49 protein-coding genes, 1 riboswitch and 2 other annotated features (1 of these 52 only partly in view) are annotated in these 44249 nt (G+C 40.6%); of the genes, 35 read left to right on the forward strand and 14 right to left on the reverse strand.

The window, feature by feature from the left end:
- Positions 1-67: the final stretch of a beta-ketoacyl-ACP synthase II gene (fabF, locus tag IRY55_RS11685; RefSeq protein ID WP_194563504.1), read on the forward strand. 1175 nt of this gene lie to the left of the window's left edge; the window shows 67 of its 1242 coding nt (coding positions 1176-1242); the start codon falls outside the window, past its left edge; the stop codon is at positions 65-67.
- Between the two features lie 44 nt (positions 68-111).
- On the opposite strand, the gene trpS is transcribed toward fabF, so the two are convergent.
- Positions 112-1104: a tryptophan--tRNA ligase gene (trpS, locus tag IRY55_RS11690; RefSeq protein ID WP_194563505.1), complete on the reverse strand. Its 993-nt coding sequence runs from the start codon at positions 1102-1104 to the stop codon at positions 112-114.
- 44 nt (positions 1105-1148) lie between these two features.
- Positions 1149-1356 (reverse strand) — a binding site (T-box leader).
- Between the two features lie 377 nt (positions 1357-1733).
- Here trpS and spxA point away from each other — a divergent pair.
- From spxA to pepF, 4 genes are all read left to right on the forward strand, one after another.
- Complete coding sequence (spxA, locus tag IRY55_RS11695) at positions 1734-2132, forward strand: transcriptional regulator SpxA (protein ID WP_194563506.1); 399 nt, start codon at positions 1734-1736, stop codon at positions 2130-2132.
- 180 nt (positions 2133-2312) lie between these two features.
- Positions 2313-2990 (forward strand): adaptor protein MecA, encoded by a 678-nt coding sequence (gene mecA, locus IRY55_RS11700; protein WP_194563507.1) that lies wholly within the window; start codon positions 2313-2315, stop codon positions 2988-2990.
- Between the two features lie 102 nt (positions 2991-3092).
- Positions 3093-4205 (forward strand): competence protein CoiA, encoded by a 1113-nt coding sequence (locus IRY55_RS11705; RefSeq protein ID WP_194563508.1) that lies wholly within the window; start codon positions 3093-3095, stop codon positions 4203-4205.
- Between the two features lie 44 nt (positions 4206-4249).
- A complete protein-coding gene (pepF, locus tag IRY55_RS11710; RefSeq protein WP_194563509.1) occupies positions 4250-6052 on the forward strand; it encodes an oligoendopeptidase F in 1803 nt (600 codons plus the stop codon).
- Between the two features lie 349 nt (positions 6053-6401).
- On the opposite strand, the gene IRY55_RS11715 is transcribed toward pepF, so the two are convergent.
- Positions 6402-7217: a DsbA family protein gene (locus tag IRY55_RS11715; RefSeq protein ID WP_194563510.1), complete on the reverse strand. Its 816-nt coding sequence runs from the start codon at positions 7215-7217 to the stop codon at positions 6402-6404.
- Entirely contained in the window at positions 7214-7606 is a 393-nt protein-coding gene (locus IRY55_RS11720; protein WP_194563511.1) for a globin domain-containing protein, read from the reverse strand. The genes IRY55_RS11715 and IRY55_RS11720 overlap by 4 nt, the downstream gene beginning before the upstream one ends.
- 145 nt (positions 7607-7751) lie before the next feature.
- On the opposite strand from IRY55_RS11720, the gene IRY55_RS11725 reads away from it, so the two are divergent.
- From IRY55_RS11725 to mgtE, 5 genes are all read left to right on the forward strand, one after another.
- The gene (locus IRY55_RS11725; RefSeq protein WP_194563512.1) at positions 7752-8123 is read left to right on the forward strand and encodes a UPF0738 family protein; all 372 of its coding nucleotides are present in this window, start codon (positions 7752-7754) and stop codon (positions 8121-8123) included.
- A 21-nt stretch (positions 8124-8144) separates the two neighbouring features.
- Entirely contained in the window at positions 8145-8804 is a 660-nt protein-coding gene (locus IRY55_RS11730) for a GTP pyrophosphokinase (RefSeq protein WP_194563513.1), read from the forward strand.
- 12 nt (positions 8805-8816) lie between these two features.
- Positions 8817-9626, forward strand: coding sequence for an NAD kinase (locus tag IRY55_RS11735; RefSeq protein ID WP_194563514.1), 810 nt, complete (start codon positions 8817-8819; stop codon positions 9624-9626).
- The gene (locus IRY55_RS11740) at positions 9623-10522 is read left to right on the forward strand and encodes an RluA family pseudouridine synthase (protein ID WP_194563515.1); all 900 of its coding nucleotides are present in this window, start codon (positions 9623-9625) and stop codon (positions 10520-10522) included. The genes IRY55_RS11735 and IRY55_RS11740 overlap by 4 nt, the downstream gene beginning before the upstream one ends.
- A gap of 105 nt (positions 10523-10627) precedes the next feature.
- Positions 10628-11998, forward strand: coding sequence for a magnesium transporter (mgtE, locus tag IRY55_RS11745; protein WP_194563516.1), 1371 nt, complete (start codon positions 10628-10630; stop codon positions 11996-11998).
- A gap of 46 nt (positions 11999-12044) precedes the next feature.
- Here the strand turns inward: mgtE and IRY55_RS11750 are convergent, their stop codons facing one another.
- Together IRY55_RS11750 and IRY55_RS11755 are read right to left on the reverse strand one after the other, a co-directional pair.
- Positions 12045-12479 (reverse strand): GNAT family N-acetyltransferase, encoded by a 435-nt coding sequence (locus tag IRY55_RS11750; RefSeq protein WP_194563517.1) that lies wholly within the window; start codon positions 12477-12479, stop codon positions 12045-12047.
- A 10-nt stretch (positions 12480-12489) separates the two neighbouring features.
- On the reverse strand, positions 12490-13218 hold the full coding sequence (locus IRY55_RS11755; protein WP_194563518.1) for an alpha/beta hydrolase: 729 nt from the start codon (positions 13216-13218) through the stop codon (positions 12490-12492).
- Positions 13219-13458: 240 nt separating this feature from the next.
- On the opposite strand from IRY55_RS11755, the gene IRY55_RS11760 reads away from it, so the two are divergent.
- Genes IRY55_RS11760 through IRY55_RS11770 form a run of 3 tightly spaced genes read left to right on the forward strand, consistent with a single transcriptional unit; the run spans position 13459 to position 16665 of the window.
- On the forward strand, positions 13459-13983 hold the full coding sequence (locus IRY55_RS11760; RefSeq protein WP_194563519.1) for a phosphatidylglycerophosphatase A family protein: 525 nt from the start codon (positions 13459-13461) through the stop codon (positions 13981-13983).
- A 23-nt stretch (positions 13984-14006) separates the two neighbouring features.
- A complete protein-coding gene (locus IRY55_RS11765) occupies positions 14007-14804 on the forward strand; it encodes an ABC transporter ATP-binding protein (protein WP_194563520.1) in 798 nt (265 codons plus the stop codon).
- A 16-nt stretch (positions 14805-14820) separates the two neighbouring features.
- Entirely contained in the window at positions 14821-16665 is a 1845-nt protein-coding gene (locus IRY55_RS11770) for an SLC13 family permease (RefSeq protein ID WP_194563521.1), read from the forward strand.
- Between the two features lie 40 nt (positions 16666-16705).
- Here IRY55_RS11770 and IRY55_RS11775 read toward each other — a convergent pair whose 3' ends face one another.
- Positions 16706-17497 (reverse strand): HAD family hydrolase, encoded by a 792-nt coding sequence (locus tag IRY55_RS11775; protein ID WP_194563522.1) that lies wholly within the window; start codon positions 17495-17497, stop codon positions 16706-16708.
- An 88-nt stretch (positions 17498-17585) separates the two neighbouring features.
- On the opposite strand from IRY55_RS11775, the gene IRY55_RS11780 reads away from it, so the two are divergent.
- Both IRY55_RS11780 and IRY55_RS11785 read left to right on the forward strand, forming a co-directional pair.
- Positions 17586-17987, forward strand: a complete 402-nt coding sequence (locus tag IRY55_RS11780; RefSeq protein ID WP_194563523.1) for a GNAT family N-acetyltransferase — start codon at positions 17586-17588, stop codon at positions 17985-17987.
- A gap of 46 nt (positions 17988-18033) precedes the next feature.
- A complete protein-coding gene (locus IRY55_RS11785; protein WP_194563524.1) occupies positions 18034-18306 on the forward strand; it encodes an amphi-Trp domain-containing protein in 273 nt (90 codons plus the stop codon).
- A 45-nt stretch (positions 18307-18351) separates the two neighbouring features.
- Here IRY55_RS11785 and serA read toward each other — a convergent pair whose 3' ends face one another.
- On the reverse strand, positions 18352-19938 hold the full coding sequence (serA, locus tag IRY55_RS11790; protein ID WP_194563525.1) for a phosphoglycerate dehydrogenase: 1587 nt from the start codon (positions 19936-19938) through the stop codon (positions 18352-18354).
- A 143-nt stretch (positions 19939-20081) separates the two neighbouring features.
- Positions 20082-20311 (reverse strand) — a binding site (T-box leader).
- 312 nt (positions 20312-20623) lie between these two features.
- On the opposite strand from serA, the gene IRY55_RS11795 reads away from it, so the two are divergent.
- The 3 genes from IRY55_RS11795 (at position 20624) to IRY55_RS11805 (ending at position 23725) form a co-directional block, all read left to right on the forward strand.
- Positions 20624-20941, forward strand: a complete 318-nt coding sequence (locus IRY55_RS11795) for a thioredoxin family protein (protein WP_194563526.1) — start codon at positions 20624-20626, stop codon at positions 20939-20941.
- A 260-nt stretch (positions 20942-21201) separates the two neighbouring features.
- A complete protein-coding gene (locus tag IRY55_RS11800) occupies positions 21202-22566 on the forward strand; it encodes a c-type cytochrome (protein WP_194563527.1) in 1365 nt (454 codons plus the stop codon).
- A 22-nt stretch (positions 22567-22588) separates the two neighbouring features.
- Complete coding sequence (locus tag IRY55_RS11805) at positions 22589-23725, forward strand: cytochrome ubiquinol oxidase subunit I (protein WP_328799656.1); 1137 nt, start codon at positions 22589-22591, stop codon at positions 23723-23725.
- A gap of 44 nt (positions 23726-23769) precedes the next feature.
- Here the strand turns inward: IRY55_RS11805 and IRY55_RS11810 are convergent, their stop codons facing one another.
- On the reverse strand, positions 23770-24045 hold the full coding sequence (locus IRY55_RS11810) for an AbrB/MazE/SpoVT family DNA-binding domain-containing protein (RefSeq protein ID WP_194563528.1): 276 nt from the start codon (positions 24043-24045) through the stop codon (positions 23770-23772).
- A 139-nt stretch (positions 24046-24184) separates the two neighbouring features.
- Between IRY55_RS11810 and IRY55_RS11815 the strand changes: the two genes are divergently transcribed.
- Positions 24185-25048 carry a YitT family protein gene (locus IRY55_RS11815; RefSeq protein ID WP_194563551.1) on the forward strand — a complete coding sequence of 288 codons (864 nt, stop codon included), beginning with the start codon at positions 24185-24187 and terminating at the stop codon, positions 25046-25048.
- A gap of 56 nt (positions 25049-25104) precedes the next feature.
- Positions 25105-25204: riboswitch (SAM riboswitch) on the forward strand.
- Between the two features lie 53 nt (positions 25205-25257).
- On the forward strand, positions 25258-26166 hold the full coding sequence (gene metA / locus IRY55_RS11820) for a homoserine O-acetyltransferase MetA (RefSeq protein ID WP_194563529.1): 909 nt from the start codon (positions 25258-25260) through the stop codon (positions 26164-26166).
- Positions 26167-26440: 274 nt separating this feature from the next.
- Here the strand turns inward: metA and IRY55_RS11825 are convergent, their stop codons facing one another.
- Positions 26441-27649 carry an NAD(P)-dependent malic enzyme gene (locus tag IRY55_RS11825; RefSeq protein ID WP_194563530.1) on the reverse strand — a complete coding sequence of 403 codons (1209 nt, stop codon included), beginning with the start codon at positions 27647-27649 and terminating at the stop codon, positions 26441-26443.
- A 404-nt stretch (positions 27650-28053) separates the two neighbouring features.
- Here IRY55_RS11825 and IRY55_RS11830 point away from each other — a divergent pair, with 404 nt between their 5' ends.
- From IRY55_RS11830 to IRY55_RS11840, 3 genes are read left to right on the forward strand one after another with little or no spacing between them, the layout of a single operon-like run.
- A complete protein-coding gene (locus IRY55_RS11830) occupies positions 28054-28650 on the forward strand; it encodes a TetR family transcriptional regulator (RefSeq protein WP_194563552.1) in 597 nt (198 codons plus the stop codon).
- On the forward strand, positions 28643-29005 hold the full coding sequence (locus IRY55_RS11835) for a DMT family transporter (RefSeq protein ID WP_194563531.1): 363 nt from the start codon (positions 28643-28645) through the stop codon (positions 29003-29005). Before IRY55_RS11830 ends, IRY55_RS11835 begins: the two co-directional genes overlap by 8 nt.
- 45 nt (positions 29006-29050) lie before the next feature.
- Complete coding sequence (locus tag IRY55_RS11840) at positions 29051-29380, forward strand: DMT family transporter (RefSeq protein ID WP_194563553.1); 330 nt, start codon at positions 29051-29053, stop codon at positions 29378-29380.
- Between the two features lie 52 nt (positions 29381-29432).
- Here the strand turns inward: IRY55_RS11840 and IRY55_RS11845 are convergent, their stop codons facing one another.
- Positions 29433-30113, reverse strand: a complete 681-nt coding sequence (locus IRY55_RS11845; RefSeq protein ID WP_194563532.1) for an HAD family hydrolase — start codon at positions 30111-30113, stop codon at positions 29433-29435.
- A gap of 235 nt (positions 30114-30348) precedes the next feature.
- Here IRY55_RS11845 and gdhA point away from each other — a divergent pair, with 235 nt between their 5' ends.
- The gene (gene gdhA, locus IRY55_RS11850) at positions 30349-31731 is read left to right on the forward strand and encodes an NADP-specific glutamate dehydrogenase (RefSeq protein WP_194563533.1); all 1383 of its coding nucleotides are present in this window, start codon (positions 30349-30351) and stop codon (positions 31729-31731) included.
- A gap of 63 nt (positions 31732-31794) precedes the next feature.
- On the opposite strand, the gene IRY55_RS11855 is transcribed toward gdhA, so the two are convergent.
- On the reverse strand, positions 31795-32589 hold the full coding sequence (locus IRY55_RS11855; RefSeq protein ID WP_194563534.1) for a histidinol-phosphatase HisJ family protein: 795 nt from the start codon (positions 32587-32589) through the stop codon (positions 31795-31797).
- A gap of 98 nt (positions 32590-32687) precedes the next feature.
- On the opposite strand from IRY55_RS11855, the gene IRY55_RS11860 reads away from it, so the two are divergent.
- The 10 genes from IRY55_RS11860 to rlmN all read left to right on the forward strand — a co-directional run bounded on the left by IRY55_RS11860 (position 32688) and on the right by rlmN (position 40958).
- Positions 32688-33887, forward strand: coding sequence for an ATP phosphoribosyltransferase regulatory subunit (locus IRY55_RS11860; RefSeq protein ID WP_194563535.1), 1200 nt, complete (start codon positions 32688-32690; stop codon positions 33885-33887).
- Position 33888: 1 nt separating this feature from the next.
- Positions 33889-34539: an ATP phosphoribosyltransferase gene (hisG, locus tag IRY55_RS11865; protein ID WP_194563536.1), complete on the forward strand. Its 651-nt coding sequence runs from the start codon at positions 33889-33891 to the stop codon at positions 34537-34539.
- Positions 34520-35803: a histidinol dehydrogenase gene (gene hisD, locus IRY55_RS11870; protein ID WP_194563537.1), complete on the forward strand. Its 1284-nt coding sequence runs from the start codon at positions 34520-34522 to the stop codon at positions 35801-35803. Before hisG ends, hisD begins: the two co-directional genes overlap by 20 nt.
- On the forward strand, positions 35800-36387 hold the full coding sequence (hisB, locus tag IRY55_RS11875) for an imidazoleglycerol-phosphate dehydratase HisB (RefSeq protein WP_194563538.1): 588 nt from the start codon (positions 35800-35802) through the stop codon (positions 36385-36387). The genes hisD and hisB overlap by 4 nt, the downstream gene beginning before the upstream one ends.
- A 14-nt stretch (positions 36388-36401) precedes the next feature.
- Positions 36402-37118: a 1-(5-phosphoribosyl)-5-[(5-phosphoribosylamino)methylideneamino]imidazole-4-carboxamide isomerase gene (gene hisA / locus IRY55_RS11880; protein ID WP_194563539.1), complete on the forward strand. Its 717-nt coding sequence runs from the start codon at positions 36402-36404 to the stop codon at positions 37116-37118.
- Positions 37115-37870: an imidazole glycerol phosphate synthase subunit HisF gene (hisF, locus tag IRY55_RS11885; RefSeq protein WP_194563540.1), complete on the forward strand. Its 756-nt coding sequence runs from the start codon at positions 37115-37117 to the stop codon at positions 37868-37870. The genes hisA and hisF overlap by 4 nt, the downstream gene beginning before the upstream one ends.
- Entirely contained in the window at positions 37863-38471 is a 609-nt protein-coding gene (hisIE, locus tag IRY55_RS11890; RefSeq protein WP_194563541.1) for a bifunctional phosphoribosyl-AMP cyclohydrolase/phosphoribosyl-ATP diphosphatase HisIE, read from the forward strand. Before hisF ends, hisIE begins: the two co-directional genes overlap by 8 nt.
- Positions 38472-38485: 14 nt before the next feature.
- The gene (gene hisC / locus IRY55_RS11895; protein ID WP_194563542.1) at positions 38486-39550 is read left to right on the forward strand and encodes a histidinol-phosphate transaminase; all 1065 of its coding nucleotides are present in this window, start codon (positions 38486-38488) and stop codon (positions 39548-39550) included.
- Positions 39551-39687: 137 nt separating this feature from the next.
- Positions 39688-39885: a hypothetical protein gene (locus IRY55_RS11900; RefSeq protein ID WP_194563543.1), complete on the forward strand. Its 198-nt coding sequence runs from the start codon at positions 39688-39690 to the stop codon at positions 39883-39885.
- A complete protein-coding gene (gene rlmN / locus IRY55_RS11905; RefSeq protein ID WP_194563554.1) occupies positions 39882-40958 on the forward strand; it encodes a 23S rRNA (adenine(2503)-C(2))-methyltransferase RlmN in 1077 nt (358 codons plus the stop codon). The genes IRY55_RS11900 and rlmN overlap by 4 nt, the downstream gene beginning before the upstream one ends.
- A gap of 148 nt (positions 40959-41106) precedes the next feature.
- Here the strand turns inward: rlmN and IRY55_RS11910 are convergent, their stop codons facing one another.
- From IRY55_RS11910 to IRY55_RS11920, 3 genes are read right to left on the reverse strand one after another with little or no spacing between them, the layout of a single operon-like run.
- On the reverse strand, positions 41107-42321 hold the full coding sequence (locus IRY55_RS11910) for an NAD(P)/FAD-dependent oxidoreductase (protein WP_194563544.1): 1215 nt from the start codon (positions 42319-42321) through the stop codon (positions 41107-41109).
- Entirely contained in the window at positions 42321-42701 is a 381-nt protein-coding gene (locus IRY55_RS11915; RefSeq protein WP_194563545.1) for a (2Fe-2S)-binding protein, read from the reverse strand. Before IRY55_RS11915 ends, IRY55_RS11910 begins: the two co-directional genes overlap by 1 nt.
- The gene (locus IRY55_RS11920; RefSeq protein WP_194563546.1) at positions 42691-42963 is read right to left on the reverse strand and encodes a (2Fe-2S)-binding protein; all 273 of its coding nucleotides are present in this window, start codon (positions 42961-42963) and stop codon (positions 42691-42693) included. The genes IRY55_RS11915 and IRY55_RS11920 overlap by 11 nt, the downstream gene beginning before the upstream one ends.
- A gap of 128 nt (positions 42964-43091) precedes the next feature.
- Here IRY55_RS11920 and IRY55_RS11925 point away from each other — a divergent pair.
- Positions 43092-44249, forward strand: a 1158-nt coding sequence (locus IRY55_RS11925) for an NAD(P)/FAD-dependent oxidoreductase (protein ID WP_194563547.1), incomplete at its 3' end; no start/stop codon positions are given.

The following is a 44249-nucleotide window of genomic DNA, read 5'->3' on the forward strand; positions in this document are numbered from 1 at the left end:
TTTAAGTAACTCTCTCGGCTTCGGCGGACATAATGCCACATTATTATTTAAAAAAGTATGTGAATAAAAAAGAGTTGCCTCCTTTTATACATAAGGGGGCAACTCTTTTTATTACGAGCGGTGGCGTCCGAGACCCATCGCTTTTTCCATACGAACAACGGTTGCTGAAGCAATTTCATTTGCTTTATCGCGTCCATTATTTAAAATTTGGTCGAGTTCATCTGTCGATTCCATCAATTCATAATAGCGGTCTTGGAAAGGTTTTAAATGATTGATAACGGCTTCAGCAACACCTGCTTTAAAGTCGCCATAGCCCTTCCCTTCATATTTCTGTTCTAAGTCATTAATAGATAATCCACTTAAAACAGATTCGATCGTTAACAAGTTTGAAACACCTGGTTTATTTTCTTCATCATAACGCACGACACCTTCTGAATCTGTCACTGCACTTTTAATTTTTTTCTCGATTTGTTTCGGTGTATCGAGTACAGAAATTGTCGCCTTTTTGTTCGGGTCAGATTTACTCATTTTCTTCGTCGGATCTTGAAGTGATTTAATGCGCGCTCCATGTTTCGGGATGCTCACTTCAGGAATGACGACTGTTTTGCCGTAACGTTTATTGAAGCGCTCTGCTAAATCGCGCGTCAATTCCATATGTTGCTTTTGGTCTTCCCCGACAGGAACGAGATGGGTATTATACAATAAAATGTCCGCAGCCATGAGTGGTGGATACGTTAATAATCCTGCCGGGATACTTTCTTGTGCGGCAGATTTATCTTTAAATTGCGTCATGCGCTCCAACTCGCCAATATAAGCGATTGTCTGCATCATCCAACCCGCTTGTGCGTGCGCAGGTACTTCGGATTGAATGAATAAAGTAGAGCGTTCTGGGTCAATGCCACTCGCTAAATAAATCGCAGCGAGTGAACGGATCGTTTGAGATAATTCTTTCGGATCTTGTTCCACTGTAATCGCGTGCTCGTCTACGATACAAAAAATACAATTGTACTCATCTTGATAATTAACAAATTGACGGAAAGCACCGATATAATTACCGAGTGTTACTGTTCCAGTAGGTTGTACACCTGAAAAAATCGTTTTCATTAAAATATCCTCCTTTAAAATAAAAAAAGCCGCCCCTATATACATATAGGGACGACGAATAGCCGTGATACCACCCGAATTATTTCGTGTAAAACGAAATCACTCTCGTTTCTTAACGCGAATAACGGGATTGACTACTGTCGTTCATCAATCCAGCGAAGAAGCCCACTCTGTGTGCTATTTGTTTGTTCGCACCGACCACAAACTCTCTGAGAAATAGGAGACACATACTTTCTTCTTCATTGCTTTGCGTTAAATTATAAACAAAATAGCTGAAATAATCAATTTTAAGGAACTTATTTCTCATGAAAACGTATATATAAGTATACCGTCCATTTTCAAAAGAAGGATTGTAAATGAGAATAAATATTTTGAAAAAAGATGTTTATTGATAATACAAAGGGGGTATAATGAAAGTAAGAAGGAATTTATTGATTAGTAAACGCTATAATATCAACGTTTACATAATGAAAACCGAAAATTGTAAAAAACTTTTCAAAAAGTGTATCAATTGAGAATGAAAGTGTGTATAATAGAATTAGAGCTAGTTAATTTAAAGTTATTATAAATAACTATGATAAATAGTTAGAATAGATAAATTCAGAAGACTTGAAAGGAAGTGTCGATGAATGGCTGTTACATTATTTACATCACCGAGCTGTACATCATGTCGTAAAGCAAAAGCATGGTTAGAAGAGCATGAAATCGCTTATACGGAGCGTAACATTTTTTCAGAACCTTTAAATATTGACGAAATTAAACAAATTTTACGAATGACAGAAGATGGAACAGACGAAATTATCTCGACTCGTTCGAAAGTGTTCCAGAAATTAAATGTCGATCTCGAAAGTTTACCATTAAAAAAATTGTACGAATTAATTCAAGATAATCCAGGTCTTTTGCGCCGCCCGATTATTTTAGATGAGAAGCGTCTTCAAGTCGGTTATAACGAAGATGAAATTCGTCGTTTCTTACCGAGAAAAGTACGTGCGTTTCAATTATTGGAAGCTCGTAAACTCGTCAACTAATGAACATAATGGAATAAAAAACGCCATCTTCTCATATGATGGCGTTTTTTGTACCTTTATAAAAGAGGATTTTATGGCTCTTTGAGAAGAACGAAATTGAAAAGTTTGCTTTCTCGAGCGATGTTCAATACAATGCTTATAAATGGAAAGTAAACGGCTATACAGAAGGGGGAGAGCGTGTTGGATATTGAAAGAATTAACGAACATACGTTGAAATTTTATCTATCTTATGAAGACATTGAGGAAAGAGGCTATTCAAAAGACGATGTTTGGTACAATCGTGAAAAAAGTGAAGAGCTTTTTTGGAATATGATGGATGAAGTTAATGACAACACAGAATTCGAAGTCGATGGGCCTCTCTGGATTCAAGTACATGCGATGAAATCAGGAATTGAAGTGATTGTGACACGCGCACAAAAGCAAGATGATGAATGGGAAAGTCCTTTCGATGATGAGGATGGCTCAGAAGAGCATTTCGACGCGGAGATTAGCGCGAAAGACTTGTCTTCATTAAGCGACTTATTCCATGATAAATTGTTTGGATCAGAAGAAACAGAAGAGACGGTTGTGCAAGCAGAAGGACGTATGTATCGCTTTAAAGATATAGAAGATGTCATTCAACTCGCATCAAAAATTATCGATTATGAAGCATATTTACATGCTGTTCTCTACAGTTATGATAGCAGCTATTACATTTATGTAAATCCAACGCTTTTAGATAATGTGACAGAAGATATATATAGCATTTTATCAGAGCATGGTACACGAGTGAAAGAAACGAAATATATGATGGATGAATACGGAACGATTGTAAGCGATCGTGAACCATTTACTACATTATTGCATTATTTTAAATAAATGAAAGAGACGTTTTAAGCGTCTCTTTTTTTAGTTGAAAAAAGGGAACGTACGTACTAAAATAAAAATATCCCCTTATCAATCATGAAAGGAGTAATTGAATTGTTTGTTGCGATGAACGAACGACGTGAATTAATTAACATTGTCCATTATCGTGAGCGAACTTCTCTACTTCCTTTAAAAGAACAACATTTGTATTGTCCTCAGTGTGAACGACCCGTCATTTTAAAAATAGGAACGGTAATCATTCCTCACTTTGCTCATGTGAAGCATTCGAATTGTAGTGAGTCATTCGCAGAAGGAGAAACATTGGAGCATATGCAAGCGAAAATCCAACTATATTCATTGTTTGAGCGTTCTCCTTACATCCCTCAATTAGAACCGGTATTACGAGATTGTGCACAACGTCCTGATTTATATGTGAAAGATGCGGAGCAACATTACGTCATTGAGTATCAGTGGACACCGATCTCTAAAAAACAATTACAAAAGCGAACTACGAATTATATAAAAGCGAATTATCCTTCCTTTTGGTTGACGAAGCCTCCACACTCGTTACGTCCAAACTTGATTCAAATAGTCCGTCTCACTCCATTTTACCGTGCGGTTTATGAATCGAACGAACGCCCTTATTTATATTATTACGATCCGCGCATTCAAAGTTTTTACTATATTGCCCCTCTCATCCATATTCAAAATGATCGTTATATCGGTCATGTTCAAAAAATTCCTTATAAAGATCAAACCGTGCCTTTTCGACGCGATGAGCCGGAACTTTCATCTGCCCAAATTGAACGTTACATTCACTATTATGCACATGCTCGTATGAGACGTATCGAACAAGCGATTCGATATGAGAGAGGAAACGATACATTATTAACGCGTTGTCACGATTTAAAGTTATTGCCGTTCGAATTGCCAAATTGGATAGGAGTTCCTCTAATAGATGGGCATGTTTTTCGTCAACACGCTTTAGATTGGCAATTTCATTATGTCCATCATTGTCTAATGGCAGAAGAAGATTGGTCGAGCGAAGATACTGTCGTTACTTATAGCGCGCGTTATGGCCTTTCAGAAGCTGAACATCATACTGTAGAGCAATATCGTCAATTTTTAGTCCAAGTTCGTGTGAATGATTTACGAGATATTTTGTCTGAAGCAACATATTTTCGACATTTTGAAATGACCTTAGTTGCAAAAGGTCAAGTGAATTGAGAAAATAGAATAGAGACAATGAAGAATAGAGGAGGTCGTTTGAAATGGCACAATTACCAACACGTGAAGAAGTGAAAGTGGAAGAGACATGGGATTTAACGTCAATTTTTCCTTCAGATGAAGCGTGGGAACAGCAATATAAAGTAGTCGAGAAAAAATTAGAAGAAGCAAGTCAATACGAAGGAACGTTCCACAAAGGAGCGGATGCGATTTATGACGCATTTCAATACCGCGATCAACTGTTAATGGACACGTCGAAAGTATATGTGTATGCGCATTTAAAACATGATCAAGATACAGGGAATGGCACGTATCAAGCGATGGAGAGTCGCGCAGTTTCATTGTATACAAAAGTGGGAACAGCTTTATCGTTCATGTCACCAGAATTGTTATCAGTGGATGAGAAAACATTGAATGAATATGTTGAATCGCATGAAGGACTCGCGCAGTATCGTCATGAATTAGACGAGTTCAATACGCATCGTCCGCATATTTTACCAGCAGAACAGGAAGCGTTACTCGCACAAATGAGCGAAGTGACAGGAGCTTCAAGCGATACGTTCGGAAAATTAAACAATGCGGACTTGAAATTCCCAACTGTAAAAGATGAGGAAGGGAAGGACGTTGAACTTTCTCACGGTCGTTTCATTACACTGATGGAAAGTAAAGATCGTAATGTGCGTAAAGCAGCATTTGAAGCGATGTATGAAACGTACGGTCAATTTAAAAATACGTTTGCATCAACATTGACAGGTGTCGTAAAAAATCATAATGTATCAGCACGCATTCGCAATTACGGCTCTGCTCGTGAAGCAGCATTAGCGAATAACTATATTCCGGAGCAAGTGTATGACAATTTAGTAGAGACAATTAATCGTTACTTACCACTTTTACACCGTTACATTACATTACGTAAAAAAGTACTCGGTTTAGACGAGCATCATATGTATGATATTTACACACCACTCGTCGATGATGTCGAGATGAAGTACACATATGAAGAAGCAGCAAAAACAATGGTTGAAAGTTTTGCGCCGATGGGTGAAGAATATCAATCGATCGTTCAAGAAGGATTGAACAATCGTTGGGTCGACATTCGTGAAAATAAAGGGAAACGTTCAGGAGCTTATTCATCGGGAACATATGGCACGAACCCTTACATTTTAATGAACTGGCAAGATAATGTCGATAACTTGTTCACACTTGCGCACGAATTCGGACATAGTGTACACAGTTACTATTCTGAAAAAACACAGCCTTTCCATTACAGTGGCTATTCGATTTTCGTAGCAGAAGTCGCTTCTACTGTAAATGAAGCATTGTTAAATGAATATTTATTAGAAAAAACATCGGATGAAAGAGAACGTATTTTCTTATTAAATCACTGGTTAGATGGATTCCGCGGTACAGTATTCCGTCAGACGATGTTTGCTGAATTCGAACATCTCATCCATCTATTAGATCAAGAAGGCGTTGCTTTAACAGCGGATAAATTAACGGAAGAATACTATGCTTTAAATGAGAAGTATTTTGGAGAAGATATGGTATCTGATGAAGAAATCGGTTTGGAGTGGGCGCGCATTCCACATTTCTATTACAATTACTACGTTTATCAATATGCGACAGGTTACAGTGCAGCGGTTGCGTTGAGCAAGCAAATCTTAACAGAAGGTGAAGAAGCAGTTGAGCGCTACGTATCAAACTTCTTAAAGGCAGGTTCATCTGACTATCCAATTGAAGTATTAAAGCGTGCAGGTGTCGATATGACAAGCGCAGAACCAATTGAAAAAGCTTGTCTCGCTTTTGAAGAGCGTCTAAATGAATTAGAGCAATTACTTTTGAAGTGAATCAATACTATTGAAACATAATGAAAAAAGAAAGGGATTTAAGAGGAACGTTTTAGGTTCTTAAAAGGGTTTAGTAGTTGATGTATTCATCTTTACTCGTCTGAAAATATGACAGTATTGTGAAGAATGATTGTGAATAGTTGCATATACTACTATTTCGTGATAAATTATAAATGTGAAATAAATCACATACCAAACATACACCCCTTTTGTTTGAACGTGAACATTTCTCCCATTCCCTTTGTAAAAGAGCACTTACTCTCCCCCAGGAGTGAGTGCTCTTTTCTTTTGTTATAAATGAAAAGGAACAAGTTCTCTCATTGTAAAATGATGGAGAACTTGTTCCTTTTTATGAGTTCATGCAAAAATGTTGTTTTAATTTCCATAAAGATGTTCCTTCATATGGGAGTCGCTCGACTTGTTGAAGCAACACTTTCTTTTTTAGTTCACGTTCTACAATCGCAATTGGCTCGTTATAGATGCTCGCCAATTCTTCCGTTGTCATGGAATCGAAACGGGTGAGCAATTGCTCTAAAGGTGGTGGGGTATCTGGATAAATCGTCTGTTCTAAAAGTTCGGATAAAATTTGAACATATACATCATAATCGTAAACACCGTCTACTTTTAATCCTTCATCTTCAATATTTTCATTAAAAAAGACGAACGTCGGGGCACGATCGACTTCCATTTCAGACGCTAAAAATAAATCGACTTGTAAAGCTCTTAGCACATGTTTAGAACGGAAGTCACAAATGAATTCATCGATATCTAAATGTAAGCTTCGCGCGACTTCTACTAGCACATCAAAAGAAGTAATGTCTTTTGATTGGGAAAAAGTGCGATCAAGCAGTTTAGATAGAAAACGGAAACCTGCACGTTTCCCCTGAAATTCTGCAGCTTTAATTGCTAAACTTGGAAAGGATAAATTAGTATTATCGCAGTAAGGAGTTTGACAACAATCTGCATCGAGCATATTTAAATTTGTGAGTGATGTACGCATTACGGTACGCAATGTAAAATATTGTTCGTACTCGACTTGAAGTCGACGGAGTAAAGGTTGCAATGCCCAACAATCAGGGCAGAGCGGGTCGATGAAAACGTAAAGTTCAATCGGGCGTGAACAGGCGAGTTGCGCTTTTTCTTCAACGACTGATTGATAATTCACCTCGCATCCTCCTCCGTCGCATTAATCATATGATTAGCCGTGAGCACGAGTCGTTTATAATACGTATCGCGAAGGGGTCCATCTAAGCCTACTTCATCCATCGCTTCAGACATGCACTCTAACCATGCTTGAGCGCGAGTAGGTGTGATAGGAAACGGCATATGACGAGCGCGCATCATCGGGTGTCCATGTTCTTCTGTATATAAATTCGGTCCACCTAAATATTGTGTTTGAAATTGTTTTTGTTTGCGTCTCGTTTCGGTTAAGTCATCTGGAAAAATGGGAGCTAAATGTGGATTGACAGCGACTTTATCATAAAATAAGTCAATCATCGTATGAAGTCTTTCTTCACCGATCTCTTCGAAAGGGATGATAGGTTTTTTCATCATATTGTTTTAACTCCTTTATATTCACTATATTTTCATTTTAGCAACGAATGATGAGATTCACAATGAAATAGCATTTTCAAAATGCATGTCGAATAGCCGTGTGATAAACTGAACATAAAGATATGATAAAGGAGGACCGTACACAATGCAAAACATTGTTACTGAAATTAAACATTTGGAAGAAAAGTGGGTCGCACAATTAGATGGAGCGATCTCAGGAGAAGCGACGGGGACGTTACTAACGGATTCAGACCGTGAAACATTCGTCTATTTAATCGATGGTGGAGACCAATATGAGTATGTCCATTTCCCGAAAGAGACATGGTCCATCTTACAGGAGGCTTATTTAGAAGAGAGCCCGATTTATTTACAAACGAGTAAAGGGATAATTGAATTAATTGGATGGCAAGTTCAACTTGAAATGCTGTTAATGAATATTGAAGGAAATGGAAATTACGGTGCATTTACAGAAGCTGTAGAGCAATCATTCGCTTCTGCAATCGCTACATTCGATTAAAGGAAGAAGGGAGCGGGGGATATGGATCATCAATGGGATCAATTTTTAGCACCATATGTGCAAGCAGTTGATGAATTAAAAGTAAAGTTAAAAGCGATGCGTTCGCATTATCGAATGGAAGACGGGCATGTGCCAATCGAGTTTGTCACTGGCCGTGTTAAGCCACTCATTAGTATTTATGATAAAACACTTGAAAAAAATGTCCCCTTTCAACCAGGGCTCGCTCTCGCATCACATGTACCTGATATCGCAGGACTGCGCATTATGTGTCAATTTGTGGACGACGTGGAGACAGTCGTGCACGTTTTGCGCGCGCGTAAAGACTTTTGCGTTGTGGAAGAGCGCGATTATGTGACAAATAAAAAAGAAAGTGGATACCGTTCGTATCATATGATTGTCGAGTATCCTGTCCAGACATTACGCGGTGAGAAAAAGATTTTTGTCGAGATCCAAATTCGTACATTAGCGATGAATTTTTGGGCCTCTATTGAACATACGCTCAATTATAAATATGAGGGAAATTTGCCAGAAGCGATTCAAAAAAGGTTGGAAAATGCAGCGGAAGCAGCTTTTCGGCTCGATGAAGAAATGTCCGCAATCCGCGATGAAATTAATGAAGCCCAACATTATTTTAAAACGTATAAAGAATTATCCAATCGTCGCCCAAAACGGAAAAAATAGGAGGGGTTTAGGATGAAATTTGCGATTCAAACACGAAATGATGATTATTCAAATACGCTCATGCAGCAAGCGAAGCAATATTTACTTGATTTCGGTTTAGAGTTCGATGAAGAAGAACCAGAAATAGTACTATCCATTGGGGGAGACGGCACGTTTTTGCATGCATTTCATAAGTATGCCCACCGTTTAGATCGGACAGCATTTGTTGGAATTCATACGGGTCATCTCGGTTTTTATGCGGACTGGAAGCCTTCTGAAATAGAAAAGCTTGTCATTTCCATCGCTCGTCATACGTATGAAATTATTGAATATCCATTGCTAAATGTGAAAGTGAATCATGGAGATAACGAAGAATCAACAACGTATTTAGCATTGAATGAATCGACGATAAAGTCACCAGGTGTGACGTTTGTTGTCGATGTTAATCTAAATGGACGCCAATTTGAACGGTTCCGTGGAGATGGTCTCTGTATGTCTACTCCGTCAGGGTCTACTGCTTATAGTAAAGCATTAAACGGGGCGATTATTCATCCGTCATTCGAGGCGATGCAACTGACAGAAATGGCTTCTATTAATAATCGTGTATTCCGCACAGTCGGTTCGCCACTTGTTTTACCAGCGCATCATCATTGTGAACTTATACCCGTACAAGAAGGAGCAGGTTTTGTATTAACCGTCGACCATTTGCAGTTACCTCATCGTGCGGTCGCTTCAATTGAATATACGGTCGCCAAAGAAAAAATTCGTTTTGCTCGTTTCCGTCAATTTCCGTTTTGGGAACGTGTGCATGACTCGTTTATTGCGAGTCGGACCGACAAATGAAATTGACGTTTGAAGTAGAGAAGCCGAGTCTATTAAGAGACTTTTTAAGGCGTCATCATATTTCTCGTCGCACATTGACGAAGGTGAAATATGAGGGGGGACGTTTGCTCGTTAATGGACAAGAAGAAAATGTTCGCAAAATGGTAGAGCGTGGAGATGTCGTCACTGTAAAATTTCCAAAAGAGTCCTCAAATGAACGGATTCATCATGAATATACTCCTCTAGATATTTACTATGAGGACGATTATTTACTCGTTGTTCGGAAGCCGTTTGGGTTAGCAACAATTCCGTCGAGAGACCATCCGTATCGCTCTTTAGCGAGTCGGGTTGCCGCTTACTACAAAGAGCAGGGCATTGAGTCGATGATTCATATTGTGACGCGCCTTGATGCTCCCACTGGTGGACTCGTATTGTTAGCGAAACATGCCCATATTCATCACTTATTGAGTGAACAAATTCAAGCAGGGCAACTAAAGCGTCGTTATGTTGCACTCATTGAATACGGACCACCATTGCCTTCTGTGATCGAAAGACCGATTGGGCGAAAGGAAGGAAGTATCATTGAACGAGAAGTTCGCACAGATGGAAAATATGCGCGAACCGAAATTGAAGCGGAGCGAGAACTATTAGGGTATCGTGCGATCTATATGCGTTTAGTGACGGGGCGTACTCATCAAATTCGCGTTCATCTTACAGATTGTGGTTATCCGATTGTTGGAGATAGTTTATATGGCAGTCTTTATAAAGTAGCGGAAGGACAGACTTTGCTATGCTATGAAGTGCAGTGTATTCATCCGATTACTGAACAACCGTTTAAAGTGCAGTTAGATGAGCGGGTGATTTTTGAAGACCAATTACGAACGGTTGAAAAAGTAAAAACAACTATGTTAAAATGATTCACTTGAAGCCCCTTTTCCAGTTGATATTACATAAAAAATGTTTCATTAACTAATGATAGGGAATAATTATCAATAGATATTTGGTTGAAGGAGCGGTAGCGGATGACGATCATTGAAGAAGTAGAGCTGGATCTCGGAAGATTAACGCGACTGTTAGAAGAAGAGCGAATTCATGAGTTTCGTGAACAGTTTTTAGCGTTGCATGCGTATGACCGAGCGGTGTTTTATGAAAAAACGACACCAGAAATACGCCAACAAATTTATTTGTATTTATCACCGAAAGAACTCGCCGAAATATTTGAGACGAGTGAAATTCAAGAGCATGAATATCGAGATTACTTGGAAGAGATGGACACGACGTATGCAGCTGAAATGATTTCATACATGTTCGTCGATAACGCAGTTGACGTTTTAAAAGAGCTTAACCGCACACAAGTCATTAGTTATTTAACATTGATGAATGAAGAAGAAGCAGAACAAATACGTGCGCTTCTTCATTATGAAGAACATACAGCAGGATCAATTATGACGACAGAATTCGTCACAATTCCTGAGAATTCAACAGTGCGTTCTGCAATGACGATTTTAAAAACCGAAGCTCCGAGTGCCGAAACGATTTATTACGTCTTTATCGTCAATGAAAATAATCGTTTAACAGGTGTTGTATCTTTGCGTGATTTAATTATTGCGGATGAAGATACGCTAATTCGCGATATTATGAATGATCGTGTGATGAGCGTACTCGTTTCAGATGATCAGGAAGATGTAGCACGTCGCATTCAAGACTACAATTTACTCGCGATGCCAGTTGTTGATTTTCAACAACATTTACTCGGGATTGTAACCGTCGATGACATTATCGACGTTTTAGATGAAGAAGCGAGCGATGACTACTCTAAATTAGCTGGGGTTGTCGATATTGATACGACGGACAAAAACTCATTTGCCGCAGCGAAAAAGCGTGCACCGTGGCTAATTATTTTGCTCGTGCTCGGGATGCTTACAGCGAGCTTAATCGATATGTTCACAGGGACGATTGAGAAAGTAGCGATTTTAGCAGCGTTCATTCCACTCATTGCAGGAACGGCGGGAAATAGTGGAACACAAGCACTCGCTGTTGCTGTGCGTGGTATTGCAACACGTGATAATGAAGACGAAAGTCGTTGGAAATTGCTCGTACGTGAGGCGGGAACAGGTTTAATTACAGGAATTATTTGTGCGGTCTTCGTTGTAGCACTCATCACGATTTGGAAAGGTGAGTTCATCATCGCCCTTCTCGTAGGAGCAGCGATTATGGTGTCGATTTTTGTAGCGACTTTGTCAGGTTCATTTATTCCGTTATTAATGCATCGTTTAAATATTGATCCAGCAGTAGCGTCAGGACCGTTTATTACGACGTTGAACGACGTCATTAGTATTTTAATTTATTTAGGATTGGCGACGACATTTATCGATAAGTTGCCCATTTCTTAACAAAAGACCTTTTCATGGATGAATTCTCATGAAAAGGTCTTTTTGATTAGTCGATTAAGTTTTTTTCCATTGCGCGGTGAACGATATCGGCATCTAAAAATTCTGGAGAGGTAACGACATAACCTAATTTTTCGTAAAATGGAATCGCGTGTACTTGTGCATTCAATTTTAATTTATGAAGACGGTGAGCACGCGCTTCTTTTTCTACTTCCTCCATAATTAATTTTCCGAAATTCCGTCCGCGGTATTGTGGTAAAATACTAATCCGCTCGATTTTTCCAGTCGTTTCATCAATCAGGCGAATGCGTCCTGCACCGATGGGCTCGCCTTCTTCATAAAGAACAAAATGTGTCGATTCTAAATCGAATTCATCTAATTCAATATGGAGTGGAACATTTTGTTCTTCGACAAATACTTTTTTACGTATGTAAAAAGCGTCGTCTCTTTGTTCTTTCGTTTGGGCAATGATTACTTTAGCCATATGTAACCTCCTATAAACTCATTTGAAATAATTTGCAAATGGCACGTTCCATATCTTGTTGCCAATATTTCCACGTATGATTGCCTTCAAACTCATCGTAAAAATAATACGTTGCTGTTTTTTCAAGCACTTTATTTAATTCGCGATTCGGCTGTAAAAAATCTTTCATGCCATCGCTCGTCGTTTGCACGTTTGTTTCTTCCGTCCCGATGACGTGGTAAATTGTCGTCTCTAACATAGGATCGAGTGATTTGGCAATGTCCATAACAATTTCATTGACGAGTGGAGAGTGGAGTCCCGCTTTACTGAACAGTTCAGGATAGCGTTGTAAAATGGTGAGCGACACAGTTGCCGCTAAACTATCTCCGATTAAAGCACGTGCATCTCGGTCATCTTCTAAAGAAAAATGCTCTTCTAAAAATGGAATTAACTCTTCCCCGACGAAGCGCACGTATTTTTCTTGATGCTCCCCGTATGGGTGGTAATACTCTCGGCGAATATATTTGTCTTCATATGGAATTCCAACAACGATGGTGTCTTCGATTTCTTCTGCGTCCATCAAGTGCTGAACGACTTTACCTAGACGGCCGTAACGAAAATAGTCGGCTCCATCTGAAGCGACTAATAACTGATACGTCTGCATCGGCATATACGTATCTGGCATGTAGACGAGGATTGGTACCTCCTGTCCTAATATTTCACTTGGAATAGTCATTTCATTTACTTGTCCGTTAACCATTGAATTCTCCTTTCTTTCATTTCGAAATGATTTATTTCTCGATTATTCTCATTATAGCAGTGAAATGCTAAGAGCTGAAAGGTTCGCGTTTAAAAGTTGATTGAAGAAGTTGGAGATTCTACAGAGACACGATATAATGTTATTATAACTCTTTCGAAATTCTTATGATTTTAGTATGAAGAGAAAGAGAGTCGAGTGATTTTTAATAGGTCAATCGACAATATGGAGGAGGACATTAGTATGACAAAAGTAGAACCAGTGCATTCAAAAGAAGTGACAAAAGCAACGAGAGAGGCGTTGAAAAAGCGCGGAGTGCAAATAGAAGATATTGCAAAAATCGTCTATGAAATGCAAATTCCATACAATCATAGCTTAACCTTGCAAGACTGTGTTAACTCGGTTGAACGAGTGTTAGAAAAACGCGAAATGCAACATGCGATTTTAGTGGGAATCGAATTAGATATACTTGCTGAAAAGGGAGAATTGTCAGCGCCATTACAGCAAATTGTTGAGTCAGACGAAGGGTTGTTCGGAGTAGATGAAACGATTGCGCTCGGAGCAGTCTTTACATATGGTTCGATTGCTGTGACAACGTTCGGACATTTAGATAAAAATAAAATTGGGATCATTAATGAACTTGATACGAAAAAAGGGAATGGTATTCATACGTTTTTAGATGATTTAGTTGCGAGTATAGCAGCGTGTGCCGCTTCACGTATTGCACATCGCACACGTGATTTTGAAGAGGGCGGTGTCGAAGTTTAACCCATTAGAAAGGAGGCTAACGGATGGAGACTATTGCAAGATTTCAGAACGTCGCTGTCACATTACAAGGACGTCCGATTTTAAAAAATATTCAGTTTGAAATGAAGCGCGGGCAACAATGGGCGCTGATCGGTTTAAACGGTTCGGGGAAAACGACATTGCTCAATATATTAGCTGCTTATCAATTTCCGTCGAATGGCACAGTGGAAGTGCTCGGTGAAACATTTGGCAAAACGTATATTCCGGATTTACGTAAAAAAATTGGCTTTGTTAGTAATGCGTTAGAACGCTTTTCGGATTATTATCGTAATGATTCGATCGAGCGCGTTATTTTAAGCGGGAAGCATTCGAGCTTTGGCATTTATGAAGAGATTACTAAAGAAGATGAAGCGGAAGCGATTCAATTGTTAAAACAGTTTCGCATCGCTCAATATGCGGGTAAAAAATTTCATGAATTATCTGAAGGAGAGAAGCGTCGTGTGTTAATTGCACGTTCTCTTATGAGTCATCCTGACATTTTAATTTTAGATGAGCCTTGTTCTGGTCTTGATATTTTAGCGCGTGAACAATTTTTGCAATCGTTGGAAGTCGTCATTGCACGTGGATGTCACATCATTTATGTGACGCATCATATTGAGGAAGTAATGCCTCATATGACGCACGCAGTATTGTTAAAAGAAGGCGAAATCATCGCACAAGGAGAGAAGAAAGAGGTGCTCACAGCAAAGCGTTTAAGTGAGACATTCAACACTCCTGTTTCAGTAACATGGCATGCTGAACGACCTTATGTAACGGTGAATGGACCGGTTCAACTGCCGTAAATAGAGGAGAACATGTATGGAATTAACGATAACTTTTACGATTTTAGCAGTGACGATTATTTTATTCATGACGAATAAAGTACGAGCTGATCTCGTCGCATTACTCGCCATATTAGCGCTCGTGTTAACGGGCGTTTTAACTGCGCCTGAAGCATTAAGTGGTTTTTCAAATAGTGTCGTCATTATGCTAGCGGCTTTATTTATCGTCGGAGCAGGAATTGTTCGGACGGGGCTCGCTCAATTAGCGGGCGATTTATTAATTCGTGTCGCGGGTGAAAATGAAAAGCGTCTATTTATCGCGCTTATGCTCATTGTGGCTTTCGTTGGAGCTTTTATGAGTAATACCGGAACAGTAGCCATTATGTTACCGATCGTTGTAGCCATCGCAATGAAAATTAATGAAAATCTATCCAAATATTTATTGCCTTTGTCATATATCGCAAGCTTTTCTGGGTTGTTAACATTAATTGCGTCACCCGCGAATTTAATTGTCAGTGAGACATTGGTGAAGAATGGCTATCCGAAACTCGGATTTTTCCAAATGACTCCAATCGGCCTTATTGGTGTCATTGTCGGGGTTATTTATTTATTTTTCATCCGTCATCGTCTCGGTAAAAGTAATCAGCGCAATGATGCATCTAAAAACAGTTATCAGCTGTCACCATTTAAAATTATGCAAGAGTACGAATTGAACAATCGACTCATTCGTGTCGATGTACCGAAAGAAAGTCGTATTATTGGAAAGCGTCTTTCACAATTGAAGTTGCCTCATGAGTTTCAATTGTGCATTTTGAAAATAAAGCGTTCTTCTGCGGAAGGGATGCATTTTTTACCGATTACGTTTCAAAAAATGGCGGACGCATCGACTGTTTTTGAAGAGCGTGATGAGTTATACATACAAGGACAAATTGACAATGTTCATCGCTTTGCGGAAAAATATCATTTGACGGTGCAAGAAGTGGACGAAGAGGCGGAGGAGCTCATTTCGAAACAGATGGGAATTGCGGAAGTATTATTGACACCAAAATCGACACTGCTTAACAAAACGATTCGAGAAATAGGTTTCCGTGAAAAATATGATGTCAACATTCTCGGCATTAATCGTCAAGGGAAGCTCGTCTTGAAAGAGATGACGAAAGTGAAGTTAAAGTTCGGGGATGCTTTACTCGTTCAAGGGGACTGGGAGTCGATTGAGCGACTTGCAGGCGAGACGAAAGATGTCGTCGTCATCGGTCGTCCTGAACAGCATGCAGGGGCGGCGGCGGCGACAGGGAAAGCACCGATTGCCGCATTTAATTTATTGCTCATGGTCGCACTCATGGTGTTTGATATCGTGCCAGCCGTTGTCGCGGTATCGATCGGCGCGATTTTAATGATTTTAACGGGTTGTATTCGCAATATGGACGATGCGTACCGAGAAATTAACTGGGAGACGGTTGTCTTAATCGGAGCGATGTTACCGATGGCAATTGCTCTTGAAAAAACCGGTGGGATGGAATTGTTATCAGAAGGAATTATCGACTCGCTCGGTTCATTTGGAACGCTCGGTGTTTTAGCAGGCATTTACGTTTTAACGATGCTATTTGGTCAATTTATTAGCAATACTGCAACGGCTGTACTGTTCGCACCGATTGCGATGAATGCGGCACTCATGATGGATTCTAATCCGACGTCATTTTTAATCGCTGTAGCGGTCGGCGCAAATATGTCGTTTGCAACTCCAGTTGCGAGTCCGACGAATGCGCTCGTTATGACGGCGGGAGGATATCGGTTTACCGACTTCGTAAAAGCTGGGGTTCCACTACAAATCATTATGTTTATCGTCATGATGATCGCTCTTCCACTATTATTCCCATTTTAAATAAAAAGCGCCTTTCCATTTTCGGAAGGCGCTTTTTGGATTATAATGTTTTGACGAGTTTTGCAAGTTCAGTTAAAGAAGTCACTTCATATGTCGGTGCGACTTCCGCTGTCATCTCTTTATCGTGACGGTTGATCCAAACAGAAGGCATATTTACTTTTGAAGAACCGAGAATATCGGTCATTAAGTTATCCCCGATCATGAGGCATTGTTCTGCTGGTGTGTCGACAAGTTTAACAATCTCTTCGAAAATTGATGCATCTGGTTTTCCGATTCCGAAATCTCCTGAAATTAAAATAACATCGAAATAAGAATTTAATTCGGGTGTAATTTTTAGTTTTAAACGTTGTAAAGATGGAGAACCATTCGTCAACATTGCGAGTTTGTAGTCTTCTTTTAATTCATCTAAGATTTCGAACGTGTCGTCATATAAAAATGGTGCTTTCACTCGTTCGGAGCGGAAACGAAGTGCCAGTTTCTCACCGAGTGCCGCATCTTCAATCCCGAGTCGTTTTAATCCTTGTGTCCAAGCGTCGCGTTGGTACGTTGGTACAATTTCTTTCATCTTTTGGAACATTTCACCTTCGTCATCGAATGTTCCCCATAATCCTTCAAATGGGTTGATGCCGATATCGACAGTGTGATCATATGTGACATATGATTGGTATAATTTACGTGCCTCTTCACGTGTGACGCGTTCTAGAGCGACAGGATCGATGGCGCTGTTCATTTCATGTGCATATTCACATGTTTTATCAAAAGCAGTTTGGATGCTTTTTTCATCCCACAATAATGTGTCATCTAAATCGAAAATTAAAGTTTGAATAGTCAATGGTATAAAACCCCTTTCATAATATGTCGTGACATCCGCTCCTCCCATCCATTATAATATGGAGCATAAGGAATGAGGAGGAGTATGTATGACAATTCAATACACATTTCAAACAAATCGTTTAACTGAAGAAAATTTACAACAATTGTTCGCATCCGTTGAATGGGAATCGGCGAACTATCCAGAGCGTCTTTATCATGCGATGTTAAATTCGCACTCTGTCATTACGGCATGGGATAAAGACCGCCTCGTCGGGCTCGCTAATGCTTTATCAGACGATGTCATGACGGTTTACTTCCATTATGTGCTGACAGATCCAGAATACCAGGGGCAAGGGATCGGTCGTCGTATGATGCAACAAATTTTAGCGAAATATGAAACGTACTATACGAAAGTACTCGTCGCTTATCCGAAAGCGATTACGTTTTATGCACGTCTCGGGTTTACAGGCGAATCAGACTCTTTACCAATGTATTTATACAAAAGATAAAGGAAATAATGTATAATATAGGTAAATAAAGAAGGAGTGATGACAAATGGCAAGAAAACGTGTACCGAAAGAAGTGTTACTCGATTTTGAACGCAAAATGTCATTGACAGAAGCTGCTACTTTTTTAGAGACGATTGCCGCAAAGTTAAAAGAAGAAGGGCAAATGAATCTCGTCCTCGGAGAACAAGAAGTTGAATTAACGCCGACTGAGCGCGTCGAATTTGAAATTAAAGTCGAACGTCGCGGTACGAAATATGAATTTGAAATCGAGTTAGAGTGGGATGAGAGTCGCCCTGCGCAACATTTAAAAATTGAATAATGTTAAAACGAGAACTGTTCAAATGAGCAGTTCTCGTTTTTTTATTTAAAAGTTGATCGCTTTCACTTCAAAGACGTTGTCGAGTTTTTCTAAACCTTCGACTTCTTCTGGTTTCACTTCATAATCTACTGTGAGGATCATGATCGCTTTACCACCTTGTTCAGAACGTCCAACTTGCATCGTCGCGATGTTGACATTTTCAGCTGCTAAATGCATACCGACGCGTCCGATTGCACCTGGTTGGTCTTTATGGTTGATGAGTAAAAGGTGACCTTCTGGAACGACGTCTACTGGGTAGTCGTCTACTTTAACGATACGTGGTCCGAGACCGTTTAATAAAGTACCTGCTACTTTGACAGAGCCTTTTTCAGTGACAACTTCCACTGTAATTAAGTTTGTGAAGCCTTTCGTTGCTGTCGTTTTTAATTCGTCGATTTTAATGCCGATACGATTTGAAAGGTAACGTGAGTTCACATCGTTCACATGGTTGCCTAAGTTCAATGTGAGAAGACCTTTCATCAAGTTACGTGTTAGTGGACGCACGTCAACTTCAGCGAGCTCGCCAGCGTATGTTACATTTACTTGTTGGTAGGCACCATCTACTAAATGAGAAGCGAAAGCTCCTAATTTTTCAGTTAAGACGAAGAACGGCTCAATTTTGTCGAGCAAACGTTTTGAAATAGAAGGCATGTTCACTGGGTTGCGAACTGTACCGTCTGTTGCGAATTTAATCACGTCCATGCTGACGTCGATTGCGACACTTTCTTGTGCTTCTACTGTAGATGCTCCTAAGTGAGGTGTTGCAATCACTTGTGGGAGGTCGAGCAATTTATGACCGACGAATGGTTCTACTGAAAGAACGTCGAGTGCAGCGCCTGCTACTTTACCTTCTACGATTGCATCGTAAAGCGCGTCTTCATCGATAATTCCACCGCGCGCACAGTTGATGATACGTACGCCGTCTTTCATTTTAGCGAAAGCATCTGCGTTAATCATATTGCGTGTAGAGTCGAGAAGTGGTGTATGAATCGTAATGAAATCAGCTTTTGCAAGAACTTCATCAACTGTTCCTTGTTCAACACCGAGTTTTTGTGCGGTTTCAGCTGTTAAGAATGGATCGTATGCGATGACGTTCATACGTTGTCCTTTCGCACGGTGTGCTACTTCTGCACCGATACGTCCAAGGCCGATAATTCCTAACGTTTTATGTTTTAATTCAACACCGATATATGTTTTACGGTCCCATTTTCCAGCTTGTAATGATTGGAAAGCTTGTGGGATGTTACGAGCGAGTGACATGAGCATCGCGACTGTATGCTCTGCAGCGGAGTTCGTGTTGCCATCTGGTGCGTTGACGACGATAATACCGCGTTCTGTTGCTGCATCTAAATCGATATTGTCAACGCCGACACCTGCACGTCCAATCACTTTTAATTGTGGTGCTTTGTCAATTAACTCACGTGTTACTTGTGTTTGACTGCGTACGAGAAGTGCGTCTGCATCTTGCAAACGTTCGATTAATTGTGTTTCATCACAATCTGTTGCGATATCGATTTCGATATTTTCTGCCTCGCGTAATGGTTGAATACCTTCTTCACTTAATGGATCACTAATGACGACTTTGAATGTCATGGTTACATTCTCTCCTTATACATATATTGTAATGGTAATTATCCCGCAGAGCGGGTCAGTCAATAAAATGATGCGTGAACGAGTAAATGTCCACTACAGCTAAGAAAATGGAAAATAAAAAAGCCCTCCACTCCCTGCGTACTGCAAGGGGCGAAAAGCTGTATTTACGCGGTGCCACCCTTTTTCTGCATAGACGAATCTATGCCTTCATTGCATACATAACGCGTATGAGCGAAATTATCTAATAGCACAAAGGGCGTTCAATAATTTGATTCTGGAGCGCTCGATTCATAAAGTTTACACTAGTTTTCACCAACCACTAGCTCTCTAAAAGTAAAGCATTTATGACCATGATCTCCATCATTATCTTTAAGCATATTGAAATGTTGAATATATCTTATCAACCTTAAAATGAAAAGTCAACATGAAATTCGTGAATAAATCATAAAAAAACAAAAGAAACATGTAAAAAGACATAAAAAAGCCTTAAAAGTGAATGTTTATATACTCAAAAACATAAAACGTTCGTGTTTAAAGGCATAAAAGTAAATTCTGAATAATTCAATTTCGGTTTTAGCATAGTAAAGGAGGAAAGTTATTGCTCTTTATTTGTGTACATTGCGCCTCTAAGAGACATCTATTATAATGAAAGACAATGTTGCCTAGTTAGAGGAGGAAATGAGAAATGGAAAAATTACAGTCAAAAGAGCAATTCGAACAATTGAAACAAGGAGAGCGCACGTTATTCATGTTTACAGCGGGATGGTGTCCAGATTGTACGGTGATCGAACCATTTTTACCCGCTTTAGAAGTAGATTATCAAGAGATCGATTTCGTATCGGTTGACCGTGATGAGTTTATCGATATTTGTCAAGAGCTTGATATTTTTGGCATTCCGAGCTTCATCGCATTTAGTGAAGGAAAAGAAGCAGGGCGTTTCGTCAGCAAAGAACGTAAAACACGTGAACAAATTGAGCAATTTTTAAATGAATTAGAGTGGTAATAGAACTTTATAAATAGCAGAAATCGAATAAAAAAGAAACAAAAGTGAATTGAATATTGAAGTTTTTTTCATAAAAATGAAGTCTTGAGATAGAAAAACATCTATTTTAGGGCTTTTTTTAATGGGAATTAATAATAAAATGATGAAACGTTCGCTAGTTCGTCATATTGACTTAACAGGAATTCCATAATTTCAAATGATAATAATAGATGCGGTATATAGTTACTTCATTTTACTATTTTATTTGGAGGGAGAAATTTATGAACTATCCGGTCATAGAATTTCCTTGGTTAGGAAACGGTATGATAATTGCTATTATTGCGATCATTCACGTAATCGTCAGTCACGGGGTTGCGATTGGAATGACGGTATTAATGGTTTCATTAGAGTACCAGGGCTTGAAAACGAACAACGAAAAGCTCATCAATGTGGCGAAAACAATTAGTAAATGGGTGCTCATTATAACGACCACGGTCGGGGCGATGACAGGGGTCGGAATTTGGCTCGTAACATCTGTTATTCAACCAGACTCCATCGGTTCGTTATTGCGTATTTTCTTCTGGGCATGGTTTGCTGAATGGATCGTCTTCATCACAGAAGTTGTCTTATTAATTATTTATTACTACACATGGGACACTTGGAAAGGTGCGAAGCGAAAAATTCACTTCCGCATCGGGGTGACCTTATCCATCTTCGGTTGGTTAACAGCGATGATCATCACAGGTATTTTATCAGCGAAGTTAACACCAGGAAAATGGACAGAAACATTATCATTTTGGAACGCCTTTTTAAACCCGACGTACATTCCGTCACTCGCGTTCCGAACATTCATTGCCATCTTGCTTGCGGTATCGCTAATTTCCTTACCGATCCGCTTGCTCATTAAAGACAAAGAAGTACGTCGTGACGTCTTTAAAGTATTCAGTTTCTGGAACGCTTTAACTGTACCAGGGGTTCTCATTACGGGAATTTGGTATTTACTCAGTATTCCAGATGAAGCGAAAGATTTAATTATTTGGTCGACAGGAATGCCAGAAAATATCTTTAACATGCTTCACGTATTAGGACTTGCGCTTTTCCTCATCTTCGCATTATGGATGGCGATTAAGCCTGAACGTGTTCCTGTCATCTTAACGATTGCCATCTTCTTCACTTCGATTGCCTTTATCGGTGAATTCGAAGGAGTTCGTGAATCGGTGCGTAAGCCATACATCATTTATGATTATTTATATGCGAACGGTGTAGAAGCTGCAAAAGTTGAGAAGTTTAACGAAGAAGGGTATCTTGCGAACTCAGCAGCATCGCCAATTAAAGAAGTGACGGCGGAGAACCAGTTAGAAGCAGGACGCGAATTGTATAAAGGACAATGTATCGCGTGTCATACAGTCGAAGGATGGAGAACGAAGCGTAACTTCGGAGATCGTCTAGAAGGCTGGGATGAAGCAGCATTATCTGGCTACATCTCTACTCTACACGAAACACGTCCATTCATGCCTCCATTCGTCGGAACGGACGATGAGCGTGATGCTCTCGCTGCATACTTAATTAAAGTATCGAACGAAGGTTTAGATGCTGATTTAACACAAGGCAGCAAAGAGAAAGATGACGAAAAAGAAGAACAATAGTGAGAGAAGGAGGATGTGACCAGTGGTTTTACAAACGATGACAAATTTAATACCAGACGATATTACACTCGCAATACCAGGGAATGTTGGATTTTTCGAAGTGCTAATCGTCGTCAGCTTCATTTTACACATTTTATTTGTGAACATTACGATCGGTTCATCAGTACTTGCTGTCGGTAAAGAAATTCAAGGGATGAGCAAAAAAGATCGTAAAATTGATCGTATCGCCCAACAATTGGCCGATCATACGTCCATTATGAAAAGTATTGCAGTCGTATTAGGGATTGCACCACTTTTATTAATTAGTGTTATTTACACACAATATTTTTATTCATCAACGAATTTAATCGGTAAAGCATGGCTTTCATTGATCGCATTGCTTATCACAGCTTTCCTCATTTTGTATTTATACAAATTCACATGGGAAAAGATGCGTGGCGGTTCAAAAGCGTTACACGTTTTAATCGGTGCTACGGGTAGTTTAATTTTATTATTCGTACCGCTCATCTTTATCGTAAACGTCGTATCGATGCTTTATCCAACGATGTGGGCAGGTTCTGAAGGGTTCTTCCATTCACTCACATACTACCCACAAATTTGGCAACGTTACTTCCACTTTATTTTAGCGAGTTTCGCTACTTCAGGGATTTACTTATACTTCTATAACCGCCGTGCGGAGAAGAAGATTGAGCGTCTCTTAAAAGAAGGCGAAACAGTAGAAGATGAAGCGGAAAAACGTGAAGTACACAAAATGTCAAAACGTCTCGGCATTCAAACGATGTTCTGGACGACAGCTTTACAACTCGTAGCAGGTACTGCATTGTTAATGAGCTTCGAAAAAGAAGTGATGATGCTTTACATGGGAGAAGATGCATTATTAACAGGTCTTTTACTCGGCTCGATTTTATTGACATTAGTATTGTTATTCTTCTTATACAAACTCGGCAAAACAGATTCGAAAGGCAATTTCAACGCTGTGATCATTACGTTTGTCATTATTTTAGTGTTCATGGGTTGGATGCGTCACGAATTGCGTGAAAGTTACTTACACGACTACATCGAAGCAAATCCACGTACGACAGAAAAAGTACTACCTGTTGTGGAAACAGAAGATGATGAAGAAGGTTTAGAAGTAGAGTTAGAAGAAGACGCAAAATAAAATAAAAAGCGACTTACCTTATAGACAAGGTGAGTCGCTTTTCATTATTTTGATGTTTTTTCTTTTATTTCATCCATTAGCATTTGAGCACCGCGAGGACTCAAGTACATACCGTTCGAAAGTTCGAAGTTGTCAGGTGTAATTTCTCCTGTTAAAACACAGGCTTCATCTACTTCATATTTTCGCAAAATGACTTTATCTTCTTCGACGAAAATTTCCATCGGTACGCCTTTCGTTAAATGTAAAGAAGTTCTTAATTCTTTTGGAATGACGATACGGCCTAAATGGTCTACTTTTCTTACAATACCTAAACTACGCATAATTTCCATCTCCTTCTAAATGTATCATTAGTCAAGTATTTCCCTAAAAAATGGGGCATAAACATTCTCGAAACATGTCGTTTCGAAAAGATTATTTTGTTAGAATAGAAAAGATAGTTAAGGAGGGAGTTCAGTGAAACTGAAACAATTACAATCCAACCCATGGTTAGACTATGCCCTTATTTTAATCGGTTCAACCCTAGTTGGTCTAGCATTTAACATTTTTTTATTACCTGGGCGAATTGCAGCAGGTGGCGTATCGGGAATTAGTACGATTTTATATGAAATGTACCAGTTTAATCCCGCGTATGTTCAATGGATCATTAACGTCCCTCTCCTCATTTTGGCAGTCGTTTTAGTCGGTCGTGATTTTAGTATTAAAACGATTGTCGGTACGGTATTTTTACCTTTCGTCATCTTTTTAACAGATGGCTGGCATTTAGAGATGGACAATCCATTGTTGAGCGCGATTTACGGTGGGATTTTATTAGGCGTTGGTCTTGGAATCGTTTATCGTGGAAATGGCTCGACTGGAGGAACAGCACTCATCGCGCAAATTTTGAAGAGGTATACGCGCATTTCGAGCGGATTTTCGCAGTTGATTGTCGATGGGGCGGTCGTAATCACATCAGCGTTCGTTTTTGACTTTGAATTAGCGCTTTATGCGCTGATGAGTATTTATGTGACGAGTAAAGTAATTGACTTCGTACAATTGCAGACGTCTCCGACAAAATTGGCGCTCATCATTACAGAAGAGCCAGAACGCATAGAACAAATCATTCATTCTGAAATTGATCGTGGTTTTACGAAGGTTGATTCCATCGGAGGGTATACGAATGAAGAGAAGACGATGATTTTATCCGTTGTCGAACAATCAGAAGCCGTTTATTTAAAAAAGCTTATTCAATTAAATGAACCGGGTTCTTTCGTCGTCTTTTTAAATGCTTCTGAAATTATCGGTCGCGGGTTTACGCTCGATAAGTTTTATGTCGATCAAAAATGAGCCGAACACTAGGATAACGGTGTTAGAACTGGTATAATAAGTACAAAATCAAATAAGTCTTATCAAGAGAAGTCGAGGGACGAGGCCCAGTGACACTTCAGCAACCTACAGAACGCAAGGTGCTAATTCCTTACGGAGCAATCCGACCGATAAGAGAACGAAAACTCTCTTACATTGTAAGGGAGTTTTTTATATAAGGAGGAGAAATTATGCCGATTACAATACCGAAAGCGTTGCCTGCTCGTGAAAAATTACTACAAGAAAAAATCTTCATTATGGATGAAGAACGAGCGTTTACTCAAGACATTCGTCCATTAAATATTTTACTACTCAATTTAATGCCAGAAAAAGAAAAGACGGAACTGCAATTATTACGTTTATTAGGAAATACCCCTCTTCAAGTCAATGTGACATTTTTAACAACGGCAACATATGAGTCTAAAAATGTGAGCAAAACACATTTAGATACGTTTTATAAAGTATTCGATGAAATTAAAGATCGTAAATTTGATGGGATGATCATTACAGGAGCACCCATTGAATTGATGGAATTTGAAGATGTTCAATATTGGGAAGAATTGACGGAAATTTATGAATGGTCAAAAACAAATGTGACGAGCTTATTTAATATTTGTTGGGGAGCACAAGCTGCACTGTATTATTTTTACGATATCGATAAACATGAATTGCCCGGGAAATGTACAGGTGTGTTTGATCATACGTTAATCGATCCGACAGAAGATATTGTACGCGGGTTTAACGATGTCTTTAAAGCACCGCATTCACGTTACACAGATGTTGACGAAGATAAGATTCGCAAGCATTCTGAATTGAAATTATTAGCGACGAGCGCAGAAGCTGGGGCATTTTTAATCGCATCAAAAGATAAGCGTCATTTAATGATGACAGGGCATTTAGAATACGATGCGACGACATTGAAAGATGAGTACGAGCGCGATTTAGCGAAAGGTCCAGATGCGCCGATGCCGAAGCATTACTTCCCGAATGATGATCCGACGCAAGTGCCACTCAATACTTGGCGTTCCCATACGCATTTAATTTTCTCCAATTGGTTGAACTATTATGTGTACCAAGAAACACCGTATCAGTGGGAATAATAAAAAAGCATGTTGCGAGAGGGAGGTTGGATTGAAAATTTGTTCTAACGTCCCTTTTTTCCATGCCTACTGATTTCTATACAAGGGTGTTTATAAGAAAAGGTTAGAAATGTACGAAAAGCAGTGGGGCAATCGTAAGGAATAAGGCACTTTCTATTCGTTTTTGAATAGAAAGTGCCTTATTTTTGTTTGAAAACTATGGAGTTATAAAAACGTAAATTTTGCAATGACTTCGTTTATGCTGGATGGCTTTTTTGAATGCTCAACATGATGTTTACTTCGCTGCGTACATGACGCGGCATTGTTGAAGTTTGCTGACCCCTGTTTCAATCGCAGCATTGCGCACTGCTTCTGCAACAGCTTGTACGACACGGGCATCGAACGGATCTGGAATGATGTATTCTTCGGTTAACTCATCTTCATGAATGAGAGAAGAAATCGCATAAACAGCCGCTCGTTTCATCGTATCATTAATCTCTGTTGCGCGTACATCGAGTGCTCCGCGGAAAATCCCTGGGAAAGCGAGCACGTTATTCACTTGGTTCGGATGATCAGAACGACCTGTCGCAATGACGCGCACACCGTATTCTTTTGCAAGATTAGGAGAGATTTCTGGATTCGGGTTCGCAAGGCCGAAAATAATCGGATCTTCGTTCATCGAATCAATGAGCGGTTTTGTTAATAAGTTGGCAACCGACACCCCGATGAAAATATCAGAACCTTTCATCGCGTCAGCGAGTGTGCCTTGTAAAAGTTCACGATTCGTATATCGTGCGATTTTATGTTTAATCGGGTTCATCGATTGTTTGCGGCCCTCATAAATAATTCCTTTTGAATCACAGACGATAATGTTGTGGAAGTTTAGGTCGAGCAATAAACGAACGATCGCCACACCTGCTGCGCCTGCTCCGTTTACGACCACTTTCACATCTTCCTCTTTTTTATCGACGAGTTTTAAAGCATTTAATAAGCCAGCTGCGACGACGATTGCTGTACCATGTTGATCATCGTGGAAAATCGGAATATTACATTCTTCTTTTAAACGATCTTCAATTTCGAAGCAACGCGGAGCTGAAATATCTTCTAAGTTAATAGCGCCAAATGTTGGTTCCATCGCTTTCACAGTTGCGACAATTTCATCCACACTTTTCGTATTGAGTGCGATTGGAAATGCATCGATATGTGCGAACTGCTTTAACAGTAAAGCCTTACCTTCCATTACAGGCATGGATGCTTCTGGACCGATATCACCGAGTCCGAGCACTGCTGTTCCATCTGTAACGACGCCTACTAAATTCCCTTTGATTGTGTAGTCGTATACCGATTGTGGATTTTCAAAAATCGCCATACTCGGTTCAGCGACACCTGGTGAATACGCCAAACTTAAATCGTGACGATTGGAAAGAGATACTTTCGATACAGTTTCCATCTTTCCATGAAAACGTCCGTGCATTTCTAAAGAGTTTTTGAATTGTTGTCCCATTGGAATCCCCCATTCCATTACTCCTTTAAACGAAAAACGTTTAAAGGGATCGACGAATTTTTTTCATGTTTCGTGTTCATGATGTCGTCTGATAAACAATATATTACGTCTTCACACTTATAGCAACTATAAAATACGTGTACTATTTCACGTAGTTTCGATTTGTCAAGTATAAAGTGCATGGTTGACATGAAAATAAAATTTGTCGCAAATGAAAAATATTTTTTTAATGACTCGAAATTTATGAAAAAACGGATGAAAGATTGACATTGTGCGGTTATTCACAAGGTAAAAAAGTGAAAAATACTTTCAAAATGATAAGGAAAATGTTCACATATTGCAAAATGAATATTATTCATTTATAATGAATATCATTCATTCGAAAGGTGAAAGGGTGAATCAAACTGGATAAAAAAGAACGAATTGTTCGTGCGGCGTTGGACTCTTTTTTAGAGCGTGGCATTCAAAAAACGACAATTGCTCACATCGTGCAAGGAGCGGATATCGCACAAGGGACATTTTATTTATATTTCCCATCTAAAATGGCATTGATGCCTGCGATTGCGGAAGTGATGGCGGATAAATTGTTGACGACGATGAAGCAATCTGTAGACGAAGATTTGCCTATGTCAAAACAACTCGTACAAATTATTGATGCGATTTTCGAAGTGAATAAGACATATCACGAAGTGCAAGCCTTAATTTACGCAGGACTTGCTTCAACGGAACATTTAAAAAAATGGGAATCCGTCTATGAGCCCATTTATGCGTATTTGCGCAATTGGTTATGGAAAGCGAAAGTGTTAAAAGCGGTACGTTCTACGGTCATTGAGGAGGATGTGTCAAAACTTATGATCGGATTAATTGAATCAGCTGCGGAGCAAGTATATTTGTACGATGAACATAAGGAAGAAGGCGCGAGACGTCAAAAACGAGCGGTCTATGAATTGTTGCAGCATGCGCTCGAATTGCAAGAGGAGAAGGAAGGATACAATGGATAGTCAAACGAAAAGGAAAGCGTGGACCTATGTCGCAATGACGAGCTTTTTTGAACTCGTCTGGATTTATGGATTTAACGTTGCAAGTGAGTGGTGGCATTGGATTTTCATCGTCACTTTTATTTTTGTCGATTTTCACTTTTTAACGAAAGCGAGCGAATTGTTACCGACGGGAACTGTATATGCGGTATTCGCAGCGGTTGGGACAGTAGGCGTCGCCTTGATGGATATTATCTTTTTCCATGAGCCGTTAAGCGTGGCGAAAGTCGTCTTTATGATCGTCATCGTCGTCGGTGTCATCGGATTAAATATTGCGGATTCAATCGACGAAAAGAAAGCATTGCGAGGGGTAAAATAAATGAATGGTGGAACATTAGATTTTGTATTGAATTGGTTTCCGAGCATGTCTGGAGAAACGCTCGGTTGGATTTTAGTCATTTTGGCAGCTGGCTTTGAGTTTTTAGGTGTCATCGGATTAAAAAAATATAGTGAAGTAAAAAATGTATTTAACGGTTTTATTTATTTGCTTGGCTTCGGTGGGGCATTCGCATTTTTATATTTCGCATTCGATTATTTACAAGTAAGTATCGCTTATGCCGTATGGATTGGAATCGGCACAGCGGGCGCGGTCGTCATCAATATGATTTTCTTCGGAGAATCGAAAAGTATGGGGCGCATTGCGAGTGTCATTTTAATCGTGATTGGTGTCGTCGGTTTAAAATTCGTATCTTAAAAAGAAAAAGCATGTTTAAAGAAGACTTCAGTCTAACTTTAAACATGCTTTTTTATGCGTCGATATAAATCCAACCGCGCTCCAATGCATGTTTTTTTAAACGAGGTTCCGCATTGACGACTGCAGGATTTCCGACGAGTTCAAGCATTGGTAAATCTGAATAGCGGTCGCTGAAGGCGAAGCTATTTTCCCAGTCGACGTCTACATCATGCAATGTGTCGTGAATGGCATTGACTTTCAAATCGGATTGAACATGTGTAATTGTCGCTTCTCCGTCTACTTTTCCTTCTACGAATGGAATATGAGAGCCTAAAATAGCGTCGAAGGCATAATCGCTCGTCACTTCTTCTAAAAAGGGAATGAAGGCACCCGAAACGAGAATAGAGCGAATACCATTTTTAGCGTTTTCCTCGACGAGCTGGGCGAGTTGTTTATTAATACCTTCTTCAATCGTCGGCTTTAACTTGCGGAAAAAAGAACGGACGTCTTCTTCTGATAAACCGTCCAATGCGCTCGAATAATTTTGCATGGCGATACGTCGAGCTTTTTCTGGTTGCATTAATTTCATTTTATATTGCATATAAGGAAGAAACGTCGGGTTGAAAAAACGTCTGTAGCGATCTTTCAATTGTTCGTCATGCTTCAAATGATTTTGAAGTAAAGAGAATGTTTCGTATTTGTAAAACGTTTGATCGAAATCGAAAAGTGCGACTCGTACTTGTTGTGTTGACATGAACAGAACCCCTTTCATCAATGTATGTTCTCTGTTCAGTATACCCGAATTATTTTACAGAAGTGTGAAAAACGAACGTTTCGACAAGAAAACATGTTAAAATTCACTAAATTTTTAAATAAATATTGGTACAGAGCTTTCTTCAATGATAATATAAAGAATAGAATGACAACTTCTTTTTAAAGGTCAGAATATTCACTTTTAAAAGGAGAGAAAAAGAAAGGGATGAAGCGCAATGACAAATTTAACGCCGAGAGAACTGGAACAACGCAAGCGCGCAAACGATTACGTCCACGAAGTGTATGAACTCGTTAAACAACGCAATAGCAATGAGACAGAGTTTTTACAAGCGACGAGAGAGATCTTTGATTCGCTACGTCCGGTATTCGCTCAACATCCTGAGTATATAAGAGACGGGATCCTTGAACGTATTACCGAGCCAGACCGTACGATTTCGTTTCGTGTAGCTTGGGAAGATGATCAAGGTAAAGTCCATGTCAACCGTGGTTTCCGTGTGCAATTTAACAGTGATTTAGGACCGTATAAAGGGGGATTACGTTTCCACCCATCGGTTAATAATAGTATTATGAAATTTTTAGCGTTTGAGCAGATTTTTAAAAATGCACTTACAGGTCAGCCGATCGGTGCTGGTAAGGGTGGAGCTGATTTCGATCCGAAAGGGAAGTCAGACCGCGAAATTATGCGTTTTACACAAAGTTTTATGACGGAACTACATAAATATATCGGACCTGATGAAGACGTACCAGCGGGGGATATCGGAGTAGGACGGCGTGAAATCGGCTACATGTTCGGCCATTATAACCGTTTGAACGGTGGCTATGAAGCGGGTGTACTCACAGGGAAGCACCCAGATTCAGGCGGTAGTTTAGGACGTACAGAAGCGACAGGATACGGATTAGTTTATTTCGTCGATGAGATGTTACGCGAACATGAACTTTCTTTCCAAGATAGTCGAGTCGTCGTATCAGGATCTGGGAATGTTTCGACATACGCGATGGAGAAAGCGATGGAACTCGGGTCGACAGTGATCGCATGTAGTGACTCAGGCGGTTACATTTACGATGAAACAGGCATCGATTTAGATGTTGTCAAACAAATTAAAGAAGTGGATAAAAAACGAATCTATGAGTACTTAAAGTATTATCCAGAAGCGACATATGTGGAAGATTGCTCGAAAATTTGGGAGCTTCCTTGTGATATCGCGCTTCCTTGTGCGACACAAAATGAGTTGGATGAAGAAAGCGCAAAAGCCCTTGTCGCAAACGGTGTAAAAGCGGTTGGCGAAGGAGCAAATATGCCTTCTTCTATCGAAGCGATTCAATATTTCCAAAAGAAAGGTGTGTTATTCGCACCAGCGAAAGCAGCGAATGCCGGTGGAGTCGCTGTCTCTGCAATGGAGATGTCACAAAACAGCATGCGCCTTTCATGGACGACAGAGGAAGTAGATGAACGACTTCACGGTGTCATGAAAAACATTTACGACAGCTGTACGAATGCGGCGAACCAATATGGTGAACCAGGAAACTTAGTGATGGGCGCGAATATCGCTGGATTTTTAAAAGTAGCAAACGCGATGTTGACGCACGGTATTCACTAATCAACCGTTATACGCAAGACAAAACCTTCTCGATATGTCGCGAGAAGGTTTTGTTATATCATCTTATAAACTTGTTATTTTATGCATGATAGGCATGCGATTTTCAAATGTCGTCACGTATTCAAATCCAATCGATTGTAGTAAATCGAGCGATTCTCGGAATTCATGCGCAATTTCGGAAGGACGGTGAGCGTCGCTACCGAGCGTAATAATTTCACCACCGCGATCTTTGTACAGTTGAAGGACATCTGGGCTCGCTAAGTTGTGCGATAATCCGTAACGTGTTCCTGACGTATTTAATTCAATTCCTTTCCCTTCAGGAATAATTAAATCAAAAATTGCGGCGAGTTCGTCGTGGAATAAGTTCGGTGTCGTCTCTTTCGCATAGCGCTTAATGAGATCGACGTGACCGAGCACATTGTAATCTTTGAAATGTTGTAAGCAGTGGTAAAATTCATCATAGTAAACCGCGAACGCTTCATCTAACGTACGCCCTTCAAAAATTTCTCCGTAATGGAGCGATTTATTTTCGACCGTATGCATGGAACAAATGACAAAATCGAAAGACGTTTTCGCCATCAATGCATCATAACGTTCGAATAAATGAGGTTGAATCCCGAGTTCGACCCCTTTTTTAATCGTAATGTCGTTTTGAAATTGTTGTTTGTAACGCTCAATCGTTTCTGTATACGCATCATAATCTAAGTCGAAAACGATCGTGTCATCCGGGTAATCGTAGTCGATATGTTCGGTGAAACAAATTTCTGTTAAGCCTTTCGCAATCGCTGTTTCAATCATTTCTTGCATGTCGGCACGACTGTCTGCAGAGAAAGAAGTGTGCATATGATAATCAAACATTTAATTTCCTCCAATTCTATTGACAACTGTTTCTGTAAGCTTTATAGTACTATATAACTTTAGTCTAGTAAAGCAATAAAGTAAAAGGGGCGAGTGAATTGTTCAACTTACCAAATGAAAAAAAGTACGGGCGTATCGTACAAACGATTGCGAACCGTTTTGAAACGTACGGTTATGAAAAATTAAAAGTGGATGCGTTTGAACGTTACGAACTGTATGCGAATGTGAAAACAGAAATGAATGTAAAAGAAACGATTAAAGTGACAGACTATGATGGAGAATTGCTCGTCGTGCGACCGGATGTAACATTACCGATTGCCTATAAATATGCGAAGCAATTGGAGCTTGCGATTTCCCCATCGTACGAGCGTTACTATTATGTAGAAGAAGTGTTTCGCCAATCGTTTGAAGCGAGCGAATCGATTGAAAAAATGCAGATGGGTGTCGAATGCTTCAATCCATCCAGTCCTTTAATCGATGCTGAAACGATCGCTTTAGCCTCGCATGCACTCGATGATTTAAATGTGACACAACATCAGTTTGAAATCGGTTTTGCGACATTTTTAAAAGATTTATTAGCACCGTTTGCTTTGCAAGAAAAGCAAGTCGAAAAAATTGAATCGTACGTGCGCGCAAAAAATATGGCCGAACTTGCGACATATATTCAAACATTACAACTTGACGAAGAGACGGCGAACATTATCGCAAATATTCCAACGTATTACGGGAATTTTGAAACGATTGCCCAACGATTAGAGCCGTATGCATCGAACGAAGCGGTAAAAGCAACGCTCGATTATGTAAAAGACGTCAATGAGTATCTTCAATTGTTTGGTGTAGAACAACATGTCGTCTTTGACTTCGGGTTAATTAATCGCATGGATTACTACTCGCATCTCATTTTCCAAGCGTATGTCGATGGTGTCGGAAAACCTGTTTTAATGGGAGGGCGTTATGATCGATTAGGGGAACGATTCGGTGCTTCATTCCCAGCAATCGGATTCGCTTTCGATTTGGAACGTTTAATGGAAGCTGTATCAGCAGTGAAAGAAGATTCGACAGCAATTGAAATTACAATCATTACAGAGGAAGCGTATTTAAAAGAGGCAGTGCAACTTGCGAACGAATTACGCAATCGTAATTTTGAAGCTGTCATTGGTAAAAATGCTATTCTTGAAACGATACATACTGTGACATTAGGAGAAGAGATTACACTTCGATTTAATGGAACGACAGAACGATTTGAACAAATCGATGATTGTATCGCTTACTTTATCGATAAGCAAGGAGCGATGTAACGTGAAAGAAATTACTTTAGCGCTCGCGAAAGGTCGCGTAGCGAAACAAACATTAGCGATATTGGAAGAAATGTCGGTTAAATTTTCTGAGTTTACGGAAGATACGCGCAAGCTCGTCATTTGGGACGATTCAAAAAAAGTGCGCCTCATTTTAGTAAAAGCAGTCGATGTCCCAACTTACGTTGAAACAGGAGCTGCAGACATCGGCATCGTCGGTAAAGATGTCATTATGGAAGATGCGAAAGATGTTTATGAACTGTTAGATCTTGAAATTAGTCGTTGTAAAATTGCGGTTGCTGGATTTCCAGAAGAAGAGATGGAAAAACGCTCGTCCATTATCGTCGCATCGAAATATCCGAACATCGCAAAGCGATACTTTGAGTCAAAAGGACGTCAAGCGGACATTATTAAATTGAATGGTTCCATTGAATTAGCCCCGTTGATCGGCATGTCGCACGTCATCGTTGATATTGTCGAAACAGGAAATACATTGCGTGAAAATGGACTCGTCGTCTTAGAAGAAATCGCAGAAAGTAGTGCACGTGTCATCGCGAACAAAGCAGGGTATGCAACGAAGACGGAAGAAGTTCAAAAGATGATTAAGCAATTGCGAGAAGGGATGGCGAAAATAAATGAAAATCGTAACAGCTGAAGCATTTAAAGAAGAACGTTGTCGTGCATTGGAGACGAGTGCTTTAACGTCGTCGGTTGACGATACGGTGTTAAACATCATTCAAACGGTTCGGAAAGAAGGGGATGCGGCATTATTCCGTTATACGGAACAGTTCGATGGCGCGAAGCTAGATATTTTGGAGCTTTCAGAAAAAGAGTGGGAGCGCGCGATGTTCAAAGTCGATCCGAATGTTTTAGGCGCTTTGACGACAGCGAAAGAACAAATTGAGCAATACCACCGTCTTCAAAAAGAAAAATCTTGGTTCGAACAAGTGCGACCAGGCGTTACCCTGGGACAAAAAGTGACACCGATCGAACGAGTCGGCATTTACGTACCAGGTGGCAAAGCCGTATATCCTTCCACCGTATTAATGAATGTGTTACCAGCGAAAATTGCAGGCGTGAAAGAAATTTACATCGTGACACCGCCAGACCGTGAAGGGAACATTTCACCTTCTATTATTGCAGCGGCGAAGTTAGCAGGGGCGGATACGATCTTTAAAGTAGGGGGAGCGCAGGCGATTGCAGCCCTCGCTTACGGAACGGAAACAATTCCGAAAGTCGACAAAATTACAGGACCAGGCAATCAATACGTGGCGCGTGCGAAAAAATGGGTGTTCGGTGATGTCGCGATCGATATGATTGCAGGACCGAGTGAAATTTGTATTTTCGCAGACGATACGACGAATGTCTCTTTTGCAGCAGCGGATTTATTGTCACAAGCGGAGCACGATGAAATGGCGAATGCGATTTGTGTGACGACGAGTGATTCATTTGCGGAAGAATTGCAAAAAGAAGTAGCGGAACAAGTGAAGCAATTAGAACGTTACGAAATTGCGAATGCTTCGATTGAACAATTCGGTCGTATCATTATCGCTAACAATATAGAAGAAGCGCATGACATTATTAATTTCATCGCACCTGAACATTTAGAGTTGATGAATGAAGATGCAGTTAGTTCGATGCAACAGATTCAACATGCGGGTGCGATTTTCCTCGGACCGTATGGACCAGAAGCGCTCGGTGATTACGTTGCGGGACCGAATCATACGTTACCAACGAGCGGAACGGCACGATTCGCTTCACCACTCGGTGTGTACGACTTTATGAAAAAGTCGAGCATCATTCACTATACAGAAGAAGCTTTCATGCGCGAAGCAGATGCGGTCGCAACGATCGCCAATGCGGAGCAATTGACAGGTCATGCGAAATCAGTGTTAATTCGAAAGGAGTTTTTTCAATGAGATCAGCTTCACGTAGCCGTACGACAGAGGAGACGAGCATTCATTTACGCTTCGCGATCGACGGGACAGGTAAAACGAATATTCAAACAGGTGTCGGTTTTATCGATCACATGTTAACACTTTTTGCGAAACATGGACGTTTCGATTTGGACGTATTATGTGATGGCGATTTGGAAGTGGACCAGCACCATACGGTAGAAGATATCGGAATCGCCCTCGGCCAATGCTTTTATGAAGCGATTGGCGATAAAGTCGGGATTACACGATACGGCACATTTACGATGCCGATGGATGAAACGTTGGCGAATGTCACATTAGATATTAGTGGACGCCCATACCTCGTTTTTAACGTAGAAGGAATGAAAGATAAAGTTGGGGAGTTTGATACGGAATTAGTCGAAGAATTTTTCGTAGCGTTTACGAGTCATTCACGTGTCACACTCCACATTAACTTACATTACGGAAAAAACACACACCATATTATTGAAGCGATTTTTAAAGCATTCGGACGAGCACTCGCGGCAGGAAGCGCGATTGATCCGTTGCAAGACGGCGTACCGTCGACGAAAGGTCTTTTAGAATAGGGAGGCAGAACAAGATGATTTTATTTCCAGCAATTGATATTCGAGGTGGAAAATGTGTTCGTTTAACACAGGGAAACTATGATCAAGAGACGGTTTATCACGATTCACCGACAGCGATGGCACAACAGTGGGAACGTGAAGGTGGCGAATTTATCCACGTCGTCGATTTAGACGGAGCGAAAAGTGGAGATACACCGAATATGAACGCGATTCGCAATCTCGTACAAGGCGTGAATGTTCCGGTACAAGTTGGCGGTGGTGTACGCACGATGGACAAAGTAACCCAGCATATCGAAAATGGAGTATCTCGTGTCATTATCGGAACAGCGGCGATTGAAGACCCTGAATTTTTGAAAGAAGCGGTCGCAAAATATGGCGATAAAATTGCCGTATCGATCGACGCTCGTGGCGGATATGTGGCAACGGACGGATGGACGGAAACGAGCACGACGAAAGCCACAGAGCTCATTCGACAACTCGAAGCGATCGGTGTAAAAACGGTCGTGTATACAGATATTTTGAAAGATGGCATGATGCAAGGGCCGAATATGGAAGAACTGAAAGAAATCGATGAGATGACATCGATTGACATTATCGCTTCAGGTGGTGTATCAACCGAACAAAATATTCGCGATTTACGCGCGATGGGTTTATATGGAGCGATTATTGGAAAAGCGTTATATGAAGGAGCACTCTCATTACAAAAACTAATTGAGGAGCAAAACGCATGAAAAAAATTATCCCATGTTTAGATATCGATAACCGTAAAGTCGTCAAAGGCCGCAAGTTTATGGACGTTCAAGAAGTAGCAGACCCACTTACCCAAGCGAAAAAATACGTTGCAGAAGGCGCGGATGAACTCGTCTTTTATGATATTTCCGCTTCAACGACAGGACGCGGACTATTTTACGATTTAATTGAAGAAATCGCAAAAGAAGTTCCCGTACCATTCGTCGTCGGCGGTGGAATTCGCACAGTGGAAGATGTGAAAAAATTAATCGCACTCGGTGCTGATAAAGTGTCGATCAATAGCATAACGATTCAAAATCCAGACATCGTACGTGATATTGCAGACGCGATTGGCAGTGAAAAAGTAGTCGTTTCTGTCGATATCGACCGTGATGAAGATGGTGTATGGCGTGTATTTGCAAAAGGTGGACGTGAAAATACAGGCATCGATGCGCTCGAATGGGTAGAGAAGATGGAGTCACTCGGAGCAGGCGAACTCGTCATTAACAGCATCGCTGAAGACGGTGTGAAAGACGGTTACGATATTCCGCTCATGCGCGCCATTAAAGAGCGTGTGTCGATCCCGACAGTCGCAAGTGGTGGTGCAGGGAAGGTAGAACACTTTATCGAAGCGGCAACGGATGGACAAGCGGACGGTTTACTCGCCGCATCTGTATTCCACTTTGATGAAGTGAAAATTCAAGATATTAAAAAGGCCTTAAAAGAAGCAGGGCTTACAGTGAAGGATGAATAAAATGGACATTAAATATGACGCAAATGGACTCGTTCCAGCCATCGTACAAGATGAACGTACGGGAACAGTTTTGATGCTTGCTTATATGAACGAAGAAGCGTTACAAAAGACGATTGAAACGAAAGAAACATGGTTTTATAGCCGTTCCCGTCAAGAGCTTTGGAATAAAGGCGCAACATCTGGCAATACGCAAAGTGTGAAATCACTTTCAGTAGATTGTGATGGAGATACGATTTTAGTGACGGTCGAACCAGCAGGGCCTGCTTGTCATACAGGAGAGACTTCTTGTTTCTTCAAACCCGTCATCGAATTTGAATCGGTACGCACCGTCATTTATGAAGTGGCGGATGAAGTGAAGCACCGCAAAGCGAACCCGAAAGAAGGGTCATATACGACGTACTTATTTACTGAAGGACTCGATAAAATTTTGAAAAAAGTAGGCGAAGAGTCGACGGAAGTTGTCATCGGCGCAAAAAATCGTGACTTTGAAGAAGTGACGAATGAAATTGCGGACCTCGTTTACCATACGCTCGTATTAATTGCGGAACTCGATATCGATGTCGATGATATTAAGCGTGTCTTACGCGAACGTAGACCGTAAAAGGAGAGAGTGAGATGAGTAAATTTTGGACGCCAGTCGTCAAACGGACAGATCCGTACGTTCCTGGTGAACAATTGAATGATCCAGATGTTATAAAATTAAATACGAACGAAAATCCATATAAGCCGAGTCCGCGTGTCATTGAAGCGATTACGAAGACGGCGACCGGCGATATGCAAAAATATCCGTCACCGACTGCTGATGAATTGCGTGAAGCGATCGCGGAAGTAAACGGTGTGAAAAAGGAAAATGTCTTCGTCGGAAATGGTTCAGATGAAGTGCTTGCCTTTGCTTTTTACGCTTTTTTTGAAGAAGGAAAAACATTGAAATTCCCAGCGATTTCATACAGTTTTTACCCGGTTTATTCAAAGTTGTTTAACATTCCGTTTGAAGCGATTCCGTTACAGGATGATTTTACATTGCGTGCGGAACATTATTTCGATGCGGAAGCGGGTGTCATTTTCCCGAATCCGAACGCGCCGACGAGCATTTACTGGCCACTTGAAGAAGTGAAGCGCGTGCTCGAAGCGAATCCGGATGTTGTCGTCATCGTAGACGAAGCGTATATCGATTTTGCAGTAGGTGGGGAATCTGCGGTATCACTTATCGATCAATATCCAAATTTACTCGTCATTCAAACGACGAGTAAATCGAGAGCGCTCGCGGGACTTCGCGTCGGTCTTGCGATCGGTCAGCCTGAATTGATTGAAGGACTCGTGCGTATAAAAGATTCATTCAACTCATATACAGTCGACCAACTTGCCTTAGCAGGCGCAACAGAAGCGTTTCGCGACACGGACTATTTCGAAGAGAAACGACAAGCGGTCATCGCAACGCGCATAGAAACAGTAGCCGCTTTAGAAGAAAGAGGTTTCGATGTGTTGCCGTCTGGAGCGAATTTCGTCTTTGCGAAAAAAGATGGAGTCGATGTAGAGCGATTGTACGAGCAATTAAAAGCAAAAAAAGTGCTCGTCCGTCATTTTAAAGATCCGCTCATTGCAAATTATTTACGCATTTCGATCGGAACGGATGAACAGATGGATGAATTTTTAAAACGTTTGGACGAAGCGCTCGTCTAACAAAACGTGTAGCCGATTTATACGGCTACACGTTTTATTTGTTGAGAAAACATGCGTAAATTCTCGTCCAATTGTTTCCACCGATTGATAATTCATGTTACACTGTTGAACAGAATGTTAAAAGAAGGTGCAACGGTATGATGGAAATCGTAATGACCGTTTTACTTCTCGTTTCCGCTTATTTTGCGTATACGAACGGCATGACGTGGATTGCCGTTTTATTCGTCGTTTTGTCTTTGACGTACGTCGCTTCATTCGTGCGCGGATGGAATAATGCGAAACGGGAAATGGAACAGCGCATTCAACAGCAAAGAGAAGAAAAGAGGAAGAAATAATGAAACAAGCCATTTACGGTTTGACACAACAGCAGTTAACAGATTGGTTACTTGAACGTGGAGAGAAAAAATTCCGTGCGAAACAATTATGGGATTGGCTCTATGTAAAACGTGTGAAATCATTTGAAGAAATGACAAACTTAAGTAAATCGATGCGTGCTCTATTAGAAGAGCATTTTTATATTACATCTCTCCAACAAGAAGTGAAACAAGTGTCGCAAGACGGCACGATTAAATTTTTATTTCGTTTAGAAGATGGCAATTTAATTGAAACGGTTTTAATGAAATTCCCTTACGGTTATTCAGTATGTGTCACAACACAAGTCGGATGTAATATCGGTTGTAGCTTCTGTGCGAGCGGACTATTGCGCAAAAGCCGCGACTTAACAGCAGGTGAGATTGTCGAGCAAATTATGAACGTGCAACATCATTTAGATGAAGTTGGAGAAGATGAGCGTGTCAGCCATATCGTCGTCATGGGAATCGGAGAGCCGTTCGATAACTATACGAATTTAATGGACTTTTTGCGCGTCGTGAACGACCAAGACGGCCTTTCAATCGGAGCGCGTCACATTACGGTATCGACGAGTGGACTTGCGCCAAAAATTCGCGAATTCGCGGATGAAGATATTCAAATTAACTTAGCGGTTTCGCTTCATGCGCCGAATGACGAATTGCGCACGAGCATTATGAAAATTAATAAAGCGTTCCCGATTCGTGAAGTGATGGACGCGGTAGACTATTTCATCAGTAAGAAAAACCGTCGTATTACGTTTGAGTATATTTTAATCGACGATGTCAACGATCACCCAGAAGAAGCGATACAACTCGCGAACTTATTACAAAAGATGCGTCATTTAGCGTATGTGAACTTAATTCCGTACAATCCGGTAGATGAGCATAGCCAATATAAACGAAGCAAAACAGAAGCGATTGAGAAGTTTCATAAATTGCTTCAAAACCGTGGGATTCAAAGCGGTGTTCGCTACGAAAATGGCGCGGATATCGATGCAGCTTGCGGTCAACTTCGAAGCAAACAAATTAAATTAAAGTCAGCTTGTGACCGAGGGTAAAAGTGAAAAATAAAAAAGCGTCAGGCGAGAAGAGAAGTATCTTCACGTTCTGACGCTTTTTATGTCGCTTTACGTGGCACATTTACTCATGACGGTTGCTTCTTGATGAGTATCGTATGCATCGCATTTGCTCTTTTAGTATCGTCGACTATTCTTTCGTTTCTGTAATTCGATTGTAAGCTGCTTTAACTCGTTCACGCCCACGGTAAATGTGAGGGTGGAATTGAATCGTCGCATTGTCGCGTGTCGTTTTTACATTTTGCATTGCACGATCGAGTTGACGGTCGAGTGATACGTCGTTCGTCATTCGTTTCGCGATTGACAATCCAGCGACTGTCCCTTGACTACGTGCTACTTTAGCACTTTCGATACCTGTAATGTTGCCCGCTACGAAAAGTCCATCTACAGCAGTCTCCATCGCTTCTGAATGAACAGGTACGTGGCCGCCTAACTCTTCTACATATTTAAATTCGCATCCCATCACAGCTGCGAGTTCAGCGAGTGGATATAAGCCACCTGCAATACAGACGAAATCGACATTAACGACTTCTTCAGAGTTTGGAATGATGTCGCCTTCTGGAGTTACTTTCGCAATCGTGACAGATTCTACTTGTTCTGTTCCGTTAATCGAGACGATTGCTTTTCGTAAATGAATCGGAATGTCGAACATCGTAATTCCATTTTTCGGATAAAGCTTAACGGCTAATTTTTGAACGATTGGTGACTTCGCAAATTTGCTGCCAAATCGGATAAATGCGCTAGGTGCTAAGTGAGCGATTCGCGATAGACGTTCCATCACTGCATACGGTTCAGCTTGGTCAGCTGAGATGACGTTTTTTGATGGGAGGACCATACTGTGAATGTCGACGCCACCTAATTTCAATTCATGTGCGATGGCAGCTGAAAGGACATTTACGCCGACAATGACGCCACGTTCTCCTACTTTGACACGGTGGACGTTCGTCATAACCTGCGCTGCACCGATTGACATGACACCTGGTAATGTCCAACCTGGAACAGGCACGGCTGTTTCTGCTGCCCCTGTTGCGATGAGAACATTCGTTGCTTCAAATTTACCGTCATTCGTATGTACGACGAAATGGTCATCGACTTTCGCAACGTGATGGACTGAGATTCCTGTACGAATGTCTGTGTTTAAACGTTGTGCTTCGTCGACGAGCTTTTTCGCTTCTTCGATTCCGTTCCACCATTCTCCTGTCGGTTCTTGGTGCAATTGACCGAGCAAGCGTCCTCCGAGTTTTGGGAATTCATCCACGACGAGCGTATTTAAATCATTTTTACGGCATTCAATCGCAGCAGAGAGGCCTGCTGGACCAGCTCCGATAATGATGACATCTAACATTATTGATTTCCTCCCATCTTCTCGTAATCTTCGTACGTTTTTGGCAATACTTCGTTCGTAGGATCGAGTGGAGACGGTTGAACTTGACCACTTTCAACGACCATATCGTGAACGATCGGTGTTAAACACGCGCGAATATTTTCTTTGCCGTTTACAGTTACGCGACATTCGAAGCAATGTCCGATATTGCAATAAATACCACGTGGGTTACCAGAAAATTCATGTTTACGTAATGTGCGAACACCATTTGCCATTAATGCAGATGCGATCGTATCATTTTCGAGACCTGTGTACTCTTTTCCATCAAATGTGAATGAAACAGTTGATTGTTTATCGAGTGAACCAAGAATAGGATGATGTGTAATACGTTTATTTGTCATCGATTGCTCCTCCTAAACTAGAAAGTGAAATTGGACGTACTGGAGGTTGAACTTTTAACGGTACGTTGTCAGACGGACGTAAATCTGTTACATTTAGCAACACTTTGTCGACAGCTGGTCGGCAAGTGCGTCCTCCACAAAAGCCCATCCCTGCGCGAGTTCTCAGTTTCAATTCTCGCGGTGAGCAATTGAATTGTTTGGCAGTTTGTTCTAGTTGTTCTAATGTTACTTCTTCACAACGACATACGATTGTATTTTTCATTGAAAAAACCCCTCCCTATTACCAAAAAATTATAATAAATACATTCTAACATAAAGTTTTATTTAATTTTATGGTAATCTAGGAACAGGAATAAAATATTTTACATAATGTGTGTGGGAGGTTATTGAATGAGCAACAAAAGTTATGAAGTAGCAGTCATTGGAGGCGGAATCGTCGGGAGTTCGATCGCATATTATTTGGCAGAAGCTGGAATGGACACTGTATTAATCGAAAAACGTGATGTTGCGAGCGGAACGAGCTCACGTTGTGATGGAAACGTGACAATTGTCGATAAAGATCCGGGGTTTGACAGTCAAATGTCACTCGTCAGTCAAGAATTAATCGTCGATTTACAAGGGAAATTAGAAATTCCATTCGAGTATCGAGAGAGCGGAAGTATTTTAGTATGTGATAACGAAGAAGAATTCGAAGCTGCAAAAGATTGGGCGAAAATTCAAAACGATGCTGGGTTAAAATTCAATGTGTTAGAACATAAAGATGTAAAAAAAGAATCACCATTTTTCGCAGATGACATTCCAGGTGGAATCGAATGTGAAACGGATTCGCTCATTAATCCATATATGTTCTGTTATTCACTCGTTCATAAGGCACAACAGTTCGGCCTTTCAGTGTTAACAAATGCTGAAGTGATGAACTTGACGAAAGATGGAGGTGAATTTATCGTTGAAACGAAAAACGGTACGATCCGTGCTGAAAAAGTCGTTAACGCAGCGGGGGTATGGGCACCATTTATCGGAAAAATGCTTGGAATTGACATTCCGATCATTCCACGAAAAGGACATATTATGGTCGGTTCACGTGCAGAGCCAGTCATGATGCGAAATGTAATGGAATTTGGCTATTTAATGAACAAATTCCAACGGGAACGGAAGGCAGATGCGCGTACGACAGAACACGGAGTAGCGCTCGTATTAGAGCCGACAGAAAGTCAAAACTTCTTAATCGGTAGTAGCCGTCAATTCGTTGGATTCGACGCGTCAGTAGATATGGAAGTGGTGCATACGATAGCGCGACGAGCGATTCGCTTTTTCCCGAAAATGGAAGATTTCAAAATGATTCGAGCGTACACTGGATTTCGTCCATATACGGAAGACCATTTGCCAATCGTATCAGAAGTAGCGCAATGTCCAGGATTTTACATCGCAGCTGGACATGAAGGAGATGGCATTAGTCTTGCAACAGCGACAGGTAAATTAATTGAAGAGTTAATTTCAGGTAAAGAAGAGACGTGCATCCCGACTGAACCGTTACGATTTGATCGTTTT

It is taken from the genome of Savagea serpentis (assembly GCF_015351395.1).
GTDB lineage: Bacteria > Bacillota > Bacilli > Bacillales_A > Planococcaceae > Savagea > Savagea serpentis.

Coding starts and splice junctions, on each gene's coding strand:
- IRY55_RS11735 (WP_194563514.1), top strand. CDS start 8,817: ATGAAATTTGCGATTCAAACACGAAATGATGATTATTCAAATACGCTC.
- IRY55_RS11725 (WP_194563512.1), top strand. CDS start 7,752: ATGCAAAACATTGTTACTGAAATTAAACATTTGGAAGAAAAGTGGGTC.
- IRY55_RS11755 (WP_194563518.1), bottom strand. CDS start 13,218: ATGGTTAACGGACAAGTAAATGAAATGACTATTCCAAGTGAAATATTA.
- spxA (WP_194563506.1), top strand. CDS start 1,734: ATGGCTGTTACATTATTTACATCACCGAGCTGTACATCATGTCGTAAA.
- hisB (WP_194563538.1), top strand. CDS start 35,800: ATGAGATCAGCTTCACGTAGCCGTACGACAGAGGAGACGAGCATTCAT.
- IRY55_RS11760 (WP_194563519.1), top strand. CDS start 13,459: ATGACAAAAGTAGAACCAGTGCATTCAAAAGAAGTGACAAAAGCAACG.
- IRY55_RS11920 (WP_194563546.1), bottom strand. CDS start 42,963: ATGAAAAATACAATCGTATGTCGTTGTGAAGAAGTAACATTAGAACAA.
- IRY55_RS11785 (WP_194563524.1), top strand. CDS start 18,034: ATGGCAAGAAAACGTGTACCGAAAGAAGTGTTACTCGATTTTGAACGC.
- IRY55_RS11845 (WP_194563532.1), bottom strand. CDS start 30,113: ATGTCAACACAACAAGTACGAGTCGCACTTTTCGATTTCGATCAAACG.
- pepF (WP_194563509.1), top strand. CDS start 4,250: ATGGCACAATTACCAACACGTGAAGAAGTGAAAGTGGAAGAGACATGG.
- IRY55_RS11835 (WP_194563531.1), top strand. CDS start 28,643: ATGGATAGTCAAACGAAAAGGAAAGCGTGGACCTATGTCGCAATGACG.
- IRY55_RS11800 (WP_194563527.1), top strand. CDS start 21,202: ATGAACTATCCGGTCATAGAATTTCCTTGGTTAGGAAACGGTATGATA.
- IRY55_RS11730 (WP_194563513.1), top strand. CDS start 8,145: ATGGATCATCAATGGGATCAATTTTTAGCACCATATGTGCAAGCAGTT.
- IRY55_RS11780 (WP_194563523.1), top strand. CDS start 17,586: ATGACAATTCAATACACATTTCAAACAAATCGTTTAACTGAAGAAAAT.
- hisA (WP_194563539.1), top strand. CDS start 36,402: ATGATTTTATTTCCAGCAATTGATATTCGAGGTGGAAAATGTGTTCGT.
- serA (WP_194563525.1), bottom strand. CDS start 19,938: ATGACATTCAAAGTCGTCATTAGTGATCCATTAAGTGAAGAAGGTATT.
- IRY55_RS11765 (WP_194563520.1), top strand. CDS start 14,007: ATGGAGACTATTGCAAGATTTCAGAACGTCGCTGTCACATTACAAGGA.
- IRY55_RS11770 (WP_194563521.1), top strand. CDS start 14,821: ATGGAATTAACGATAACTTTTACGATTTTAGCAGTGACGATTATTTTA.
- IRY55_RS11740 (WP_194563515.1), top strand. CDS start 9,623: ATGAAATTGACGTTTGAAGTAGAGAAGCCGAGTCTATTAAGAGACTTT.
- IRY55_RS11900 (WP_194563543.1), top strand. CDS start 39,688: ATGATGGAAATCGTAATGACCGTTTTACTTCTCGTTTCCGCTTATTTT.
- IRY55_RS11825 (WP_194563530.1), bottom strand. CDS start 27,649: ATGGGACAACAATTCAAAAACTCTTTAGAAATGCACGGACGTTTTCAT.
- IRY55_RS11910 (WP_194563544.1), bottom strand. CDS start 42,321: ATGTTAGATGTCATCATTATCGGAGCTGGTCCAGCAGGCCTCTCTGCT.
- hisD (WP_194563537.1), top strand. CDS start 34,520: ATGAAAATCGTAACAGCTGAAGCATTTAAAGAAGAACGTTGTCGTGCA.
- gdhA (WP_194563533.1), top strand. CDS start 30,349: ATGACAAATTTAACGCCGAGAGAACTGGAACAACGCAAGCGCGCAAAC.
- IRY55_RS11810 (WP_194563528.1), bottom strand. CDS start 24,045: ATGCGTAGTTTAGGTATTGTAAGAAAAGTAGACCATTTAGGCCGTATC.
- hisF (WP_194563540.1), top strand. CDS start 37,115: ATGAAAAAAATTATCCCATGTTTAGATATCGATAACCGTAAAGTCGTC.
- mgtE (WP_194563516.1), top strand. CDS start 10,628: ATGACGATCATTGAAGAAGTAGAGCTGGATCTCGGAAGATTAACGCGA.
- IRY55_RS11915 (WP_194563545.1), bottom strand. CDS start 42,701: ATGACAAATAAACGTATTACACATCATCCTATTCTTGGTTCACTCGAT.
- IRY55_RS11855 (WP_194563534.1), bottom strand. CDS start 32,589: ATGTTTGATTATCATATGCACACTTCTTTCTCTGCAGACAGTCGTGCC.
- hisC (WP_194563542.1), top strand. CDS start 38,486: ATGAGTAAATTTTGGACGCCAGTCGTCAAACGGACAGATCCGTACGTT.
- IRY55_RS11840 (WP_194563553.1), top strand. CDS start 29,051: ATGTCTGGAGAAACGCTCGGTTGGATTTTAGTCATTTTGGCAGCTGGC.
- IRY55_RS11795 (WP_194563526.1), top strand. CDS start 20,624: ATGGAAAAATTACAGTCAAAAGAGCAATTCGAACAATTGAAACAAGGA.
- hisIE (WP_194563541.1), top strand. CDS start 37,863: ATGAATAAAATGGACATTAAATATGACGCAAATGGACTCGTTCCAGCC.
- metA (WP_194563529.1), top strand. CDS start 25,258: ATGCCGATTACAATACCGAAAGCGTTGCCTGCTCGTGAAAAATTACTA.
- trpS (WP_194563505.1), bottom strand. CDS start 1,104: ATGAAAACGATTTTTTCAGGTGTACAACCTACTGGAACAGTAACACTC.
- IRY55_RS11750 (WP_194563517.1), bottom strand. CDS start 12,479: ATGGCTAAAGTAATCATTGCCCAAACGAAAGAACAAAGAGACGACGCT.
- IRY55_RS11720 (WP_194563511.1), bottom strand. CDS start 7,606: ATGATGAAAAAACCTATCATCCCTTTCGAAGAGATCGGTGAAGAAAGA.